Below are 54,801 nucleotides of genomic sequence, written 5' to 3' on the forward strand. Positions count from 1 at the left end.
GCGGTCGGCGAGATCGACCTCGATGCTGTGCAGCTTCGGGTGATCGATGTCGGAGCGGCGGCGCGCCAGCGACACGACTTCGTAGCCTTGTGCGAGCAGGTCTTCGCAGATCGCCTTGCCGATGCCCGCGCTACCGCCGGTGACGGCGGCAACCTTCGGTACTGCGCTCATGGCTGCGCTCCGATCAGCGCGAGCACGCGCAAGGGACTGCCGCTGCCCTTCTCGATCTTGAGCGGCGGGCAGATCAGCACCGCGCCAGATGGGGGCAGCAAGTCGAGGTTGCTGAGGCACTGCAGGCCGTAGCGCCCCGCACCGTGCATGTAGTAGTGGCACGGGTACGGCGGCCGCAGGTGGTAGCCCTGTCCCGCATCGGTGCCGATGGCTTCGGAGCCGAAGCCGAGCACGTCGCGCTGCTCGACGAGGAAGCGCACGGCCTCGGTGCTCGGGCCGGGAGTGTGCTGGCCGGTCTCGTCGAAGTTCTGGTAGGCCTCCGGGTCCTGGCGCTTCGACCAGTCGGTGCGCATCAGCACCCAGGCGCCCTTCGGGATGCGGCCATGGTTCGCCTCGTAGCCTTCGATGTCTTCGATGGTGAGCAGGTAGTCGGGATCGTCCTTCACCTGCGGCGAGCAATCGATCACGCAAGCAGGCGCGACGAAGTGCTGCACGGGAATCGTGTCCACCGAGTTGTTCGGCAGATCGCGGCCCGAGATCCAGTGGATGGGCGCATCGAAGTGCGTACCCGTGTGCTCGCCGCAGGAAAAGTTGTTCCAGTACCAGCCGGGGCCGCGCTCGTCGTACTTCGACACTTCCTCGATGCGGAAGGGCCAGCACTGGCCCATCTCGGGCGGCAGCGCGATCTGCGGAAACTCGGGCGTCAGGGTCTGCGTGAGGTCGACCACCCGGATGCGGCCGGTCGACATGGCGCTCACCAGGCCGCCGAGGATTTCGGCGGTGGACATCAGTTCGGTTGTTGCTGTGCTCATCGTGTTGCTCCTGATCTCAGCCGCCGCCCGCTGCGAGTTCGCGCTCGAGGATCTTGGGGTTGTCGCGCCAGCGTTCGAGCCATTCCTGTGCCACGTCGCCGGGGTACACGTCCTCGACGCCGTCGCGCAACGCCTTGACGATCGCGTTCGCCAATGCGCTCGCACCCAGCTTGGGCGGCGGCGTGTGCTGGTTCCATTCATCGTCGATCGGCCCGGGGAACAGGTTGATCACGCGGATGCCGGCCGGCCGCATTTCGGCGCGCAAGCATTGCGCAAGCGAATGGGCCGCGGCCTTCGATGCGCTGAAGGTGCCGTGCGGCGGAAAGTTGCTCAGCGCGTAGATCGACAGAAGGTTGACCCACGCGGTTGCACCGGTCACGCCATCGGCCGAGCGGCCCTTCAGCGCCGGACCGAACTCCTGCGCGAGCCGCAGCAGCCCGAAGTAGTTGATGTCCATCTCGGCCTTGGCCACGTCAGTGCCGCGCCGCGCGCCGATACCGAAGCTGCGATGCACCTCGGCGTTGTTGATCACGATGTCGACCTTGCCGCCGATCTCGCCGGCCAGTTCGCTCACGGAGCGACCATTGGTCAAGTCGAGCGGCACCAGCGTGACCTGCGGCAAGGCCGTGATGTCGTCGAGCCCGCCGCCCATCTTCTTCCACGGCTCGGCGTGGCCCACCCACACGATGTCGGCGCCGGCCTTGACGAGCGCACGCACGATGGCCTGGCCCACTTCGGTCTTGCCATCGGTCACGAGCACCTTGCGGAACTTCGGGTCGCTCGTCATTTCTCTCAGCATCTTGTCGTCAGCCATGTGGGAGCTCCCTTCGTTCGGAAATCCAATGAGTACGGCCTGGCCCGCGCGATCGAGTCGGGCACCGACGCGCACGCGCGTGGGTGCATCGCCGACTTCGCCATGCAGGTGCACCATCAGCGTCGGCCCAGCATCGAGGTGCACCAGGCCCAGCCGCCACGGCAGCCGCTCGCGGAAGAACAGGTCGTTGCTGTGGTGCAGCGTGGTGCTGCTGAGCAGTTCGCCCTCGCCGCTCTGCTCGCGCCAGTGCAGGCGCGGCGAGAGGCATTTGTGGCAGGCCTCCCGCGGCGGGTACTGCACGGTGCCGCAGTCCTCGCAGGTCTGCAGTTCGAAGCGGCCTTCGGCGGCGGCAGCGGTGATGCCGAGCGCCACGCGGCCTCGCGCCCACGGCGGCAGGTTCATCTGCCGGGTGCGGAGCACCGGGTTCTTGCGCTTGGGGCGCATCAAGGGCATCGTCATGCCGGCCTCCCTAGGATGACTGCGCCTGTGCACAGGCAGCGGTCGTAAGTCACCATTCCGAACCCGGCGACCAAGCCCAGTTGGGCGTCAGGCACGGTACGCGGTCCTGCGGTGTCCGTGAGCTGCCGGATGGCCTCGGTCATGCCGAGGAAGCCACCCGCCGCACCGGCCTGCCCGGCCGAGAGCTGCCCGCCGCTGGTGTTGTTGGGAAAGCTGCCGTCGTTCGTCATCGTGTGCGATTGCACGAAGGCTGAGCCCTCGCCTTTCTCGCAGAAGCCGAGGTCCTCGAACTGCATCATCACGATCACCGGGTAGTCGTCGTAGGTCTGCACGAAGTCGATATCCGTCGGCGCCGCACCGGCCTGGGCGTAGAGGTCGTCACGGTCCATGCGCCAGCCGCCGCGGATCATCACCGGGTCTTCCGAGTACGCGTTGTGCCGCTCGATCGCACCGCGAATCACCACGTGGGCCAGCCCGAGGTCTCGCGCGCGCTCCTCGCTCATCACGAGGAAGGCTTCCGCGCCGGCGCAGGGCATCACGCAGTCGAACAGGTGGATCGGGTCGGAAATCGGCCGCGCAGCGATGTACTCGTCGAGCGTCAGCGGCTTCTTGAACATCGCGTGCGGATTCTTGAGCGCATTGGTGCGCTGGTCGACGGCGATGCGGCCGAAGTCCTCTCGGGTCGCGCCGAAGGTGCGCATGTAGTGCGCGGTGATGAAGGCGAAGATCGAGTTGGGCCCGCCCGAGCCATAGGGATAGGTCGCGTCGCGCGCGAAGTTGCTGAAGCTGCCCAGCGTCTGCCGGAAGGAGTCGACGTGGTTGGTATCGGCCGCGACGCAGGCGACCACGTCGGCATCGCCCGCCTGCACCGCACGTGCCGCGCGCCGCAGGCACATCACGCCAGATGCGCCACCCGTCGGCATGTGATCGAGCCAGCGCGGGGACAAACCCAGGTGCTGCGTCACGCCGACGGCGGTATCGGGCGCGAGCGAGAAGCTGCTGACGCACAGGCCGTCGATCTGCTCCTTCTTCACGCCGCTGGCCTGCACCAGCGCCTCGATCGCCTGGCCGAGGAACCAGTGAGCGGTACGCGTCGAATAGCGCACGTAGGGCACGGTGACCGGCACGGCGACCGCCACGCCTTCGTACGAAAGTCGGCGTGTCGTCATCCCTGCCTCTTTTTCATCGAGCGCATGTCTATGCAGTGCGCTTGCCCCGGCAGCGACTGCGCGAGTTCGCGCAACTGGCCGCGCTGAATCTTCTGCGAGGCGGTGAGCGGCAATTCGTCGACGAAGGCGATGTAGCCCGGTGCCTTGTAGTAGGCCAGTTGTGCCAGCGCATGCTCGACGATGCTCGCGGCGACCTGTGTGGGCGACGATGCATCGACGTCATCGCGCATGACGATGCAGGCCAGCACCTCGTCGCCGCGCACTGCGTCCGGCGTGGCGGCCACGGCGGAGGTCTTTACGGCCGGGTGCTGGTTGAGCACACTTTCCACTTCGACCGCCGAAATGTTCTCGCCGCTGCGGCGGATCACGTTCTTCTTGCGATCGACGAAGTAGTAGTTGCCTTCGGCGTCGCGCCGCACCATGTCGCCGGTGTGAAACCAGCCGTCGGCCCAGGCCTCGCGGGTCGCATCCTCGTCCTTCAGGTAGCCGGAGAAGAAGTAGCGCTTCGGCTCGGCGCCCGACGAGCGCACCAGCAGTTCGCCCGGCGTTCCGTCGGCTGCGTCGCGCCCTTCGTCGTCCACGAGGCGGATCTCGACGAATGCCTCGCGGCGGCCGAAGCAACTCGTGCCGACATGGCGCGGTTCATGGTTCGCCATCACGCAGGCGGCGGCGCCGGTCTCGGTCATCGCCCAGGCTTCAACCAGCGGGAAACCGAAGCGCGACTCGAAAGGCCCGTGGTTCTTGCGATCCACGCCGGCGCCGAAGCCCCATCGGATGGCGTGCTCGCGGTCGGACGCCATCGCGGGTGCCGACAGCAGCATGGCAGGCATCACGCCCAGGTAGTGGGCGATGGTGGCGCCGCTCTCGCGCGCGCTCTGCAGCCACGACTTCGGATGGAAGCGATCGAGCTGCACCAGGCAGCCGCCCGCGACCAGCACGACCATGGTCGAGAACGCCATCGCGTTCACATGGTTGAGCGGCAGCGGCGTGATGATGCGTTCGGCATCGGGTCGGACCGGGCAGAGGTCGCCGAGTTCCGCATACCACTGGCCCGCGCGCAGGAAGTACTCGTTGCTCAGCATGCAACCCTTCGGCCGGCCGGTGGTGCCCGAGGTGTAGAGCAGCGCGCATTCGGTCGCGAGCCCGATCGGTTCGCCGGCGCGAGGCGGCGTGGTCTTCGACAGCGGCACGGCGTCGTCCGGCCCCATCGTCTCGAAGGCGATGCCCGCCGACTCGGCGGCGGCGCGCAGGTCGGCTGCGCGGTGCGCCAACGTCACGGCCAGGCCGATCTCGCTGTGGCCGATCAGGTAGCTCAATTCGGCGGAACGCATTTCAGCGTTGATAGGCACCACGCTCACGCCCAGCGCATTGAGTGCGAACCAATGAAAGAGAAAGGCCGGCCGGTTCTCCAGCAGCAAGCCGACGCGATGACCATGGCCATAGCCTGCGCCGGCGTAAGCGAGTTTCAGCCGCTCGACTTCGGCAGCGGCCTTGCCCCACGAAATGGCGCCCGACTCGATGCTGTAGGCCGCGGCGGTGACAGACTCGGTGAACAGGAACTCGGCCTGCGGCGTGCGTCGGGCGCTCGCGCTGAAGGCGTCGTGAACGGTAGCGTTCATGGTGTGCCTAGATGAAGAGCTGCACGGCCGGCAAGGCGGCATCGCAGTTGAGCAGGTTCACGCGCTTCAGCGTCATGCGCAGCGCGCCGCCTTCCACCGTGAGGTGATGGAAGAAGGTGCCTACATAGAACTGCAACTCGTCGCCCTGCGACTCGGTGTAGTGGAACTCCGTGCGCACGACGAAGCGATTGGCGACGTCATCGAACTCTTCGACCGTCGGCATTTGCAGCAGGTGGTGACAACGGCTCGGGGGCTGTTGCGAAAACGCGCGCGGGCTCTTGAGCCGCTCGATGCGCAGATCGCGCAGCAGCTTGTCCTCGTAGAGGTGCGAGGTGTGATTGATGCCGTCCTCCTGGTCGGGGACGAGCGGAACCCAGTAGAACGCGTCATCAGTGAAGAGTGCATTCCATTCCTCGTAGCGCTTGGCATCGAGCAGGCGCGATTCATTCACCACGAAGTCGATCAGGTCCTGCCGGGTCACTGCGGCCTCCATCACATCGTCTCCGTCATGTAGCGGGCCCAGGTGCGGTATTGATTGCGCATGGGTAGTTCGCTCGTGCCTACGGTCGTGATTTCGCCGCCAGCGGTTTCTGCGGGGTCGTAGTTGCGATGCAGGCTCACCCATTCGTTGCCACTCGCATGCAGCCCGGCCTGGATGCCTCGATAGGCTTGCAGGTCGTCGTGCCCCACCACCGAGAACGGCGAATTGATGAGCCGGTTGTACATGGTCGTGCGTTGCAGCAGCTCGGGCGGGGCGCCTTTGAGGCGGAAGGTCCAGCTTTCGATGAGCGTCTTGTCGACAGAGATCGGTCGCACCACGCGGATGGCCTGGATCGCGCCCTTGATCGTGAGGTTCGGGTAGTAAACCGTGTTGTGCCGCGCCATGCCGAGGATCTGCGCGGTGCGCTCCTCGCCGTAGGTGGCCTTCATTGCGTTGTCGTACTCGGGGATTGCCTTGTACTTGCTGTGGATGCTGAAGTTCACACCCGTGAAGCTGTGGCCGTTGTCGTAGGTGCGCACACCCATGTCCTCGAAGAACTTGTAGTCCGACATGAAGGGCACGAACTGCTCGATGGCCATCGGCTTCGGTTCGTCGGCCGGCTTGTCGGCCCACATGTTCTTGGCGGTGCCGGCGGAGGATTCGTGGGCGACCATCGGGTGCATCGTGTCGTTGAGGTTCTCGACGAACATCTTCCAGTTGCACTGGTGCACGAAGCGCAGGCAGCCACCGGCGATTTCAAGTTCACCCTCGGGCGAGCGGTCGGCCATGTTGTCGATGGAGCTCAGCGAGTCGCCGAAGAATTCCTCGAAGTCGGGGCCCACGTCGTTGATCTTGATGAAGATGAAGCCGCGGTAGCTGCGCACGTTCTTCAGCGTGGTCAGGCCCTTGGCCGATTCGCATTCGTGCAGCTGCGTGCCTTCATAGCCGTTCTTGAGCGGGATCGACAGCAGCGAGCCGTCGGTCTTGAAGGTCCAAGCGTGGTATGGACAACGAAAGAACTTGCCCGTGTTGCCGCAAGGCGCGGTCACCAGCCGCGAGCCCTTGTGCGCGCAGCGGTTCATCATGGCGCGCACGGAGCCATCGGTGTGGCGGACGATGATCAGCGGGCGGCCGGCGATCTCGGTGTTGAGGTAGTCGCCCGACTTCGGGATCTGGCTTTCGTGGCCTGCGTAGTTCCAGGTATTGGCGAAGAAATGCTCCTGCTCCAGCTCGAACAGCTCGGCGCTGGTGTAGAGGTCGCGGTGCACGCGGTCGGGCTGCACCAGCGCGCGCACGGCGTCGGGGTTGCCTCGGTAGGAAGTCATGTTTCGGTCTCCTTCAGATGTCCAGCACCAGCCGCTGTCCCTTGATGCGCGAGATGCAGATCTGCATGACGTTGCCTTCGGACTTCTCGCGGGCGGTCAGCACGTAGTCGCGGTGGTCGATGTCGCCTTCGAGCACCGGCGTCGCGCACACGCCGCATTCGCCGCGCTTGCAGTCGAACATCGGATCGCAGCCGTGCTCGATCAGGCAGTCGAGGATGCTCTGGTCGGCCGGCACGGTGAAGCGTTGGCCCGATTGGGCGAGCTCGACCTCGAAGTCGTGGTCTCCCTCTTCCACCACCGGCGTGGTGAAGAGTTCGAAATGCACGCGGTCGTGCGTCCAGCCGCGCGCCTGGGTCTGGGCGAGCACGGCGTCGAGCATGACCTTCGGCCCGCACACGTAGAGCCGGTCACCCGCCGGGATGCCATCCAGCAGCGCGCCGATGTCGAAGGGGCCGCCGCGCTCGACGTCCGAATGAACCAGCAGGTCATCGCCCAGCACGGCTTGAAGCTCGGGCAGGAACGCCATCAGGTCGCGGCTGCGGCCGGCGTAGTGCATGCGCACCGGCAGTCCTTCGGCGCGGCGGCGCGTCGCCATGCTCGCGAGCGGCGTCACGCCGATGCCACCGGCCAGCAGCACGGTACCGCCGGGGCCGGTGTGCAGGGGAAAGTCGTTTTTCGGCACTTCGATGGTCACGACATCGCCTTCGCGCAACCGCTCGTGCATGAAGCGCGAGCCGCCACGGCCCTCGTCTTCCTTGCGCACCGCGATGACGTAGTCGGTGGGCGCATCCGTGGCGTCGGCCTGCGTGGCGAAGTTGATCAGGGAGTAGTGGCGCCAGTCCTGCGTGCCATCGGGCAACTGGACCTGAATCCGGATGTGCGCACCGGCGGTATAGCCGGGCAGCACGCCGCCATCGAGGGGCTTCAGCCGGAACGTCTTGATCAGCGGATTGAGTTCACGCGCCTCGACGACGCGCATTTGCAGGGTGGCGGGCTGGGCAGACATGGGCAGGGTTCCGGATCAGGCGAGCGCGTGCTGGACCAGCGCGGCGCGCAGTTTGTGGCCGTGTTCGTCGGCGAGCGCCGCGTCGCGCAGTTCGCGCAGGGTGGCGGGCGCGATGGCCGAGCCGGCGCGCTGCAGGGCGTCCATCACGGTGTCGTAGTTGCGCAGGCCGCGCTCATGGGTGTCGCTGTAGCCTTTGACGAGGCGCTGGCACTGCGCGACCTCGATGGCGAGCGCGGGGTTGTTCTTGGCAATGTCGCCGATGCGCTCCAGCCATTCCTCGATGCGGCGGTTTTCGTCGGCATAGCGCAGGGTCGAACGGCGCCAGCGCTTCATCGCGGCGACGGTGCTGAGCATCAGGTAGCCGCGCAGCGAACTGGTCTGGATGACGCGGCCTTGCTGCGTGAGGCGCTCGACCAGCTTGCGCGGCAAGGTCGAATTCATCAGCCAGCGGCCGAAACCCGCCGGCAGGGTCTCGCAGATTTCCTGCAGGCGCGGGTGCATGTATTCGTTGATGGCGAGCACCTGCCCGTCCTGCACGCTGGCTTCGCCGCGCACGCGTTCGAAGCGCGACGAGCGTGTCTTGAGGGCCGCGACGCGGGCAGTGTCTTCATAGGACATCCACAGCGCGAGGTGGCGTGCCGTGTCGCGCAGCAGCCGGCCGTCGTCGTTGGCTGGCAAGGCGGAGATGGCGGCCATGCGATCGAGGTAGAGGCCGGCATAGGCGACGTCCTGGTAGTCGATCAGCCGACGTACGCCTTCGAGGAGCAGGGGATGCGCGGAGGCCGCAAAGTCACGCTGCACGCGCTCGACCAGTGCGCGCACGGCGGGATGGCGCGGTTGCGGCGGCGCCGCCTCGACCACTGCGGCCTCGGGCTCCAGCGCGCCCTGTGCGCGTGCGAAGGCCGCGCCGAAAGCCTTCAGGCTGGGCTTGACGCCGACGCCGCCGCGTTCGATGGTCGCCTCGAACTGCGCACGGCTGAAAGGCAGGACGCCGGCGCCAGCCAGTGCGCCGAAGAGCACGGCGCTGATGACGCTGCCCGATGCTTCGGCGGCCTGCGCCATATCGAAGCGGATGAAGCGCTTGGCCGCGTGCTCGGCATGCGCGAGCAATTCGGCACTATCGACCCGGCCGTCGCCCATCGCACTCTTCTCCGCGATGGAATAGACGCGGTGGGTCGATGCGATGAAGGTGGTGCGGTCGCGCGTGACGAGCCCGCGCTGCACGGCGCGGCCGGCTTCCATCAACTCCGAGGCGAGGACGATGTCGACATCGCCCGGCAGCGGCATGAGCGCCAGCACCGGCTGGCCGCCATCGCCCTGGGCTTGCGCCTCGGGATAGAGCTCGACGTAGTAGATCGTGGCACCCGTGCGTTGGGCCACGCCCGGGACGGACGTGGTCTGGGCGACGTAGCCATTGGCCTCGCCCATGTCCACGATCCAGTCGGCGAGAACCCCCCCGCCTTCGCCACCCATGGCGAGGATTGCAATCTTGATCGGTTGTTGTCGCATGAATGCCTGTTCAGAACGCATAGGCCGCGCGGCGCTTGGCCTCGCCGCGTTGCAGCCAGCCGATGACCCGCATGCGAATGCCTTCGCGCAACAGGTCCCAGCGGCTCGGATTGCTGACGATCTGCGCCTTGTAGAACGACGGGCACAGCACGGCCGCATGCGAGACCTCGCCGCACACGCCGCAGCCGACGCAGCTGTCGAGCACGGTCGCCACCGGATCGGTGCGCAGCGGATCGGGATTGGGCTTGATCGACAGCGACGGGCAACCCGAGAGGCGGATGCACGAGTGGTCGCCCGTGCAGGTGTCGGAGTCGACGCCGAACTTCTCGCGCACCACGCGCTTGCCGCTGGCGATGGCCTTGCGCACCAGCGGCTTCTCGCGGCGCTGCTTGTTGAGCATGCATTCCGACTGCGCGATGAGGACCTTGGGGCCCTTCTCCTGCGTGGTCAGCGCTTCCTTGAGTGCATCGCGCATGCCGGCGACGTCATAGGTGCGGCGCATGGTCTTCACCCACTTGACGCCGACACCGCGCACCGCACGTTCGATCTCGTGGCCGGTGCTGCGCGTCGCGTTCAGCGCGTTGGACGAGAGGACGTCCTGGCCGCCGGTCGCGGAGGTGTAGTTGTTGTCGACGACGATGGTCAGGTTGTCGCTGCGGTTGAAGACCGCGTTGGCGACGCCGCTCGTCAGGCCGTTGTGCCAGAAGCCGCCGTCGCCCATCATCGAGATCGCGCGCTTGCCTGCGGGCGCATTGAGCGCCGAAGCGCCCGCGCCGCCCAGGCCGTAGCCCATCGTCGTGTTGCCGATGTTGAAGGGCGGCAGGATCGAGAACAGGTGGCAGCCGATGTCGGCGCTCACGTGGTGCGGGCCCAGTTCGCGCTCCACCAGCTTCATCGCACTGAAGATCGGGCGCTCGGGGCAGCCGGTGCAGAAGCCCGGCGGCCGCGCGTGCACGCTGTCGCCCAGTGGCCTCGCAGGTTCGGGCGCGGCGTCGACGCCGATCTCCGCCACTTCGGTCAGCGGAATCACCTTGCGCACCGCGGCAGGCACGGGCAAGGGCTGCAGCCGGCCGTAGCGCTCGCAAAAGGTGCGCGCGCCCTTGAGCAATTCTGCCGCCGTGTACTCGCCGGCGACCGGGAGCATGTCCTTGCCGTGCAAAGCCGTCGTCGAGTCGGCCTGGCGCAGGATGGTCGCTAGGTTCTGCTCGACGAAGTTGGGCTGGCCCTCCTCCACGATCAGCACGGCGCGCTTGCCTTCGCAGAAACGCAGCACCTCGCTTTCGATCACGGGGTAGGCGACGTTCATCACGTACAGCGGCACCTCGGTGTTGCCGTAGACGTCGGCCAGCTCCAGCCTTTCGAGTGCCCGGATCATCGTGTTGTAGCTGCCACCCTGCACGATGATGCCGATGTCGTCGGCATCTTCGGAGAAGAACTCGTTAAGCTGGCGCTCCTCGATGAAGCGCACCGCGGCGGGCCAGCGCTCCTTCACCTTTTCCTGCTCGTGCACGAAGCTCGCGGGCGGCAGCACGATGCGGCTAACGTCGCGCTGCGGGTTCTCCAGCGCCTCCTTGATCGAGAATTTCGGCCGGCGGTTGTCGCCCGCGATGAAGTGGCCGTGCACGTGGCAGGCGCGGATGCGCAACTGCAGCATCACGGGCGTATTGCTGGCCTCGGAAAGGTCGAAGCCCTGCTTCACCGCCTCGACGATGCTCGGCAGGTTCGGGCGCGGATCGAGCAGCCACATCTGCGATTTCATCGCGAAGGCATGGCTGCGTTCCTGCATGATCGACGAGCCCTCGCCGTAGTCCTCGCCGACGATGATCAGCGCGCCGCCCGTCACGCCGCCCGAGGCCAGGTTGGCCAGTGCGTCGGAGGCGACATTGGTGCCCACGGTGGCCTTGAAGGTGACGGCGCCGCGCAGCGGGTAGTTGACGGAAGCGGCCAGCGTGGCGGCGGCGGTGGCTTCGCTGGCGCTGTTCTCGAAGCGGATGCCCTGTTCGGCGAGGATGTCTTGCGCGTCGGCCAGCACGTCCATCAGGTGGGAGATGGGCGCGCCCTGGTAGCCGGCCACGTAGGAGACCCCGGATTCGAGCAGCGCCTTGGTGACTGCCAGAATGCCTTCACCCCGGAAGACTTCGCCACCGGAAAGCCGGAGCTTCTTGACTTCCTCTACGAACGATCGCTCAGCCATGGCGGCCCTTTCTTGTCAGGAATCGTGGGGTTCCTTTCGAAACCTCGGCCTCTATAATGTTTAGAACTGAATGTATTCACAATCATGAATAACCCTAGACATGCAAGCAGCGTGCCCGCCGAGGGTCAGGGGCCATTCACCGACGAAGCGCCTGCCGGGACGCTGCGTTTCGTCGACGACTACCTGCCGGCGCTGCTGGCGCAGGCGAGCCAGCTCATCTCGTCCGAGTTCCACCGCGTGGCGCGCCAGCATGGGTTTTCAGTGTCGGAATGGCGGGTGATGGCGTCGCTGGCGGGCGGCGCGCCGATCAGCATCGGGCAGTTGGCGCAGATCACCGTCACCAAGCAGCCGACGGTGACGCGGCTGCTGGACCGGATGGAGGCGCGCGAGCAGGTCGAGCGCCTGCCCCACGACAGTGATCGGCGTGTCACTCTGGTGCGCATCACGCGCAAGGGTGCGAAGGCCGTGGAGCACCTGATGGAACTGGCGCGCGAACACGAGCGCCGCGTGCTCGAACCCTTCGGGCTTCAGCGTGCGGAAGACCTCAAGAGCACGCTGCGCCACATCATCGAACTGCACGCGGCGGCGCCGGGCGAGGCGCCGGACGCGGACTAGGCCCTCAGCGCGACGGCACGAGCACCGCGCGGCCCCGGTGGCCCCGGCGGCTGATCCAGTCCATCGCCGTTGCCGCTTCGTCGAGCGCGAAGGGCTGCACGTCGAGCTTCAGGCGACCATCTGCAAGGCGGGCCAGCAATTCGGGCGCGGCCGCGCGGCCGACAGCTTCACGACGGAACATGTTGAGCGGCAGCAGTGCGACGTCGCGTTGCAGGAAGTGGGCGATGTCCAGCGCGAGCGAGTTGCCCGCCGTGTAGCCGATCAGGACGGCGCGGCCGCCAGGGCGCACGCGAGTCAGTGCGGCGGCGAGGATCGGACCGCCGACGGTATCGACCAGCAGGTCGACGGATACCGGCTCCAACGCGGCTGGCAGTTCATCCAGCAGGACAACGACCTTCGCGGCCGAGGGCATCGCGGCAGCTTGCTCCGCACTGCTCACGAGCACGGTCACTTCGGCACCGGCATCGAGCGCAAGCTGCACCACGAGCGATCCGACCGCCCCCGTTGCGCCCGTCACCAGGACACTTTCACCCGCGCGCAGGTGGGCGACTTCGCGCAGCGCCACCCACGCGGAAGTGCACGGCGAGAAGAAGGCCGCGCCGATCGTTGCCGGCACCGCATCCGGCAGCACGCCGAGCGCCTCGTCGGGCGCATCGATGAATTCGCACCACGTGCCGTCGAACAGCGTGCCGAGTCCGCTGCCGCGCAGCCACACGCGCTGGCCTTCCGCATGGATGGCGCTTGCGACGACGACGCCGGCCGCCTCGACGCCCGGCGTGTAGGGAAAAGGCGGATGTTTCAGGAAGCTGCCGCGCCACACGGTGCGATCGATGTGACCGACGGTGGCCGCCTCCATACGCACGATCGTGCGGCCGGGCCGCTGCTGGGGCTCGGCGACGTCTTCCAGCACGGGCGCCGCATTGAAGGCATGCACGCGCACGGCTTTCATGCCAGCGTCTCCAGGAAATCGAGCACTGCTTGCGCAAAGGGCCCGGGCATCTGGTCGGGCAAGGGGACCATGCCGCCTTGGATGTCGACGATGCGCGCGTTCGAGAGGTCCTCGTGCAGTTCGGCCGCATGGGGCGAGGCGAACGGATCGTCGGTGGCGCGGATGATGAGCGTGGGATGGACGACACGCTGGATGCGGTCCTCCATCCGGTAGGCCGCGACGGCGCGGTGCCCGTCCTCGAGTCCGCCACTCGCCTTCAGGGCATCGAGAACGAAGGCTTCGAGCAGCTCGGGGCGTTTCACCGGATAAAAGCCCTGCCGTCGCTGCCACAGGGCCGCGAGATGGCTGCCGTCTTCGCTGGCCTCGACCTCGTCGATCGGCGGTCGTCCGGCGCGCGCGACGCGGAAGGCCTCATGGGTGAAGGGCGTGGAAGACAGCACCAGCCCACGCACCCGATCGGGAAAAGCCGCAGCCAGCTCGACCGCGATGACGCCGCCCGTGTGATGACCCACCACGTCGGCACGCTCGATGCCCAGTGCGTCGAGCAATTCAAGCGCGACCTTGGCCCATTGTTCGATGCTGGCTGGCACATCGCCCGCGTCGGAATCGCCGAACCCGGCGGTGTCCATCGCGATCGCCCGGTAGTGCGCACCGATCAACGGCAGCACCTCGCGGTACTCGGCCCAGCTGCGTGGCGACTGGTGTAGCAGCAGGACGGCCGGCGCGTGCGCGTCGCCGCACTCGGCGTAGTGGACCTGCCCCACCGACAGATCGGCGAACGCGCGCCGGATCTTCATTCGCGCGTCTCGGCGGCGGGCGGCTGCCACAGCCCCGCATGCTTGAGCATGCCGAGGGTTCGCGAGAGCACGTCGCGTCGGTAGGCCCCGACGTCGCGCCCCTCGTACTCGTAGAAGCCGCTGCCGCTCTTGAGGCCCAACCGACCTTCCTCGACCATGCGGTCCACGATGGCGGGCGCGGTGTAGCGTGCGCGGTCGATCGACACCGCCATCTCGCGGCTCGCGTGATGGAGGATGTCGCAGCCGCCGAAATCGATGAACTCGACCACCCCGAGTGCCGCGAACCGCAGCCCGAGGCCATAGCGCGTGGCCTTGTCGATTTCTTCTGCGGTGGCGGCGCCCTCCTCGATCATGCGCGCCGCTTCATTCATTACCAGCGCCTGCAGCCTCGGCACGATGTATCCCGGCGATGCGCCGCAGACCACCGGCAGCTTGCCGATCGCTTCCATCAAGGCCTTGGTGCGCTCGAGCACAGCCGGATCGGTGCCGGGGTGGCAGCTGAGCTCGACCACCGGGATCACGTACGCCGGATTGAGCCAGTGCATGTTGAGAAAGCGCTCGGGCCGGTGCACCAACGCCGCCAGTTGCGTCACGAGGATGCTGCTGGTGGTGGAGGTGAGGATGGCGTCCTCGCGGCAATGCCGGTTGATGTGCTCGAAGGCATCGCGCTTGGCTTCGAGCGTCTCGGGGACACCCTCGAAGACCAGTTCGGCGGCTGCCAGCGCGGCAGGCGCGTTGGCAGCGTCGACGAAATCAACGCGCGCAGCGATGACGTGGACCTGTGCGGCATCGATCACCCCGAGTTGGGCGAGGCCCGCAAGGCTGGCTTCGATTTCTGCATGAGCTGCGCCACGCAGCTTCTGCCATGCCTCGTCGCTGCGCGGACGCAGGTCGACGAGCGAGATGCGGTGCCCCGCGTAGGCGAATGCGATCGCGATGCCGCGGCCCATCCGTCCCGCGCCTACCGCGACGAAGCGGGGAAGCTCATTCCCCATCGTGCAGCCTTTGCTTGAGCTGCGCCAGCGTCAGGCCGGCGAGGCCGAGCGTTTCGAGCGTGCGCGGGCCCTTGCGCAGATCGCGGCCAAGGAAGCCACCGACGATGGCCAGCAGGCCGTGTGCAATCGGCGCGTCGACACCGACGAAGCGCGCGGCCGACGCGAGAAAGGCGAGCCCGAGTTCCGTGTCCTCGGTGATGTACCGATGCGCATAGAGGTCGATGTTCTCGCGCCAGTCGCCGGATTTCACCAATTGCTTGTGTGCATCGCCGTACATCCACTGGTCGTTGTTGTAGTGGTCGGCCAGCGGATAGTGCGGCGCGCCCTGGCCCAGGGCCTCGCGCACGGCGATGCGCTCCTGATCGAGCCGGTCGGTCACGTCGCGCACCGCGCGCTGCGTGCCTTCGTTGTGGATGTCCCAGCGCTCGAAGTGCTGCAGCGGAGCGGCGTTCATCACCATCAGCGGCGGATGAATGACGGGGCCGGCGTTCATCAGCGCGCCCGACAACGCATCGCCGCAGCCATGCACGCTGGGGTAGGCCTTGCGGATGACTTCGATGGCCTCGCGCTCCTTGCGCGCCGGGTACACGCCGGTGGGCAGGCGGATGGCGCGGATGGTTACGTTCACCTCGCGCTCGCCGTGCTTGCGCGCGAGGTAGGGCAACGTTCCAGTCTCGGCCCAGGCCACGTCGGCGCGGTTGCCCGCTTCTTTGACGAGCCGCGCCATGACATAGCTGCCGAAGGTGCCGGGCGGCAGGAACACGACCTGGTCATCGACCAGGTGCGGGGCCATCGCTCGGGCGATGTCTTCCTGCGCGATTGCCGGCGTGGGAATGACGATCAACTCCGCACCCCGCATGGCGGCGCCGATGTCGGCAGTGGCCAGTGCGATCCGCACGTCGCGGGAACCGGCTGCGTCCTTCAACGTGATGGATCCGGCCTTGGCGACCGGCTCCAGCGCGCCCGCGTCGCGGCGCCAGAGACGCACTTCATGATCAGCTTCGGACAGGTCCGCAGCAGCCGCGTAGGCGCCGTGGCCGCCGCCGAGAATTGCGATTTTCATAGGTCGACAATGGAAAGAATGAAGTGGATGAACCGGCCGCCAGCAGGCCACCGGAGGACTTGAGCCGTCAATACATTACTTTTCAACTGTTCAGGTGTCAACTAAAAAGGACGCCTATTCGCGTTTCCCACTAGGAGCCGACACGGGCACTCATGGCCCATGCCAAACGAACAAAAGCCCGCATTTCCAGGGAAATGCGGGCTTTGTGAAATGGGATGCGGCTCAGGGCCGCTCAGGCTCAGCGGCTGGGCTTGAAACCGCGCTTCTGCGCGTCACGCGGAACGAAGACCTTGCCGCCGCCGGCATGCCCACGGGGAGCAAAGCCGTCGCCGCGGCCGGCACCACCGCCAGCGCCGCCGCGCGGGGCGCTGTCGCCCCAGCCCGGCTTGCGGCCGAAACCACCGTCGTCACGGCCGCCGCCGAAATTGGCGTTGCCCTGGTTCTGGAAACCACGCGGTGCACCAGCGGCGGGGCCGCGTGCATTGCGATCGTTGAAGCCGCTGGCGCCGGCGTAACCGCCGCCGCCACCGTATCCACCGCCGTTGCCGCCGCGATGACCACCGCCGCCGAACTTGCGATCGCGCGAATGGTTGTCACGGCCACGGCCACCGAAGTCGCCTTGCGGACGCGCTTGCGGCGCACGCTGTTGCGGCTCGAGGCCTGGAATCACTTCCGATTTGAACTGCTGGCGGCTGTACGACTCGATGTCGAAGATCCGGCGACGATCGCGCAACTCGGCGAAGGTCACGGCAATGCCGTCGCGCCCTGCCCGGCCGGTACGGCCGATGCGGTGGGTGTAGTCCTCGGCCTTCATCGGAAGGCCGAAATTGAACACGTGCGTGATGGTCGGCACGTCGATGCCGCGCGCGGCCACGTCGGTGGCGACGAGGATCTGCACCTGGCCCTGGCGCAGCGCCATCAACCGGCGGTTGCGCAGGCCCTGGCTCAGCGCGCCGTGCAGCGCGACGGCGCTGAAGCCGTCCTGTTGCAGGTCATTGGCGAGACCGTCGCACTCGACCTGCGTGCTCGCAAACACGATGGCCTGGTTGATGGTGGTGTCGCGCAGCCAGTGGTCGAGCAGCTTGCGCTTGTGCTGCATGTTGTCGGCCCAGAACAGCACCTGCTTGATGTTGGCGTGCTTTTCCTGCGGGCTGTCGATCGTCACGCGCTGCGGTTCGCGCATCACGCGGGTGGCCAGTTGCTGGATGCGCGACGCAAAGGTCGCGCTGAACATCATCGTCTGCTGGCGCTCGATGGTGAGTTGATTGACTTCGGCGAGGTCGTCCGAGAAGCCCAGGTCGAGCATGCGGTCGGCTTCGTCGACGACGAGGAACTTGACCTGGTCGAGCTTGATCTGCATCGAGCGCTGCAGGTCGAGCAGGCGGCCCGGCGTGGCGACGACGAGGTCGGCGTTTTGCAGCTTCGCGATCTGCAGTTGGTAGGGCATGCCGCCCACCACGTTGGCAATGCGCAGGCCACGGCAGTGCTTGACCAGATCGATGGCATCGTGCGCCACCTGTTGCGCGAGTTCGCGCGTGGGGCACAGGATCAGTGCGCCGGGCGTGGCGGCTTTGAAGTGGCGCGCGTTGGTCGGGTCCTTGCGCTTCGGCTTCTTGGGCGGCGCTTCGCCGCGGGCAGCAGCCTCGGCGGCCAGACGCTGGAATTCGGCCTTGGCTGCGGCCTCGGCTTCGGCCTGGCGTTGCAGCAGGGTGTGCAGCACGGGCAGCAGGAAGGCGGCGGTCTTGCCGCTGCCGGTCTGGCTCGACACCATCAGGTCGACGAAGCGCGTGGGGCCGTCGGCGTGGCCGCTGGCCGTCATGGCGCGCGGGATCACCTGCTCTTGCACGGTGGTGGGCTGGGTGAAGCCGAGGTCTTCGACCGCGGCGATCAACTCGGGCGCGAGGCCCAGCTTGATGAAGCCGTTCGGCAGCTTCGGTGCCTCGGCCGGCTCGACGGCATCGAGTGCCTCGAAAACGGGAGCGGCGTTGGAAGAGTCGGGGGAGGATTCGAGTTCGCGCGAAACGGCGGAAACGGCGAATTCATCGGATTGCACAGGCGCGAACTCGCCCTGCGCTTCAAAAGCGTCGGTCATTCAGTAATCTCATACGCGAGCACAGCCGTGGGCGGTGCTCCGTCGGGTGGTGAAAAACATCAACCATCCAACGACGTTCAGCAATGACTTTCGTCTTTGCCGCGGCCCGTTCATTCGGGCGCGATGTGCAAGATAGGGAGATGCAAGAAAACGCTGCAAAACAGCGAAGCCGTCGATTATCGCATGGCTCGGGGTTTTTACCTAATCCTGAATGCGCAGGAAGGTTTCACGGTAGTGCGCGAGTTCCTCGATCGATTCGTGCACGTCGGCGAGCGCCGTATGGGCCTGCTGCTTCTTGAAGGCGTTGTACGCGGCCGGCTTCCAGCGCTTGGCGAGTTCCTTGAGGGTGCTGACGTCCAGGTTGCGATAGTGGAAATAGGCTTCCAGCTTGGGCATGTACTTCACGAGGAAGCGGCGGTCCTGGCCGATGGTGTTGCCGCACATCGGCGAGCCGCTTTTCGGGATGTAGCGCGAGATGAATTGGATCAACTGCTGCTCGGCGGTGGCTTCGTCGAGCGTGGAGGCTTTCACCTTGTCGATCAGGCCGCTGCGTCCGTGGGTGCCCTTGTTCCAGGAGTCCATTCCGTCGAGGACTTCGTCGCTCTGGTGGATGACGAGCACGGGTCCGTCGATGCAGGGAGTCAGGTCGGGACCGGTCACGACAACGGCGATTTCGAGCAGGCGCTCCTTTTCGGGGTCGAGACCGCTCATTTCGCAGTCCAGCCAGACGAGGTTCTGGTCACTCTTCTTGAGCGTGGCTGCGGGCGCGGGCGCAGCCGGTTCGATGGATTCGGGCATCCGGCGATTGTCGTCGATGACCCTGAGCGCGGCCGGGCTTCCCGCACTGGAGCGCCCTTTCCACCGACAGGGCAACCGGCGAACGCCGAGGCTGCGGGCTAAACTCGACCGCCATGTCCGCCCCCTCATCCACCTCCCTCGCCTTCACCCTGGCCTTCGCCCTCGCGCTGATCGCCGGGCTGGTCGTGAAGTTCTGGCTCGCCACGCGGCAGGTGCGCCACGTGGCACGCCATCGCGATACGGTTCCCCCGGTTTTCCAGCAGGCCATCACGCTCGCCGCCCACCAGAAGGCCGCGGACTACACGATGGCCAAGACCCGCTTCGGAATCGTCGAAATGGCGTGGGGCGCTGCGGTGCTTCTGGGGTGGACCCTGCTGGGCGGTCTCGACCTGCTCAACAAGCTGCTGCTCGGCTGGCTGGGCGGCGGCATGCTGCAGCAACTCGCCCTGCTCGCCGCCTTCGCGCTGATCGGCGGCCTGCTGGAATTGCCCTTCACGCTGTGGCAGACCTTCAGGCTCGAGGAGCGCTTCGGGTTCAACAAGATGACGTGGCGGCTTTGGCTCGCCGACGCCGTCAAGGGCATTGTGCTGGGTGCGCTGATCGGCCTGCCGATCGCGGCGCTGATCCTCTGGCTCATGGGTGCCGCCGGCAGCCTGTGGTGGATCTGGGCGTGGGGTGCCTGGATGGCATTCAACCTGCTGTTGATGCTGGTCTACCCCACATTCATCGCTCCGATCTTCAACAAGTTCCAGCCGCTGGACGACGCAGCCCTCAAGGAGCGCGTGAATGCGCTGATGCAGCGCTGCGGCTTCGCGGCCAAGGGGCTGTTCGTGATGGACGGCAGCACGCGCAGTGCGCACGCCAATGCCTATTTCACGGGCTTCGGCGCGAGCAAGCGCGTGGTGTTCTACGACACCCTGCTGCGCCAGCTCAATGCTGGCGAAGTCGAGGCGGTGCTGGCGCACGAGCTGGGCCACTTCAAGCACCGGCACGTCATGAAGCGGATGGCGGCGATGTTCGCGCTGAGCCTCGCCGGCTTTGCCCTGCTGGGCTGGCTGTCGACGCATACATGGTTCTATGCGGGCCTGGGCGTGCAGCCGAACATGGCGGCGCCCAACGATGCGCTCGCCATCCTGCTTTTCATGCTCGCGGTGCCGGTCTTCGGCTTCTTCGTTGCGCCGCTGCCGGTGCTGATTTCACGCAAGCACGAGTTCGAGGCCGACGCCTACGCTGTCGCGCAAACCAGCGGCGCCCATCTGTCGGCAGCCTTGCTCAAGCTCTACCAGGACAACGCGTCGACGCTGACGCCCGATCCGGTGTTCGTCAAGTTCTACTACTCGCACCCACCCGCCACCGAGCGCCTCGCGCGCATGGCCGCGATCAGCCCCTGAAAGCCGATGATGAGCAGCATGTTCAAGACCAAGGATTGGAAGACGCACGCACGCCGCGCCATGAGCGCCACGGAAATCGTGGCGAGCCTTGCACGATTGGAAGGATGGAAGCTCACGGGCGACGGCGCCGGCGTCGCGATCGAGAAGACCTTCACCTTCGCGAACTATTTCGAGACCATCGCCTTCGTGAATGCCCTCGCGTGGGTGGCGCACCGGCAGGACCACCATCCCGACCTCTCGGTCCACTATGACCGCTGTGTCGTGCGCTTCAACACGCACGACGTGGGCGGCATCTCGTCGACCGACTTCGACTGCGCTGCGCAGGCCGATGCGCTGATTGCGGACTGACCCGATGGAACGCGCCCTTGGCTAAGCAGCGCGGCGGCACGGCCAGCGGCGTGGTGCTGCGCGACGGACTGGTCGTCGCAAGCCACGGCCGCCACTGCCTCGTCGAAACGCCGGAGGGCGAACGCCTGATCTGCCACCCACGCGGCAAGAAGAGCCACGCCGTCGTCGGCGACCGTATCCAGTGGCAGGCGAGCGAAGATGAGGGCACGATCGAAAAGGTGCTGCAGCGGAAGAACCTGTTCTATCGCCAGGACGAGATCCGCACCAAGTCGTTCGCGGCCAACCTTGATCAGGTGCTGATCCTGATCGCGGCAGAGCCGGAGTTCTCCGAGACACAGTTGACGCGCGCGTTGATCGCGGCGGCGGCGGAACGCATCACACCCATCATCGCGCTCAACAAAAGCGACCTCACCGCGCCTTTCCAAAGGGCCTGGAGCCGGCTGGCGCCCTACCGCCGCATGGGCTACCAGGTCTTACCGCTGGCGCTGACTGCCTCCGACCCATCGGATCGCGCGACCATGTCGACGATGCTGGCCAGCAAGACGACCCTCGTGCTTGGTCCCTCCGGCGCTGGCAAGAGCACGCTGATCAACCTGCTGGTGCCTGGCGCAACCGCACTGACGGGCGAGATCTCACAGGCGCTCAACTCGGGCAAGCACACCACCACCAGCACGACGTGGTACTGGGTGGACGCCGCACGAAGCACCGCGCTGATCGACTCGCCGGGTTTCCAGGAATTCGGCCTGCATCACATCGAAGCGATGCAACTGGCGCACCTGATGCCGGACATCGCGGAGCAAGCCACAGACTGCAAGTTCTATAACTGCACGCACCTTCACGAACCGGGATGTGGCGTGATTGCGCAGGCGGATTCGCCCGACCATCCGGGCGCGATCAGCGCTTCGCGCTACAGGATCTACGGCGAGTTGTTCGCCGAACTCAGCCAATCGAGATACTGAGTCGCTCCCTACAGGGGGCAGACGATGATCTCCGCAAGCGCTTCGACCAGCGCCGAACACTGGGCGCGCGTGCCGACCGTGATGCGCAGGTATTGAGCAATGCGCGTCTGCCTGAAATGACGCACGAGAACGGCCCGCGCCCGCAGCGACGCCGCGAGTTCGGCTGCATCGTATGCGGGGTGACGCACGAACAGGAAATTGGCCTGCGAAGGCAGCACCTCGAAGCCTAGATCCTCCAGTTGCAGCACCAGGCCATCGCGAGTGTCGACAACGTCATCGCGGGTCTTGGCGAACCACGCCTCGTCTTCGAGCGCGGCGATGGCTCCTGCGGAGGCGAGCCGGTCGATCGGGTAGGAATTGAAGCTGTTCTTGACACGCTGAAGGGCGTCGATCAAGTGCGCCTGCCCACACGCAAATCCAACGCGCAGGCCCGCCAGGGAGCGCGACTTGGACAAGGTCTGCACGACCAGCAGATTCGGGTATCGAGCAATGAGCGGCAACGCACTTTCACCGCCGAAATCGACGTAGGCCTCATCGACCAGAACCACACGATCCTCGCATGCCTTGAGCAGGGCTTCGATGCGGAAGAGCGGCAGCCCGATGCCGGTCGGCGCATTCGGGTTCGCGATGACGATGCCTGCGCAGCCTGCAGCCGCGCGCACGGCCAGGGCGCGGTCGTCGATGCGCAGAGCATCGTCGACCGGCTGCAGCTCGCACGCAATGTCGTAGAGCTGCGCGTAGACGCGATAGAAGCTGTACGTGACATCGGGGATCAGCAGCGGTTCGGCTTGTTGGAAGAAGGCGAAGAAGGCATGGGCCAGGACCTCGTCGGAGCCGTTGCCCACGAACACCTGCTTGATGTCCAACGCGTGGCGCGTGGCGATCGCTTCGCGCAACTGCGTGGATTCGGGATCCGGGTAGAGCTGCAATCCGTTCTCGGCCGCGCGGCAGATGGCATCGATCGCCCGCGGCGATGGTGGATACGGGTTTTCGTTGGTATTGAGCTTGACCAGGTTCGCGATACGGGGCTGCTCACCCGGCACATAGGGCTCGAGCGCCGCGATGCGCGGACTCCACAAGCTTGCAACGTTGGACAACGTCTAAACCCTGACAGGCCGCTCAGCCCAGCAATCGCGCCAGAGTGAGGAGAGCGAGCAACACCATCCACATCACGACCGACCGCCAGACCAGGCCCACAACGCTGCGCAGGTGCGCAGGTTCGGGCTCGCGTCCCGGCGTGCTGCCGCTATCGGAAGCGCGTCCATCCACGAACGATTCACCGGCCTGTGCGCGCGGCAACGGATCGGTGATCGGCATCACGCTCAGCGCGCCGCCTCCGAGCCTGACGTTCACCGCACCGGAAGTCGCCGCGAGGATCACGCCGTCGTTCTCGTTGGGAAAGCGCCGCGCATCATTGCGCCAGCAATCGATCGCCTCTTCGAAGCTGCCGACCACGGCGAAGCCCAATGCGGTGATGCGCGCGGGCAGCCAGTCGATCACGCCCCACGCACGGTCCGCCGCTTGCTGCACCCAGATGCTGGACGGCTGCGTCGACGCGCCGTTCTTGTGCGCCCAGTAGCGCGATACGAATTCGCTCATGCGGTAGAACACCGCGCCCGCAGGCCCGAGGCCGATGGCCGCAAGAATCGAAAACCATGCGAGCACGCCGAAGACGTGCCGATGCGCCGCGATCACCGAGTGCTCGATCACATGCCGCACGATCTCGCTGCGTGGCAGGTTGGCCGCGTCGACATGCTGCCAATGCGCGAGCAGCGAACGCGCGAGCGTTTCGTCGCCCTCGTCGAGCGCGTCTCGAATACCGGTGAAATGATGACTGAACTGGCGAAAGCCCAGCGTGACGTAGAGGATGGCGATGCTCCACAGCACCGCGAAAGGCAGTCCGAGCGTGAGGATCAGGAGCCAATGCACGGCCAGCGCCAGCAGGGTCGGCACGAACACCGCCAGCGACCAGGCCACCCAGCCATGGTTCGGCTTGCCGGCGTCGAAGTTGCGGCTGGTCCAACGCGTCCAGGCGAGCACGCCGCCGTACACCGGGTTGTGATACGCAAGCGGACGCACCTGCTCGATCAGCAACGCGCACAGGATGGCAAAGAAGCTCATCAAAGGATTCTAGAACCGCCGGATTGACTCATTTCGCGCTGCGTCTTGGGCAAAACCCGCGGCCGCCTAGTTGAACCCGCGGACCAAGGAGAGGGACCGGTCAAGCGCTCAGAAAGCGGTAGAGGTTGCGCAGCATGCCCGCCGTCGCTCCCCAGACGTAGCGTTCGTGGGGACCGTCCTGGTAGGGCATGGACAGCCATTCGCGCGACATCTGGTCGTCGTCGACCAATGAGTGGCGACGATGGTTCGCCGGGTTCATCAGGAAACCGAAAGGCACTTCGAAGGCTTCCGCGACCTCGTGGGGGTTGATCGAGAGTTCGAAATCCGGCCGCACGAGCGCCACGACCGGCGTCACGATGAACGAGGTGACGGTCGTGTACGTCGGCAGGCTGCCGAGCACTTCGATGTACTGCGCCGACAGGCCGACCTCTTCCCAGGCCTCCCGCAGTGCGGCGGCGGCGATATTGGCGTCTTCGGGGTCCACGCGTCCGCCGGGAAAGGCCACCTGGCCTGAATGCGTCGACAGGTTCGTGGTGCGCTCGGTCAGCAGGACGGTAGGCTCGTCCCGCATCACGATGGGGATGAGCACGGCAGCTTGCGCGGGCGGCCGGTCGAACATTCGCGGCTCGCGCCGCATCTCGGGTGTCCACGCGGGGGGCGTGGCGAACCGCGAACGCAGGGCGCGGGCGCTGAGGCGATCGTGGGGGACTGCCGGCAGATCAATGTCGATTCCGCTCACCGGCACTTCACGCGGATCGAAGGACTGCAACACCGGGGGGATGACGGCATTGATGGTTTCGATGGGAGAAGCGCGCATGGACGATGAGAGGATAGTCAAGAAAATACTTACTGAGTTAAACGATGCAAGGACCGCGCACGGATGACACGCAGCCCTAAAACTAAATCACGATCGCCTCACTGCGTGGAGGCACCAATGCAAAAAGCCGCCTCGAACGGCGGCTTTTTGCGCGACAAGCGGATGCTGCTTATTGAGCGGCCGACGCTGCCGACGACTTGCCCGGCAGCTTTTCCTTGATGCGAGCCGAACGGCCGCTGCGCTCGCGGAGGTAGTACAGCTTGGCGCGGCGCACATCGCCACGGCGCTTGACTTCGATGCTGGCGATCAGCGGGCTGTAGGTCTGGAACGTGCGTTCCACGCCTTCACCACTGGAGATCTTGCGCACCGTGAAGCCGCTGTTGAGGCCGCGATTGCGCTTGGCGATCACGACGCCTTCGTAAGCCTGCACGCGCTTGCGGTTGCCTTCGACGACTTTCACGCTGACGATCACCGTGTCACCGGGCATGAAATCGGGGATGGTCTTGCCGAGGCGGGCGATTTCTTCCTGCTCGAGGGTCTGGATGAGGTTCATGGTTTCCTGATGTTCGATCGTGTCCACGCTACACAAAAGGCGCCTTGCTCAACAATGGTCGAATGCCGGCGCGGCTGGGCAGAGGATCGGGGAACCGAAGATTATAGCTTTTTTTGAAGCGTCTTCTCGTCCGCCGCACTCAGCCGGCCTGCACTTCGGGCCGCGTCGATGAGGTCGGGGCGCCTGTCACGGGTGATGAGCAGTCGCTGGTCGCGGCGCCAGCGTTCGATCTGGACGTGGTGGCCCGACATCAAGGCAGGGGGGACGCCCTCGGCGCGCCATTGCTCGGGACGCGTGTAGTGGGGACAGTCGAGCAGGCCGTCGAGCGCCGGATTGAAGCTGTCCTGCACATGGCTGGCTTCATCGCCCAGTACACCGGGCTGCAGCCGGGCGACAGCATCCAGCAAGGCCATCGCGGCAATTTCGCCACCTGAAAGCACAAAGTCTCCGAGGCTGATCTGGTGCGTGACTCTCGCATCGATGAAGCGCTGGTCGATGCCTTCGTAGCGGCCACAAACCAGGACTGCCCCCTCGCCGGCCGACCAGCTTTCGACCGTCTGATGCCGCAGGGTTTCGCCGATCGGGGAGAACAGCACGACCGGCGCGGAAGCGCCGCGCGCGGCCAGTGCCGCGTCGAGGCACGCGGACAACGGCTCGGCCATCATGACCATGCCAGGACCACCGCCGAAGGGTCGATCGTCGACTCGCCGGTAGTTGCCCTCGGCGAAATCACGCGGATTCCACAGGACAACCTCGACCTGCTTCGATTCGTACGCGCGACGCGTCACGCCGCTCGCGAAGAACGGCGCAAACAGCTCGGGGAACAGTGTGAGAACGTCGAAGCGCATGGAGGCGCCGAGCGGGCCCGGGTCTAGTAGTCGGGCTGCCAGTCGACCGTGATCAGCCGACCTGCCAGATCGACCTTGTCGACGAAGGCCGAGACGAAAGGAACCATGCGCTCGACCGGCTTGCTGCTTTCTTCGGCGTCAAGCACCAGCGTCGTCTGCGGGCCGGAGGCAAGCAATTCGCGTACGGTGCCGAGCGCAACGCCTTCGCGGTTCACGACCGCGAGGCCAATCAGGTCGACCCAGTAGTACTCGTCATCACCGGCCGTCGGAAAGCTCGACCGAGGCACGAAGACCCGCGCACCGCGAAGTGCCTCGGCCGCATTGCGGTCCGGCACGTCCTCAGACGAGGCGACGATGCAGTCGGAATGTTCCTTGGCCTCGCGGATGGCGAGCTTGAACGCGCGGCCCGTTGCTGCACCCGGAGGCTGCAAGAACCAGCGCTTGGAAGAAAAAAGCGCCTCAGGCTGGGCGCTGTGGGGCAAGACCTTGAACCAGCCCTTGATGCCCCAGGCGTCGGCGATGCGCGCCACTTCGATCGCATCCGCCGGCAATTCGGCGGTTTCGAGGGTGGGCAGCATCGCCGGGCCGGCGGCTTAGGCAGCCGCCTTGGGGGCGGCGGCCGCGGCCTGCTTGATCAGGCGGGTCACCGTCGGGGAAGCTTGCGCGCCAACGCTCTTCCAGTAGGTCAGGCGATCCTGCGCAATGCGGATGCTTTCTTCATTTTCCTTGGCGGTCGGGTTGTAGAAACCCAGGCGCTCGATGAAACGGCCATCGCGGCGAACGCGCTTGTCCGACACGACGATGTTGAAAAACGGACGGCCTTTGGAACCGCCGCGGGAGAGTCGAATGACGACCATGATTTATCCTTCGGGTGGTGCAGCAAACCCGAATAGGTTCGCCCACAGTGTTCTTCCAGCGTCGAGACACGCGACATGGCCACCCGGCCAGCGACACGCTGAAAAGCCCACGATTATAGCCCGCACTCCATTTTTCTCATCCTTGGCCTCGCCAAGCGCTCCCGAATGACCCTCATCCGACCCAGCCGCGACGAAGACGTCGTAGCCATCACCGCCATCTACGCCCACCATGTGCTGCACGGCACGGGCACCTTCGAAACCGAACCGCCGACCGCCGGCGACATGGCCACCCGCCGGGCCGACGTCCTCTCAAAGAAGCTCCCCTACCTCGTCGCAGAGCGTGAGGGCGAACTTCTCGGCTTCGCCTACTGCAACTGGTTCAAGCCGCGTCCCGCCTATCGCTTCTCGGCGGAAGACTCGATCTACCTCGCCGAGAACGCGCGCGGACAGGGCCTCGGTGCCAAGCTGCTGGCCGCACTTGCCCAGGCCGCCGAGACCGTCGGCGTGCGCAAGCTGATCGCGGTGATCGGCGATTCCGCCAACGCGGGTTCCATCGGCGTGCACCGCGCCCAAGGCTTCAGCCACGTGGGCGTACTCAAGGACTGCGGATGGAAGTTCGGCGAGTGGCGCGACGTCGTGCTGATGGCAAAGGTACTGGGCGAAGGCAGTTCGACCAAGCCCGAATGAAGAACAAGACCGTGGCCGCATGGCTGGCCTTCCTGGGCGGCCCGTTGGGTCTGCACTGCTTCTATCTTCGCGGCCTTTCCAACACCCTCGGCTGGTTGCTCCCGATCCCGACCGCCCTTGGCCTGTACGGCATCGAGCGCGTGCGGCTCCACGGCCTTGACGATGGATTGAGTTGGGCGCTAATCCCGCTGCTCGGCTTCACCATCTCCGGCTGCGCGCTCACCGCCATCGTCTACGGATTGATGTCACCGGAAAAGTGGAACGCCCGCTACAACGCGGGACTTGCCGACGCCGAGGCCACCACGGCCGGCAACACGACCTGGCTGACCATCGGTGCGGTCGTCCTGGCGCTGTTCTTCGGCAGCACCATCCTCATGGCCAGCCTGGCATTCAGCTTCCAGCGCTACTTCGAACACGAAATCGAAGCAGGTCGGAAGATTTCCCAGTAAAGCCGAGCTAGAAAACCTGAATGCCGATCCAGTAGGCGATCGCGGCAACGAAGGCCGACGCGGGGATCGTGAAGATCCAGGCCCACACGATGTTGCCGGCGACGCCCCAGCGCACCGCACTCGCGCGCTGTGCCGAGCCCACCCCGACGATGGCGCCCGTGATCGTGTGCGTCGTCGACACCGGGATGCCGAGCGCCGTCGCGAGGAACAGCGTCAACGCCCCACCGGTTTCTGCGCAGAAGCCGCCGACGGGCTTGAGCTTCGTGATCTTCTGCCCCATCGTCTTGACGATGCGCCAGCCCCCGAACATGGTGCCGAGCGCGATGGCGGTATAGCAGCTCACGATCGTCCACATCGGCGGCGCATCCGCATCGGCGGCAGCGTAGCCGGTGGCGATCAGCAACATCCAGATGATGCCGATGGTCTTCTGCGCGTCATTGCCGCCGTGACCCAAGCTATAGGCGCCGGCCGAGACCAGTTGCAGCCTCCGGAACCATCGATCCACTCGCGACGGTGTGGAACGCCTGAACGTCCAGGCGACCACGACCATCATCAGCGAACCCAGCAGGAAGCCGAGCAACGGCGACACGAAGATGAATGCCACCGTCTTCCAGATGCCCGAGGCAATCAGCGAGCCTGAGCCCGCCTTGGCGATCACTGCACCCACGATGCCGCCGATCAGCGCGTGCGACGAACTGCTCGGAATACCGTAGTACCAGGTCACGAGGTTCCAACTGATGGCACCCACCAGCGCGCCGAAGACGACGTGCACGTCCACGATGCCGGGCTGCACGATCCCCTTGCCGATCGTCGCCGCCACGCTCAGGTGGAACACGAAGATCGCGATCAGGTTGAAGAATGCCGCAAAGACGACCGCCTGGCCGGGCTTGAGAACACCGGTCGACACGACGGTGGCGATCGAATTCGCCGCGTCGTGAAATCCATTCATGAAGTCGAAGGCGATGGCCAACGCGACCAGCACCACCACCACCCAAAGGGCGACCTGAACCGTTTCCATTCGCAGCCCGCGGTCAGGAGTTCTCGAGGACGATGCCCTCGATCACATTGGCGACGTCTTCGCACTTGTCGGTGATCGTTTCGAGCAGCTCGTAGATGGCCTTGAGCTTGATGACCTCGCGCACGTCCGGCTCTTCGCGGAACAGCTTACTCATCGCGCTGCGCATCACGCGGTCGGCGTCGGATTCGAGCCGGTCGATCTCTTCGCAGGTCTTGAGCGTGGCCTCGGCCGTCGCCGGATCGGTGATCTTGCCGAGGAACTTGACCGCGTCCTTCACCCGTTCGCAGCACTTCACGCTGAGCATGGTGAGGCGCGTGATTTCCTCGGTCATGTGGCGCACGTCGTAGAGCGCCATGGTTTCCGCCGAATCCTGGATCAGGTCGGCCACGTCGTCCATCGTGTTGATCAGCTTGTGGATCTGCTCGCGGTCGATCGGCGTGATGAAGGTCTTGTGGATCAGGCGGTTGACGTCATGCGTCACGCGATCGGCCGCGCGCTCGGCGTTGTCGACATCGCGGTTGTACTGCTCGCGCAGGTGCAGATCGTTGTAGTTGGCCACCAGATGCTCGAAGGCGCGCGCGGCTTCGACAATACGGTCGGCGTGCTGATTGAACATCTCGAAAAAATTCCCCTCGCGGGGCAGCAGCTTGCCGAACATGGCGCTCTCCTGGGTTCGCGGTGGTCACAGCGCAGATGTGTGACACCTTCGTGAAAAACCGCGCAAGTGTAATGGGCGGGCCTGAACGAGGCTCTCAGAGCCGCTCGATCCGTTGGTCGGCCACGCGAGCGATCTTCGCACTCGAGACCTGGTCCGGCGCGATTTCAGCGAGCGGCATGAGCACGAATGCGCGTTCGTTCATGCGCGGATGCGGGAGCGTGAGAGTGTCGGTTTCCAGCACGGCATCGCCATGGCCCAGCAGATCGAGATCGAGGGTACGCGGCGCATTCCGATAGGGGCGCTCGCGACCCGCGACGGCCTCCAGGCGATGGAGTTCAGCCAGAAGCGCGTGCGGATCGAGTTCTGTCTGCAGTTCCACGACGGCGTTGATGAAATCCGGACCCGTCGCATCGACGGGCGCAGTCCTGTAAAGCGATGAGCGCGCAGTCACGCGCGTCTTCGGCAAGCTTGCCAGGTCGGCGATGGCACGCTCCACGGTCTCGCGCGCATCGCCGAGGTTGGCGCCGATCGCGACGAAGGCCTGCGTCGTCATTCAGCGGCGACGCTGCCGGCCTCGCCCCCGCCGGTGCGCGGCTTGCGCCGGCGGCGGCGCTTGCGCGGTGCCGCGGCGACTTCTCCGTCCGGCGGCAGGGCGGCCTCGGCCTCGGCCTCGGGCTTGGGAGCGGCCGCCCGATGCCCGGGCGATGAATCCGCCGATGCGCGCGCCGGCACGCGTTGGCGTGTCTTCTTGTGCTGTTCGTCGCGCACCTGGTCCATCAGGTCCTGCCGGCGAACGTCGTCAGCCGTGCTGAATTCCTGCCACCACTCGGCGATCGCTTCGCCGATTTCACCGACGTCGGCGCGCAGCCGCATGAAGTCGAAGGCCGCGCGGAAGCGAGCCTGATCGACCAGGCTGTAGGGCGTGGCGCCGCTGCGCTTGTCGAATCGCGGCTGCATCATCCAGATCTCGCGCATGTCGGCCGCCAGCTTGCCGCGGCCAGAGACGTCGCCGATGCGAGCGTTGAACACGTCATCGATCGCATCCTGCAGCGCCGGAAACGGGGCCTGGGGGCGCTGGCCGTGCCGCGCTTCCATACGCTGCGCCCAGCCGTCGCGAACGTCGGCCCACAGCACGCAGGCCAGCAGGAAGCTGGGTGCCACGGGCTTGCCTTCGCCGACGCGACGGTCGGTGTCCACCAGGGCGGCGTTGACGAAGGGCTGCTCGGCGCGCTCCACCACGACATCGAGCAACGGATAGATGCCGGTCGAGAGGCCCAGCTTGCGCAGCTGCGCCACAGTGGCGACGGCGTGGCCGGTCTGCAGCAGCTTGAGCATCTCGTCGAACAGACGGCTTTGCGGCACGTCGGCCAGGAGCCGGCTCGATTCGATCAGCGGCGCAGCCGTCTTGGGTTCGAGCTTGAACCCGAGTGCCGCCAGCTTGGCCGAGAAGCGGATCGCGCGGATGATACGCACCGGATCCTCGCGATAGCGCGTGATCGGATCGCCGATCATGCGCAGTGTGAGCTTCTTCGCGTCCTTGATGCCGTTGTGATAGTCGACCACGATCTGGCTCGCCGGGTCGTAGTACATCGCGTTGACGGTGAAGTCGCGCCGCGCCGCGTCTTCTTCCTGCGGACCCCAGACGTTGTCGCGCAGCACGCGGCCGCTCGCATCGACGGCGTGCTTCATGCCGGCGAGTTCGCCCTTGCTGGTGCGTTCGTTGCCGGCCACCTGCTCGGCGCCCGCGCTGTCCATGTAAGCGCGGAAGGTCGAGACCTCGATCACTTCATGGTCGCGCCCACGCCCGTACACCACATGGACGATGCGAAAGCGCCGACCGATGATGAAGGCACGGCGGAACAGGCTCTTCACCTGTTCGGGCGTGGCGTTGGTCGCGACGTCGAAATCCTTCGGCCGCAGGCCCAGCAGCAGGTCGCGCACCGCGCCGCCGACCACATAGGCCTCGAAACCGGCCCCCTGCAAGGTCGTGACCACGTTCTTCGCGCGCTCATCGACCAGTGCCGGATCGATGCCGTGCACCGACGCGGCGACCTCCTGGCGTTTGCCGAAGCGGGCCTTGCCGAGCGAAGCATCACCGGATTTGCCGAGGAGTTTGTCGATGAATTTCTTGATCATTGGGAGGAAGGGTTCGGCGCGCAGGGCACCTTATTCATTTTCGAGCATCGACCGGATCAGCGGGATGGTGATCGCGCGCTGCGTCTGCAAGGCGTAGCCGTCGAGCTGCGTGAGCAGTTCCATCAGGCTTCCGAGGTCGCGGCTGAATCGATGCAGCATGTAGTCGAGCACATCGTCCGACAGCATCAGGCCGCGGGTGTCCGCGGCTTGACGCAGGACCGCGCGTCGCTCGGTCTCGCTCAGCACCTGCAAGTGGAACACATGTCCCCAGCCGAGGCGCGTGCGCAGATCCTCGCGCAACTTCAGATCGGCCGGAGGCACGGCACCGGCTGCGACGACGCCGCGCTGAAGGCTCTGGGCGTTGACGAACCAGTTGAAGGCCGCGTGCTGCTGGACCGCGGTGAAGAGATGCACGTCGTCGAGCAGCACGGCACCCCATCGCTCGTCGAACTCAGGCGGATTCGACAACGCCGGGCTCAGCCAGCCGATGCTGGCGCCCTGCTCGCGCAATGCGCCGCCGACGGCTTCGAGCAGATGGGACTTGCCGCAGCCGCCCTCCCCCCAGAGATAGGTCGGCACCGGCGAATGGAGCGTGGGCGCGCGCGCATCGCCCACCCACAGTGTCAGGTGCCGCAGCGCCGGCTCGTTCGGCCCGGCGAAGAAGCCCGCGAGCGTCGGACCGGTCGCGAGGCCAATGTCGAGCGCAAGTTGCTTCATGCCATGACCGCTGCGAGCGGCTGAGGGGGCGCGGATGACGCGAAAGAAGGGTTCATGGGGCAGGACTGACAAGCCTGAGGGAGGGCAGCCGATGAGCGCCCTTAAAATCGTGGCGAATTCTATCGGCCCGACCGCATCGGTTGCCGGCGTCATTGTCCTCCTCCTTCCGCCCTTCCCCTCCTCCAGCCCGGCCCGCCATGAACTCCAACTCCACCACTCCGCTCAGCTACAAGGATGCGGGCGTCGACATCGACGCCGGCGACGCGCTGGTCGACCGGATCAAGCCCCTCGCCAAGAAGACGATGCGCGAGGGCGTGCTGGCCGGCATCGGCGGCTTCGGCGCCCTGTTCGAAGTGCCCAAGCGCTACAAGGAACCAGTCCTGGTGAGCGGCACCGACGGCGTGGGCACCAAGCTCAAGCTCGCATTCGAATGGAACATGCATGACACCGTGGGCATCGACCTGGTGGCCATGAGCGTGAACGACGTGCTGGTGCAGGGCGCCGAACCGCTCTTCTTCCTTGACTACTTCGCCTGCGGCAAGCTCGACGTGGACACGGCCGCGGCCGTGGTCGGCGGCATCGCCCGGGGCTGCGAGCTCAGCGGCTGCGCACTGATCGGCGGCGAGACGGCCGAAATGCCAGGCATGTACCCAGCGGGCGAGTACGACCTGGCGGGCTTCGCCGTGGGCGCGGTCGAGAAATCGTTGATCCTGACCGGGCAGAACGTCAAGCCCGGCGACGTGGTGCTGGGCCTTGCCTCGGCCGGCGTGCACTCCAATGGATTCAGCCTGGTGCGCAAGGTGATCGAGCGCGCAGGCGACGCCCTGCCCCCCACGCTGGACGGCAAGCCCTTCCGCGAAGCCGTGATGGCGCCGACGCGCCTCTACGTGAAGCCGGTGCTCGCCGCGCTCGCCAAGCACCCTATCAAGGCCCTGGCCCACATCACCGGCGGCGGCCTGCTCGAGAACATCCCGCGCGTGCTGCCCGAGGGAACGGCAGCCCACCTGCGCAAAGGCAGCTGGCCGCAGACCGAACTCTTCGCCTGGCTGCAGAAGGTTGCCGGCATCGACGACATCGAGATGAACCGTACCTTCAACAATGGCATCGGCATGGTGGTGGTCATCGACGCGGCCGAAGCCGCCGCCTGCGCAGCCACGCTGCGCGCGGCCGGCGAGACAGTGCACGAGATCGGCGTCATCGCCGAGCGCGGGTCCGGCGCACCAGTCGTCGTCGCCTGAACAGCTTGCGCCGAGTGAGCGAGCTGACCCGCACCCCGTCGCGTTCCCTGGTCACGGCGAGCTATCTGCTCATTGCCGGGACTCTGCTCTTGATCATGTGGCAGGGCTTGCTGCCGGGACTGCTGTGCGTGTGCATCGGATTTCTCGGCACACGCTGGATCGCCCGGGTGCTGCATTCGGGCCTCCGCCGATCGCGAAAGATCAGCGCGAACGATCCGGCGTGGGCCATGACTCCACCGTTCCCGCGCATCACCGCGGCGACATTCGTGATGCTGGCGCCGATCGGGCTCCTCATCCTCGGCTTTTCGGAGGCGCGCGAATTCGTGCTCAACGCTCCGGAGCAGTACCAGGAACTGCTCGACTTCGTCGCGCGGACAGTGCTCGAACTGCGCCTCAAGCTGCCCCCGGACATCGCCGCCTACCTGCCGGAAGGCTCGGCGGAGGTGCAGCGGACCATCGCCGGCTTCTTGCGCGCGCAGGCCGGCTCGCTCGCACTGACAGGCCGGGCGTGGCTGGGCGGGCTGCTGTTCGCCTATGTGGGCCTGATCATCGGCGCGCTGGCCGCCATCGCCACGCAAGTCCCATCGCGCCGTCCGCTGGCCCAGCAGATCAAGGAACGCATCGTGCTGTTCGGCGAGGCCTTCGGCCAGATCGTGGCGGCTCAGTTCTGGATCGCCGCCTTCAACACCTTCCTGACGGCCATCTTCCTGCTGTTTCTGCTGCCCGCGTGGGAGATGGAACTTCCCTATACGCCGGCGCTGATCACCCTGACCTTCGTCGCCGGGTTGGTGCCGATCGTCGGCAACCTCGTGTGCAACGCGGTCATCACGCTGGTGGGGCTGTCGGTGTCGCCGATCGTCGCGCTGGCCTGCCTGGTGTTCCTGATCCTGATCCACAAGGCCGAATACCTGATCAATGCCAAGGTGGTCGGCAGCCGCACGCAGATGGCGGTGTGGGAGCTTCTGGCGGTGATGTTCGTGGCCGAAGCCGTGTTCGGCCCGGCCGGGCTGGTCGCGGCACCGCTGTTCTATGCCTACCTCAAGAAAGAATTGAAGGCAGCTGAGCTGGTTTAGGCGGAGGTCATGTCCTGAATTGATCGATTCCGGTCCGCGCCGGCTCGGACGAATCGACCTCCATGCGTGAAAATTCGGGGTATCAATCCCCCTTTCACCAGGAGTTGCGCGCCATGAAGAGCTGTCTGATAGTGATCGATGTTCAGGAGTCGTTCCGCCACCGCCCCTATTTCGACGAACGAAGCCTGCCCGCGTACCTCGGCGCCCAGAACGCGCTGATTTCGGGCTTCGCCGCCGCGGGCGCGCCCATCGTCCGGATCTTCCACACCGACGGACCGGCCGTGGCGAGCAATTCCTTCGCTGTCGAATCGGGGCATGTGCGGCCGCTCGAAGGACTGGCCGGCTTCGACGCCGCAGCCACCTTCACCAAGCGCCGTCATAGCGCCCTCGTGGGCACCGGACTGGACGTCTGGCTGACCCAAAACCGCGTCGACCGCCTCGTCATCAGCGGCATCCGCACCGAGCAATGCTGCGAAACGACCGCGCGCCACGCCTCCGACCTCGGCTGGCAAGTCGACTATGTTCCCGATGCCACACTGACCTTCGACATGGTCCAGCCCGACGGCAAGCCGCTGACCGCGGCCGACATCAAGGCCCGGACGGCCACGGTACTCGATGGCCGATTCGCGAAGATCTGCGGCGTGGACGAAGCGCTCACGCGCCTCGCCGAAAGGACGAAGGAAGCGGTGTGAACCCCACGCTGCGTGTTGCGATCCTCGCGTTCGACGATGTCGAGGCGCTGGATCTCGCCGGGCCTTACGAGGTCTTCACCACGGCCAGCCGCATGGCCCGGCGAGCCGCACCGGACGCACCCTCGCTCTTCGAGGTGACTTGCCTAGCGCGCAGCCTGGCGCCAGTGCGCATGCGGGCCGGGCTTTCCGTTCTGCCGAAGCATTCGTTTGCCGACGCGCCTCCCGCGGACGTCCTGATCGTGCCCGGCGGCGTGGTCGACGCCGCGATGCAATGCGCGGCCACGCTGGAGTGGATCGCAAGCGCGAGCCGCGATGCCCGCGTCACCGCATCGGTCTGCACTGGCGCCTTCCTCCTGGCGGCCAGCGGCGTGCTGCGCGACCAGCCTGTCACGACGCATTGGGAAGACATCGCGGACTTGCGAACGCGCTTCCCTTCGCTCGATGTGCGCGAAGGCGTACGCTGGATCGACCAGGGCAGCGTCGTCACATCCGCCGGCATCACCGCGGGTATCGACATGAGCCTGCACCTCGTGGCCCGACTGGCGGACGAAGCGCTGGCCCTGCGTACGGCGCGACAGATGGATTTCACATGGACGAGACCCGACTAGCTGGCAGCGCTCCCATCCGAGTCGTCTTTGCGCTGTTGCCCCACAGCCTGATCCTCGATTGGGCCGGCCCAGCGGAAGCGCTGCGCATCGCCAACCAGTTGCTGGTCGCAAGCGGGAGGCCGGCGCGCTTCGAACTCGTCTTCGCAAGCTCCCGGTCGACATCAACGAGTTCCGTCGGCGTCACGCTCGCGGAACTCCAGCCGCTGCCGTCCCAATGGAAGGGTCCGGCGTGGATCGTGCTGGTCGGCCTGCCGGGCGACACGGTGGCCATCGACAACGAGCACGCGCAGACCCTGCTGCACTGGTTGCGCCGTCTGCGCCTCGAAAGCGGACGGCTGGAACTGATCACGGTCTGTGCCGGCACCCTTCTCGCAGCCCATGCGGGCCTGCTGAGCGGACGCCGCGCGACGACGCACCACCACCACCTCGACGAACTGCAACGCGTCGACCCACGCTGCGAGGTGGTCGCCAACCGAGTCTTCGTTCTGGATCCACCGCTCTACAGCAGCGCCGGTGTCACGACGGGCATCGACCTCATGCTTCACCGCATCGCCGAAACCTGCGGCGAATCGCTCGCCGCGCGCGTAGCCCAGACCATGGTCGTCGCCATGCGACGCGGCCCCCACGACCCGGAACTGTCGCCCTTCCTGGCCTACCGCAACCACCTGCATGCCGCCCTGCACCATGTGCAGGACGCCGTGAGCGAACAACCGCAAGCCGACTGGAACGTACCCCGCATGGCCGACGTCGCCCACACATCGCCGCGACACCTGACACGCCTCTTCGTCGAACACGCCGGCGTAGCGCCACTTGCCTACCTGCGTCGCTTGCGCCTCGCGACCGCACAACTCGCACTGCAATCCGGCGCCAACGTCACCCGCGCGGCAGACATCTCGGGCTTCGGCTCCGACACTCAACTGCGCCGAGCCTGGCGCCAGTTCGGCCTCCCCGGCTCCCCGTCAACCCACGAAAGCGCACCGATGAGAGCGTGAAACACCGCGGATCCGGCTCCGCCGGTCCGCAGGTGTTGCCCCCGGCAGGGGGTGGGCGGCCACACGAAGTGGGCAAGCCTGGGGGCGAGTTAGAGATACCCGCAAAAGCGAAGTACGTGCCCATCTGGCTCGCGGATCGCGAACTCGCGCAAGCCCCATGGCTGGGAGGTCGGCGGCTCGATCACCACCACGCCGCGCTTGACGTAGGCCGCGTGCAGTCCATCGACGTCGCGTCCGACATGAATCACGATTTCGCCGCGCCAGGGACTGGCCTCGCGCCGGCCACACTGCCAGAGGCGCAGGTACACGGGATCCCCGTAGCTGCGATCACCCTTCTTCACCCGCGCGTAGCTTGGTGGTTCGCCGGCGATGAAGTCGAGTTCGAAGCCGAGCACATCGCGGAAGTAGCGCGCCGCGCGTGTGACATCGGCCACCGGCAGCACTGGTTGGACGCCATGGAATTCATGCAGCGTCCCGAGGTCCACCGCCGAAGCCTTGGCCGGCTCCATCAGCTTTCCGCCCGGCGGAGCGCCGCCACGCGTTCGGCGATGGCATCGATGTCGAGCGCGTCTTCAGCGTGCGCCAGATAGGTTTCGAGGTCGCGCACCGCAAGTGCGCAGTTGCCCTGCTCCGCATGGGCCAGTCCGCGGTCGCGATGCTCGCCCCACGCCTCGGGCAGCAGGGCGATCAAGCGATCCTGAACGGCAATCGCCCGCTGCCAGTCTTCCTGCGCGTGATGGATTTCCTTCAGGTTGCGCAACATGCGCCCGATGATCTCGCGCGGCGTCGCGGGTTGGAGATAGAGGCCGAGCGGTACGTCGAAATCACCGACCAGGCCGTTGCTGCGCTTGTAGGGCTCCAGGCGTTCGCTGAGTTCTTCGCGCGAGAGCGACTTGCCGGTGAACGGGTCGATCACCACCTGCCCCTTCGGCAGCGTGACCTTGAGCATGAAATGCCCCGGAAAACCCACGCCGCGCGCTTGCAGGCCAAGGCCCTGAGCAAGTTCCATCCACAGCACGGCGAGCGAGATCGGAATGCCCCGCCGCGTGCGCAGCACCGCGTTGAGGTAGCTGTTGTCGGGATCGTAGTAATCGTTGACGTTGCCGCCGAAGCTCAGGTCATGAAAAAAGAACTGATTGAGAATCCGCAAACGCTGCAGGTGCGCCGCGTCTGCCGGCAGGCGCCGCTTGAGCCTGGCAAGCAACTGGTCGACATCACCCAGCACCTGCTGCACGTCGAGTTCGGGATATTCGTCCTGCGCAAGGCTGGCCGCCGCTTCGAGCAACGGAAACTGCTCGTCGCTCTTCACGAGTGAACTGAAGTACTCGAGAGCAGTGGGCGTCGAGAAGCTGAACGTCATGTGGCTTTGTAGAGGAGCAATCGGGGAGCGTCAAGGCGGTAACGCCGAAGGGCTTCAGCGCCGCACAAAACTGCGCAGCTTGACGCCAGCGACGGCGAGCACGGTGAAATAGATGGCCGCGGCACCCGCGATCAGCGCGGCCAGCAGGCCGATGCGCTGCAGGCGCACGGCGCGTAGGCCGATCCAGTCGAAATGCTGCGCGCCCCAAACCAGCAAGGCGGCGAGCACCAGCGTGGCGACCAGCACCTGAAGAATGAACTTCCCCCACCCCGGCAAAGGTTTGTAGCTGCCGCGACGGATCAGGCCGACCAGCAGCCAGGTCGAATTGACCAGGGCGCCGATGCCGATGGTGAGCGTCAGGGCTGCATGCTGCAACACCGGCACCAGGAAGAAGTTGAGGATCTGCGTGAGGACCAGCACGCCGACCGCGATCAGCATCGGCGTGCGCATATCGTGTTTCGCGTAGTAGCCGGGCGCGAGCACCTTGATCGCGACGGTGCCGACGAGGCCCACGCCGTAGCCCATCAGCGCCGCGGTCGTGCGCTGCACGTCCAGGGCGCTGAACGCACCGTTGTGGAACAGCACGGCGACCAACGGTTTCGAGAAAACGAGCAGGGCCACTGCGCATGGCGCGGAAAGCAGCACCACGAGGCGCAGCCCCCAGTCGAGCAGGGATGAATAGCGGGCATCGTCCTTCGCGGCCCGCGCGCCCGCCAGCTGCGGCATGAGCACCACGCCCAGCGCCACGCCGAGCAGCGCCGTCGGGAACTCCATCAGGCGATCGGCGTACGTGACCCAGGTTACGCTGCCGGGCGCCAGGTGCGATGCGATCTGTGTGTTGATCAGCAGCGAAATCTGCGCCGCGCTGACACCGATCAGCGCTGGCAGCATGAGTTTCACGATCTTGCGCGTCGTCGGGTCGGCCCAGGCCGTGCGGATCGCACGCAGGCTCACACCGATGCGCGGCAGCATTCCCAGCCCGTGCAGAGCCGGCAACTGCAGGGCCAGTTGCAGCACCCCGCCCACGATCACGCCCACGCACTGCGCGTAGATCGGCTCGATGCCGTGCCGCCTGAACCAGGGCGCGCCGACGAGGATCGAGAGGATCAGCGACACATTCAGCAGCACCGGCGATGCGGCGGGCACCGCGAACTTGCGCCAGGTGTTGAGGATGCCGCCGGCCAGCGCCACCAGCGACATGAACCCAATGTACGGGAACATCCAGCGCGTCATGACCACGGCAGCGTCGAACCCCTGGGTCGTCTGCTTCAGGCCGCTGGCCATCGCCCAGACCATCAGCGGCGCGCCAACCACACCCGCAACGCAAAGAACGACCAGCGTCCACGTCAGCAGGGTGGCAACATGGTCGACCAGTTGGCGGGCCCCCTCATCGCCGCTTTCCGTGCGGGTGGCGGCCAGCACCGGCACGAAAGCCTGGCTAAACGCACCTTCGCCGAAAACCCGCCGGAACAGGTTGGGGATGCGAAAGGCGACATTGAAGGCATCGGTCAGCGCGCTGACCCCGAATACCGAGGCCATGAGCAGATCGCGAATCAGCCCGGTCACCCGGGAGGCGAGCGTCAGCAGCGAGACGGTGGAGGCGGATTTGAGCAGGGACACAGGCCGGAAGTGTATGTGGCCGCGCGCCCTCTTCCGGGCGCCTGGGACGGCTTCGCGCCCTTCGCCTATAATGGAAGGCTTTGCTGCATCATCCCCAGACACTTAGGAAATCAATCCATGGCATCCACCAAGCCCAAGAAGAAGAACCCGCGCCTCGCGTCGGGCCGTAAACGCGTCCGCCAGGACGTCAAGCTCAACGCCGCGAACACCTCGCTGCGCTCCAAATACCGCACCGCCGTAAAGAACGTCGAGAAGGCCGTCCTGGCCGGTGACAAGACCAAGGCGGCAGAACTCTTCGCGAAGGCGCAGAGCATCGTCGACACCGTCGCCGACAAGGGCATCTTCCACAAGAACAAGGCTGCTCGCGACAAGAGCCGCCTGTCGGCCAAGGTCAAGAACCTGGCCCTCGCCCCTGAAAAGGCCGCCGCCTGACGCTTTCAGGCAAACAGCCCGGACCGGTTCGCCAGTCCGCCGTTTGATCGGGGTGCGCCGCAGCAAAAGTGAAAACCGCCTTCGGGCGGTTTTTTCATGGGCGCGCCTTTATGCGGGCGCTACTTCCTGGCGGGTTCCTGAAGCGCCGGCACGTCCGGTACCAGGCAAGCCTCGGCCACCTGCAGGTTATTGTCCTTCGCGAAATTGAGGCAGAAATCCCAGGCCATCGGCTCGGCATCGCGCAAGGCGCGGTTCACCACGACGCACTTGACCCCGTTGATGACGGTCGGCACGCACCAGGGCGAATAATTGAGGTGGCTTCCGGGCTGCGGACCGCCCGGGCGGAACGAGCACATGACGCCCGCCAATCGTTCAGCCCAATCGCTGGGGCGAAATGTCCGGCCATCCAGGGTGATGCCCTGGATGAAAACTTCTTTTGCGTCGGGAGAAACCATCAGTCGGGAGAGGAAGGCACAGGCTCATGCTGCGCCGCACAACGATTCTATCCGGGGGGTCGCGCGAGCGACATTTGCAGGGGCATTGCTGTGATGCGCAATCCTCACTGAAGCGGTCAAATCACACGCCTAGAATCCGCGTTCCCTTTTCCGGAGAACCGCATGAGCGCCACTGCCGCCCCCTCGTCGCCCCACGTCATGAACACCTACGGACGCCTGCCGATCGCGCTGTCCCACGGCCAGGGCTGCCGAGTGTGGGACACCGAGGGGCGAGCGTACCTGGATGGCCTCGGCGGCATCGCCGTCAACACGCTGGGCCACAACCACCCCGAATTGGTGCCCGCGCTGCAGGACCAGATTTCGAAGCTGATCCATAGCTCGAACTACTACCACGTGCCCGGCCAGGAGCAGCTCGCGACCAAGCTGACGGAACTCTCCGGGCTCACCAACGCCTTCTTCTGCTGCACGGGCCTGGAAGCCAACGAAGCCGCGATCAAGCTCGCGCGTAAGTTCGGCCACGACAAGGGCATCGATCGGCCCGAAATCGTGGTCTACGAAGCCGCCTTCCACGGCCGCAGCATCGCCACGCTATCGGCCACCGGCAACCCCAAGGTCCAGCAAGGTTTCGGCCCGCTGGTCGAGGGCTTCATCCGGGTTCCGCTCAACGACTTCGAAGCGCTCAAGAAGGCGACCGAAGGCAATCCGAATGTCGTGGCCGTGTTCTTCGAGACCATCCAAGGCGAAGGCGGCATCAACCCCATGCGCTGGGAATACCTGCGCCAGGTGCGCCAACTGTGCGACGAGCGCGACTGGCTCATGATGATCGACGAGGTGCAGTGCGGCATGGGCCGCACGGGCAAGTGGTTCGCGCACCAGTGGGCCGGCATCAAGCCGGACGTGATGCCGCTGGCCAAGGGACTCGGTTCGGGCGTGCCGATCGGTGCCGTCGTCGCCGGGCCGCGCGCCGCCCACATCTTCGGCCCGGGCAACCACGGCACGACGTTCGGTGGCAATCCGCTCGCCATGCGCGCCGGCATCGAGACGATCCGCATCATGGAAGAGCAGAAGCTGCTCGACAACGCAGCCAATGTCGGTTCGCATCTCAAGGCTGCGCTGGAGCGCGAGCTGGGCAGCCTGCCGGGCGTGAAGGAGATCCGCGGCCAGGGCCTGATGCTCGGCATCGAGCTCGACCGGCCCTGCGGCGTGATCCTGAACCGCGCGTGCGACGCCGGCCTGCTGGTGAGCGTGACGGCCGACAGCGTGATCCGCCTGGTGCCGCCGCTGATCCTCAGCATCGCCGAAGCCGACGAGATCGTCGCGATCCTGGCGCCGTTGGTGAAGGCCTTTCTCGCGGAGCCGCAGCCATGACCGATACGCCCGCCATCCGGCACTACCTGCAGTTCTCGGACTTCGCGGCCGACGAGTACGCGCACGTCTTCGCGCGCGCTGCGCTGATCAAGAAGAAGTTCAAGGCGTACGAGAAGCACCAACCCCTGGTCGATCGCACGCTGGCGATGATCTTCGAGAAGGCATCGACCCGCACGCGCGTGAGCTTCGAGGCCGGCATGTACCAGCTCGGCGGCAGCGTGGTGCACCTCACGACCGGCGACAGCCAGCTGGGCCGCGCCGAGCCCATCGAGGACAGCGCCAAGGTGATCAGCCGCATGGTCGACCTCGTGATGATCCGCACCTTCGAGCAGACCAAGATCGAAGCCTTCGCGGCGCACTCGCGCGTGCCGGTCATCAACGGGCTGACCAACGAGTTCCATCCCTGCCAGATCCTCGCGGACATCTTCACCTTCATCGAGCACCGCGGCTCGATCGCGGGCAAGACCGTGGCCTGGGTGGGCGACGGCAACAACATGGCCAACACCTGGCTGCAGGCCAGCGAAATCCTCGGCTTCAAGGTGCATGTGAGCACGCCGAGCGGCTACGAGGTCGACCAGTCGATCGCCGGCATCCGCTCGGCCGAGAGCTATAAGGTCTTCAAGGACCCGATGGAAGCCTGCCGCGGCGCCGACCTCGTGACCACCGACGTCTGGACCAGCATGGGCTACGAGGCCGAGAACGAGGCCCGCCGTGCCGCCTTTGCCGACTGGTGCGTCGACACCGAAATGATGCGCGTGGCCCAGCCTGACGCCCTCTTCATGCACTGCCTGCCCGCGCACCGCGGCGAGGAAGTCGAGGCCGATGTGATCGACGGCCCTCAGTCGGTCGTGTGGGACGAAGCCGAGAACCGGATGCACGTGCAGAAGGCGCTGATGGAGTTCCTGCTGCTAGGGCGCCAGACCTGAGTTTTTCGCGAGCGGCGCTGTTTCCAATCTGTTGGAAATAACCGACACCACGAGTCCCTTCGCGGCGCTAACTTTGCGCCATGAACCAACGACTCTGGGACATCTCCCCGCCGGTGCATGAAGGCGCGCCGGTTTTCCCCGGCGACACGCCCTATCGCCAGCGCTGGGCCGCCACCATCGCGCCGGGCTGCCCGGTCAATGTCAGCGAAATCACGCTGTCGCCGCACGTCGGTGCGCATGCGGACGCACCGCTGCACTACGACCCGGCCGGCGCGACCATCGGCAACATCGACCTCACCCCCTACGTCGGTCCCTGTCGCGTGATCCATGCGATCGCGCGCGGGCCGCTGATCGAGTGGGAGCACATCGCCCATGCAGTCGACGGGCTTCCGCCGCGCGTGCTCGTGCGCACGTACGAGAGCGCACCGGTCGATCGCTGGGATGGCCGGCTCGCCGCCTTTGCCCCCGCCACCATCGAACGCCTGGCATCGCTGGGCGTGAAGCTGGTCGGCATCGACACGGCGAGCATCGATCCGGCCGACAGCAAGACGCTCGAGAGCCACCAGGTCATCCGCCGCCTCGATTTGCGCGTGCTGGAGAACCTCGTACTCGACGAGGTGGCCGAGGGCGACTATGAGTTGATCGCCCTCCCCCTCAAGCTGGTGAGCGCCGATGCCTCGCCTGTGCGCGCGATCCTGCGTGAACTCCAGCCCGTCCCGACCATGACGCACGACGACTGCAAGCGCCTCGACGCGCAAGATCCTCTTGCCGGATTGAGAGACCAGTTCTTCCTGCCCGAAGGTGTCATCTACCTGGACGGCAACTCGCTCGGCGTGCTGCCCAAGACTGCTCCCGCACGCATTGCCGAGGTGGTCGCCAAGGAATGGGGCGAAGGCCTCATTCGCTCGTGGAACAGTGCGGGCTGGTTCGACTTGCCGCAACGGCTCGGCGACAAGGTGGCGCGCCTGATCGGTGCGGCGCCCGGCGAAGTCGTCTGCACCGACAGCACCTCGGTCAATCTCTACAAGGTGCTGGTCGCGGCGCTGAACCAGGTCCGGCAGGCCGGGGAAGCTGGCAGCCGGCGCCGTGTCGTCGTCAGCGAGCGCAGCAACTTTCCCACCGATCTCTACATCGCCGAATCGCTGTGCCTTGAACGCGGCTTCACGCTCAAGCTGATCGATGCGAGCGAGTTGCCCGCCGCGCTCACGGACGAAGTGGCGGTGCTGATGCTGACCCATGTGAACTACCGCACCGGCGCGATGCACGACATGAAGTCCGTCACGGCCACAGCCCATGCGGCCGGTGCGCTGACGGTGTGGGATCTCGCACACAGCGCCGGCGCGGTACCGGTCGCACTCAACGAAAGCAACGCCGATTTCGCGGTCGGCTGCGGCTACAAGTACCTGAACGGCGGCCCCGGAGCGCCAGCCTTCGTCTGGGTGCACACGCGGCACGCCGGGCAGTTCGAGCAGCCGCTGTCGGGCTGGTGGGGGCACGCTGCACCCTTCGAGTTCACGCCGAACTATCGGCCGGCTCCAGGCATCGCGCGCTACCTCTGCGGCACGCAACCGATCGTCGCGCTGGCCAGCCTCGAATGCGGGCTCGACAGCGTGCTCGCGGCCGAAGCCTTCTCGGTCGGACAAGGCAGCATGGCGGCGCTGCGCACCAAATCACTGGCGCTGACCGATGCATTCATCGCACTCGTGGAAGCACGCTGCGCAGGCCGTTTCACGCTGGTCACGCCGCGCGATCACGCGCAGCGCGGATCGCAGGTATGCCTGGCGTTGAGCGATGGCGGTCCGGGCGCGTATGCCATCGTGCAGGCGCTGATTGCGCGCGGCGTGATCGGCGATTTTCGCGCCGGCGACTCGCAGATGCCCGACATCCTCCGCTTCGGCTTCACACCCCTGTACCTCAGCTTCGAGGACGTGTGGCACTCGGTCGAACACCTCGTGCAAGTCCTGGACAGCGAGGAATGGAAGCGGCCCGAATTCAACCAGAAGCAGGCCGTGACCTGAAAATCCCCAATGAGCACTAGCACGGAACAAATCGTCCACGACGAAAAGGCGCAGCTCGATTTCAGCGCCTCGATGAGCTACACCGACTACCTGAGTCTCGACACCATCCTGAACGCGCAGCATCCGCGGTCGCCGGCGCACGACGAACTGCTCTTCATCGTGCAGCACCAGACCAGCGAACTCTGGATGAAGCTCATGCTGCACGAACTGCGCGCCGCAATCCGCTGCATTGCGGAGGATGACCTGTCCAGCGCCTTCAAGATGCTGGCGCGCGTATCGCGCATCATGGAGCAGTTGGTCCACGCATGGGACGTACTCGCCACCATGACGCCGCCCGAATACAGCGCCATGCGGCCCTACCTCGGCGCCTCCAGCGGCTTTCAGAGCTGGCAGTACCGCTGCATCGAGTTCGCGCTGGGCAACAAGAACGCCGCGATGCTCAAGCCGCATTCGCACCGCCCTGAGTTGCTGGCCGAGGTGGAGGCCGCCTGGCGCGCGCCTTCTCTCTACGACGAAGCCCTGCGCCTGCTGGCGCGCCGGGGGCTCGACGTGCCGGCCGACCATCTGGATCGCGACTGGTCGAAGCCCTACGAGTCGAGCGACGGCGTCGAGCAGGCCTGGCTGGTGGCCTATCGCGACCCGAAGAAGTACTGGGAGCTCTACCAGCTCGGCGAGGAGCTCACCGACCTCGAAGATGCATTCCGCCTCTGGCGCTTCCGCCACGTGACCACGGTCGAGCGGGTGATCGGCTTCAAGCGTGGCACGGGCGGCACGGGCGGCGTAAGCTACCTGCGCAAGATGCTCGACGTGGTGCTGTTCCCGGAGATCTGGAAGCTCAGGACGGATCTCTAGGCTGCCCTGGCGCGAACCCGCATCCCATCACGACAAAGAGGAGACGAGATGGACAACGATTTCTTCGGCGATGAGGAGCTTGCGCATCTGCGCTCCCATGGCATTGCGCTCTTCGCGCGGCGCGTGATCTTCGACGCGCAGCCGCCGATGACGCAGGAGCAGATCGCGTCGGTGCAGGCCGTCTGCGCGGGGCCGCTTCCGCCCGAACTGCTCGCGCTGTGGCGGCTCACGGCTGGTGGCCGCGTCGACTACGACCTCCACCTGCACATGAACGGCAACGAGGAATCGGTCGGCTGGAGCGAACTGTTCTGGAACGGCAGCGACTCCTTTCACGACCTGCAAGGCTGGATCGGGCACGAGCTCGAAGGTGCGAGGGAAGCTGCCGCGGAAAGCGACGAGGCCTGGGATGGCAAGCTGACCCTGCTGCCGATCGGTGGACTCGAAGACTGCGACCGCATCTATGCGGTGGTGGAGTCAGGCGCGGACTACGGCCACGTCCTCGCGTGGAAGCAGGGCCTGCCGGCGGCTTGGGCGCACGAGATGCACGAGGACGGCATGACGACTGTCGCGCACGACCTGTGCGCCGCATTCGAGGCTCTGCATCTCGACGAGGACCCGCTGGAACCCGCAGGCGAGTACTTCACCGGGCAGACGCTGTTCGAGTATCTCGACCAGCGACACCAGGAGCACGGTCTGACCATCGAACTGATGGACAAGCTGGTCGCCTTCTATCGCCGCGCAATGGTCGACTGGCGAACTCCGCTGGCCGAAGGAACGTTGGGCCAGAACGGGCCGCTCTCGCGCATCGCGCTGCGCCATGCGGTCGCGACCGACGACGCTGAGCTGGTCGGCCGGCTGATCGCCGCCGGCGTGCCGGTCGACGGCCCGCTGCACGGCAGCGCGATTGCCACCGATCTGGCGCTGAGCCACGGCGCCCATGCCGCGGCCGCTGCGCTGGTGCGCGCTGGCGCACCCGTGGCGCCCGATGCGCTGGACTACATCGACAACGCCGTCTCGCCCGAGCTCGTCAGCCTGCTTCTGGCGCACGGTGCCCAACCCAGCCCCACGGCCATTGCCGAGTGCGTCGCCTGCGGCGCACCTGCGGCAGCGCGGCTGATTGCGAACGCCTATGGGCAAACCCATGACGACCTGCCGGTGGCCTATGCTGCGGTCCGCGATGGATTGCTGGCTGAACTCGAATCGTCACTGATCGAAGTGCGCGAGGGCCGGCTGACGCACTACCTTGGCCTCGCAGGGCTGACCAAGCGCGTCGATCACCTGCAGAGCTTCAGCCTCTGAATTCAGGCGTCGTAGAGCCAAGGCACGTCGAGCAGGCGCCCCCCCAACAGGCGCAGCGCCGCATCGCGCCCCACGCGCACGAGTCCGGTGGCATGGAAGATTTCGCCATTGCGCCGAGCCCGTGCCTGCACCTGTGCGTTGCGCTCCCAGCGCGCAGCGGCATAGCGCGCCAGCGCAGCCGGGACTTCGGACGCATCCCCGCCGTCGAGCGCCTCCGCCAGCGCGACCGCGTCCTCGATGGCCATGCCGGCGCCCTGGGCCAGGTAAGGCAGCATGGGGTGCGCAGCATCGCCCGCCAGCGCAACTCGCTCGCCGGCCATCTCGTGCGGGCCGGTCAATGGCGGGCGATCGCTCAGCGTCCACGCTCGCCATGACGGCACCGCTTCGAGCAAAGCCTGCAGTTCGCGGCACGTGCGGCCCGTCGCGGCTTGCAACGCGCCAAGGCTCGTCGCCTGATCCCAATCGCGCGCGTCACCGACGGGCGCTGCTTCGGCGAGCACAACCACATTGAGCGCCTCGCCACGGCGCACGGGGTAGGCTACCGCGTGCAGCCGCGGTCCGAGCCAGACGCGGATCTGCGTGCTGCGCATCGATGCAGGCAATGCCGCCTGATCGACCAGTGCGCGCCATGCCGTATGGCCCGTCGCCCGGGGCGGGTCGGTGTCTTCCACCACGCGCGGGCGCACAGTGCTCCATAGGCCATCAGCGCCGATCAACGCATCGCCTTCCCAGGCGCGCGTCTCGGTACTCGATGCGCAGACCAGGTCTCCCCGTGCGACCACTTGCGTCACGCGCGCCCCGGTGGTGAGCGTGACGGCGCCGGTTCCGCGCACCGCGGCCAGCATCAGCGCATGGAGGTCCGCGCGATGGACACAGAGATAAGGTGCGGCATAGCTGTGCAGCATCGCGTTGCCGAGCGGCATCCGGGCGATTTCATGACCGCGTGTTGCACTGCGGACGATCAGCGCATCGGGCCGTGCGGCAACCCGTACCAGCGCTTCCGAGACACCAAGCGCCTGCAAGCGTCGGGTGACGTTGGGCCCGAGTTGGATACCCGCGCCGATTTCGCTGAATGCCACCGATTGTTCGAGCAGGTCGATGCGATGGCGCCGACGAGCCAGCGCCAGTGCCGTCGCGAGGCCCGCAATGCCTCCGCCTGCAATCAGGATATGAGCCGACATCGACCGCGCGCTTTCAGTGCGAGCGCGTCAGTGGCGGTTGGCCGTCCGCACCTGCCTTCGAACCTGTACCGGTCGAGCAGCTGCCGCAGCTGTCGCACGATCCGCAACCTGAGGTCTTGCCCAGCGAAGCCGCAAGTTGCCGTGCACGCTCCGCATCGACCAGCCCCGCGCGCTGCGATCCGGCTGCGAGCCTCGTCGCTGCCGCGCGGCGCCAGCTGCCCGGCATCCAGCGCCAGACGGCATAGACCGCAGCCAACGCGACGATCAGCGCTACGACGATCTGCTGTGTCATCTCATCCTCCTGTGAATGCCAGCGTCACCCGATAGGTGATCCAGCATGCAATGTAGGCGAGTGCGAACAAATAGCCAGCCATGATCCACACGTAGCGCCAGGAACCGGTTTCCCGCTTGACGGTCGCGAGCGTCGAGAGGCACTGCGGCGCAAACACGTACCAGACCAGGAGCGACAGCGCCGTGGCCAGCGACCAGCTGCCCGCGATCAACGGCTCGAGCTGTCCCGCCACGTCGTCCCCGGTGGCAGAAAGCGCATACACCGTGCCCAAGGCGCCGACGGCCACTTCGCGCGCCGCCATGCCGGGCACCAGCGCGATCGAGATCTGCCAGTTGAAGCCGATCGGCGCAAAGACGTGTTCGAGGCCACGGCCGATCATGCCGGCGAGGCTGTGCTGAATGGCCGGCCCCGTCGCACCTTCGGGCGGCGAGGGAAAGGTCGAGAGAAACCACAGCAGGATCGTGAGCGTGAGAATGATCGTGCCCACGCGCTGGATGAAGATCCAGGCCCGCTCGTAAAGCCCCAGCCCGAGATTGCGCAGATTGGGCCATCGGTAGGCCGGTAGCTCCATCAGCAGCGGCGAATGCCGCTTCACGTCGCGGAAGCGCTTCATGACCCAGGCCACTGCCATGGCCGAAACGATGCCGAAGACGTACAGCGCGAACAGCACCACGCCCTGCAGATTGAAGACGCCGCCAACCGTGCGAGCCGGGATGAAGGCGGCGATCAGCAGTGCATACACCGGCAGCCGCGCCGAACAGGTCATCAGCGGCGCGATCATGATCGTCGTGATCCGGTCGCGCCAGTTGCTGATGGTGCGCGTAGCCATCACGCCGGGAATCGCGCAGGCAAAGCTGGACAGCAATGGAATGAAAGAGCGGCCCGACAGGCCCACGGTGCCCATCACGCGGTCGAGCAGGAAGGCTGCGCGCGGCAGGTAGCCCGAGTCTTCCAGCGCAAGAATGAAGAGGAACAGGATCAGGATCTGCGGCAGGAAGACGATCACCCCGCCGACGCCGGCGACGATGCCGTCGACCAACAGGCTCTGCAGCATGCCTTCGGGAATGACGCGCTTGATGAGTTCGCCGAACGCGGTGGTCGCGTCCTTGATGGCGTCCATCGGCACCTCGGCCCAGCTGAACACGGCCTGGAACATCAGGAACATCGTGACCGCGAGCACCACCATGCCCCATAGCGGGTGCATCACGACGCGATCGATGCGGTCGCTGGTGGCCAAGCTGCCGACAGGCTCTTTCACAGCGAGGCCGAGGATGCGGCGGACTTCCCGCTGGGTGCCGAGCACGTCGTCGAGGCCAGGCGCATGCCAGGGTTTCGGCGCCGCGGCGGCCACGGGCGCATCGAGCGCTTCGAGCAGCCCCTTCGCGCCGCCGCTGTGCACACCGACCGTCTCGATCACCGGCACGCCGAGTTCGCGGGAAAGCACGGCCACGTCGACCTGGATGCCCTGCTTCCTCGCCATGTCGGTCATGTTGAGCGCTACGACCATCGGCAAGCCCAGGCGCTTGGCTTCGAGCACCAGTCGCAGGTTGAGCCGCAGATTGGTGGCGTCGGTCACGCAGACGAGCAGGTCGGGCGGCGCCTCCTTGCTCTTGCCGGTGACCACGTCACGCGTGACAGCCTCGTCAGCCGACAGCGCGTTCAGGCTGTAGGCGCCCGGCAGGTCGAGCACGAAAACGCGCCGGCCCGCGGGCGTGCGCAAGGTGCCTTCCTTGCGCTCGACCGTTACGCCCGCGTAGTTGGCAACTTTCTGGCGGCTGCCCGTGAGCAGGTTGAACAGCGCCGTCTTGCCGCAGTTGGGATTGCCCAGCAGCGCGATGCGATCCGGCGGGCTCGTCGATGCGGCCGCACCGGGCTGGAAGTTCAACGTCGCCTCAACCATGGCCGATCGCTCCCGGCGTGACGCGAATCAGCGAAGCCTCATGGCGGCGCAACGCGAAGGTGGTATGGCCCAGGCGAACGGCCAAGGGCTCGCGGCCCGGGACGCCGTTCGCGACGATGCACACCGGCTCGCCCGGAACGAAACCGATTTCGGTCAGGCGAAGTACCAGTTCGCGATCCTCCGGCGCATCGGGCCGAAGCACGTCGAGCACGGTGGCCCATTGATGGTTGGGAAGCTGATGGAGGCTGATGGCGGCCAAGGCCGCGCCGGTCATTGTGGTCACCCGCGAAATCCAGATCTGCAAAATGAGAATTATTCTCGAAAACAGAGCGCAGCGGGCAACTTGGCGGCAAAGCCCCGCTCGCGGCGACGTCTCGCGCGGCCAGTCCAAGGAGCAGCGTGCGCTGATGCTGCCTCAGGAACGCAAGGCGATGGGGCCGGAGAAGGAAGCCTTTCTGTACGAAGGCATTCCCCATTCAGTGATGTGCGAAAAGATCCGCTGCTACCAAGACCGCTATTTCACGGCGCGCCTGCTGCCCAAGGTAGGCGTGCCCGAGTTGGCGATCTGAAGCGTGCGCTACGCCGCCAGCAGCTGCCGCAGCACGAACGGCAAGATCCCGCCGTGCTTGTAGTAGTCGACCTCGATCGGCGTATCGATGCGCAGGCGCACCGTCACTTCCTGATGAGTGCCATCCGGCCGGTGAACGACGATCTTCACGTCCATCTGCGGCTTGAGTTCGCCGCCGATGACCACGTCGATCTTCTCGTCGCCCGTAAGGCCGAGGCTCTCCCATGAGTCCGCGCCGCGGAACTGCAGCGGCAGCACGCCCATGCCGACCAGGTTGGCGCGGTGAATGCGCTCGAAGCTGCGCGCCACCACCGCCTTGATGCCAAGCAGCTGCGTGCCCTTCGCAGCCCAGTCACGCGAAGATCCGGTGCCGTATTCCTCGCCACCGAAGACGACGGTCGGCACGCCCTGACCCATGTACTTCATCGCCGCGTCGTAGATGAACATCTTCTCGTTGCCGGGCTGGAACAGCGTGAGTCCGCCCTCCTCGCGCGAACCGTCCGGCCCGGCGGGGATCATGAGGTTCTTGATGCGCACATTGGCGAAGGTGCCACGCATCATCACGTCATGGTTGCCGCGGCGCGAACCGTAGCTGTTGAAGTCGGCCTTCGACACGCCATGCGCCTTGAGCCAGATGCCTGCTGGTGAGCTTTCCTTGATGGAGCCTGCCGGCGAGATATGGTCGGTCGTGATCGAGTCGCCGAACAGCGCCATGATGCGCGCGCCCGTGAAGCCGGCGTCAGCCGCGTGCGGCTTCATCTTGAAGTCTTCGAAGAACGGCGGCTCGGCGATGTAGGTCGACTTGGGCCAGTCGTACACCTGCCCCTTCGTGCCCTTGATGCTGCTCCAGAGCTTGCCCGGGTTGTCCTTGATCTGCTCGTAGTTCTGGCGGAAGGCCTTGGCATTCATCGCAAAGCGCAGGTTGTCGTCGATCTCCTTCATGCTGGGCCAGATGTCGCCGAGATAGACGTCCTGGCCCTTCTTGCCCTTTCCCACCGGCTGGGTCATCAGGTCGACCATCACGTTGCCGGCGATCGCATAGGCCACCACCAGCGGCGGCGAGGCCAGGAAGTTCGCCTTGAGGTTGGGATGGATGCGGGCCTCGAAATTGCGATTGCCCGACAGCACCGCGGCACCGATCAGCTTGTTCTTGGTAATGACCTCGTTGATCTCGGGCGTGAGATCCCCTGCGTTGCCGATGCAGGTGGTGCAGCCATAGCCCGCCAGATAGAAGCCCAGTTTTTCGAGGTACGGCAGCAGGCCAGCCTTCTCGAGGTACTCGGTCACGATGCGCGATCCAGGGGCGAGCGAGGTCTTGACGTGCGGTTTCACGGTGAGGCCGGCTTCGACCGCCTTCTTCGCCAGCAGGCCGGCGGCCAGCATCACGCTCGGATTCGAGGTGTTGGTGCAAGAGGTGATGGCGGCGATCAGCACGTCGCCGTTGCCGATCGTCACCTGGCCCTTGGGCGGGGGAGGCGCGGTCGCGCCCACGTGGGCCGCAGCCTTGGTCGAGCGGTTGGCGACCATCTCGACCACTTGGCGCGGCGCGCCGGGCGGCGGCGGCGCGGCTTCCTGCTCGCCGGTGCTGCCACCATGCGTCAATGGATAACGCAGCTTCAGCGTGTCGGCCGGCTGGTTGAAGCCGTTGGCCTCATTGGGCTTGCTGTAGAGCTCGGAGAACTTCGTGGCCAGATGGCCCAGATCGATGCGGTCCTGGGGTCGCTTCGGACCGGCCAAGCTGGGTGATACGGTGCCGAGGTCGAGCTTGACGACCTTGGTGTACTCCAGTTCGCCAGGGGCCGGCATGCCGAAGAGGCCTTGCGCCTTGTAGTAGGCCTCGAAGCGCTCGATCTCGGCCTCGGTGCGGCCCGTGCCCTTGAAGTAGGCGACCGTCATTTCGTCGACCGGGAAGAAGCCCATCGTGGCGCCGTACTCGGGCGCCATGTTGCCGATGGTGGCGCGGTCCGGCACGGCGATCGATGCGGCACCGGGGCCGAAGAACTCGACGAACTTGCCGACCACCTTCTCGCCGCGCAGGATGGCCGTGACATAGAGCACCAGGTCGGTCGCCGTCACGCCCTCGCGCAGCTTGCCGGTGAGCTCGAAGCCGACCACGTCGGGCGTGAGCATGTAGACCGGCTGGCCCAGCATCGCGGCCTCGGCCTCGATGCCGCCAACGCCCCAGCCCACGACGCCGATGCCGTTGATCATCGTCGTGTGGCTGTCGGTGCCGACCAGCGAATCGGGGTAGTACACCGGCGGGTCGCCCTTGTCGTGCGGGCTCTTGTAGACGCCGCGCGCGAAGTATTCCAGGTTGACCTGGTGGACGATGCCGAAGCCGGGCGGCACCACGCCGAAGGTGTCGAAGGCCTGCATGCCCCACTTCATGAACTGATAGCGCTCGTTGTTGCGCTGGAACTCGAGCTTCATGTTGAGGTCGAGCGCCTTGGGCGTGCCGTAGTAGTCGACCATCACCGAGTGGTCGACTACCAGGTCGACGGGCACCAGCGGCTCGATGGTCTTCGGCGACTTGCCCAGCGACTGCGCCACGCTGCGCATCGCGGCCAGGTCTGCCAGCAGCGGCACCCCGGTGAAATCCTGCAGCACCACGCGCGTCACGACGAAAGGCACTTCGTCCGTGCGCTCCGCATTGGGCGACCAGTTCGCCAGTTGCTCGACGTGCTCCGCCGTGACCTTCTGCCCGTCGCAGTTGCGCAGCACGGATTCGAGCACGATGCGGATCGAAACCGGGAGTTTCTCGACGTTGGGATATTGCTTGGCGAGTTCCTTGAGCGACCAGTACTTGCCGGATTTGCCCGACGCAGTCTTGAAGGTTTTCAGCGTAGGGGCAAAGGCGTGCGCCGGTTCTTTGGCCATAAGGAAACTCCTGTGATTCGTGGAAGCTCCTGAAAGATAGCAGGGATCGATGACATCGGTGTAGGCATAACGTGAGAGGTCATGGCCTGCCATCCGGGCTTCACTAGTATGGCGGCCATGAGCACCCCAAGCACCCCGCCGACCGCTGCCGATCCGTTCGGGACCCACCTTCGCCACTGGCGCCAGCACCGACGCCTGAGCCAACTCGATCTGGCGCATGAGGCCCAGGTCTCGACCCGTCACCTCAGCTATGTCGAAACCGGCCGCGCCGAGCCCAGCCGGGAGATGGTGCTGCGCCTCGCCGAACGGCTCGAGGTGCCGCTGCGCGAGCGCAACGCCCTGCTGGTCGCGGCTGGCTACGCGCCCATGTACCGCCAGCGCTCGCTGGACGATCCCGCGCTGGCGTCGGCGCGGCGGGCGGTCGATCTGGTACTCAAGGGCCACGAACCCTTTCCGGCGCTCGCCGTCGACCGCCACTGGAATCTCGTGGCGCACAACGCGCTGGTGCCGCTGTTGATGGCCGGCGCCGCGCCCGAGTTGGTGAAGCCGCCGGTCAACGTCCTCCGGCTCAGTCTGCATCCGGATGGCCTGGCACCGCGCATCGCCAATCTGCCCCAATGGCG

56 protein-coding genes and 1 pseudogene (2 of these 57 only partly in view) are annotated in these 54,801 nt (G+C 66.0%); 20 read left to right on the forward strand and 37 right to left on the reverse strand.

Annotation, left to right across the window (positions count from 1 at the left end):
* The 10 genes in view from QTI04_RS23915 to QTI04_RS23960 are tightly spaced (at most 16 nt apart) and all read right to left on the reverse strand, a layout consistent with a single transcriptional unit that may run on beyond the window.
* Positions 1-171: the beginning of an SDR family NAD(P)-dependent oxidoreductase gene (locus QTI04_RS23915; RefSeq protein WP_286617800.1), read on the reverse strand. The gene continues 561 nt to the left of window position 1, outside the view; only the first 171 of its 732 coding nucleotides appear in the window; it begins with the start codon at positions 169-171; its stop codon lies off the left edge, out of view.
* Positions 168-983: a cyclase family protein gene (locus tag QTI04_RS23920; protein ID WP_286599581.1), complete on the reverse strand. Its 816-nt coding sequence runs from the start codon at positions 981-983 to the stop codon at positions 168-170. The genes QTI04_RS23915 and QTI04_RS23920 overlap by 4 nt, the downstream gene beginning before the upstream one ends.
* Positions 984-999: 16 nt before the next feature.
* Entirely contained in the window at positions 1,000-2,256 is a 1,257-nt protein-coding gene (locus tag QTI04_RS23925; protein WP_286599580.1) for an SDR family NAD(P)-dependent oxidoreductase, read from the reverse strand.
* A complete protein-coding gene (locus tag QTI04_RS23930) occupies positions 2,253-3,425 on the reverse strand; it encodes a thiolase family protein (RefSeq protein ID WP_286617801.1) in 1,173 nt (390 codons plus the stop codon). The genes QTI04_RS23925 and QTI04_RS23930 overlap by 4 nt, the downstream gene beginning before the upstream one ends.
* Positions 3,422-5,044, reverse strand: a complete 1,623-nt coding sequence (locus QTI04_RS23935) for an AMP-binding protein (protein ID WP_286617802.1) — start codon at positions 5,042-5,044, stop codon at positions 3,422-3,424. The genes QTI04_RS23930 and QTI04_RS23935 overlap by 4 nt, the downstream gene beginning before the upstream one ends.
* Before the next feature lie 7 nt (positions 5,045-5,051).
* Positions 5,052-5,537 (reverse strand): aromatic-ring-hydroxylating dioxygenase subunit beta, encoded by a 486-nt coding sequence (locus QTI04_RS23940; RefSeq protein WP_286617803.1) that lies wholly within the window; start codon positions 5,535-5,537, stop codon positions 5,052-5,054.
* On the reverse strand, positions 5,537-6,850 hold the full coding sequence (locus QTI04_RS23945; RefSeq protein WP_286599575.1) for an aromatic ring-hydroxylating dioxygenase subunit alpha: 1,314 nt from the start codon (positions 6,848-6,850) through the stop codon (positions 5,537-5,539). Before QTI04_RS23945 ends, QTI04_RS23940 begins: the two co-directional genes overlap by 1 nt.
* A gap of 13 nt (positions 6,851-6,863) precedes the next feature.
* The gene (locus QTI04_RS23950; RefSeq protein WP_286617804.1) at positions 6,864-7,856 is read right to left on the reverse strand and encodes a PDR/VanB family oxidoreductase; all 993 of its coding nucleotides are present in this window, start codon (positions 7,854-7,856) and stop codon (positions 6,864-6,866) included.
* Between the two features lie 15 nt (positions 7,857-7,871).
* Positions 7,872-9,365, reverse strand: a complete 1,494-nt coding sequence (locus QTI04_RS23955; protein WP_286617805.1) for an indolepyruvate oxidoreductase subunit beta family protein — start codon at positions 9,363-9,365, stop codon at positions 7,872-7,874.
* 10 nt (positions 9,366-9,375) lie between these two features.
* Complete coding sequence (locus tag QTI04_RS23960) at positions 9,376-11,559, reverse strand: indolepyruvate ferredoxin oxidoreductase subunit alpha (protein WP_286617806.1); 2,184 nt, start codon at positions 11,557-11,559, stop codon at positions 9,376-9,378.
* Positions 11,560-11,643: 84 nt separating this feature from the next.
* On the opposite strand from QTI04_RS23960, the gene QTI04_RS23965 reads away from it, so the two are divergent.
* Positions 11,644-12,174: a MarR family winged helix-turn-helix transcriptional regulator gene (locus QTI04_RS23965; protein ID WP_286599570.1), complete on the forward strand. Its 531-nt coding sequence runs from the start codon at positions 11,644-11,646 to the stop codon at positions 12,172-12,174.
* 4 nt (positions 12,175-12,178) lie between these two features.
* On the opposite strand, the gene QTI04_RS23970 is transcribed toward QTI04_RS23965, so the two are convergent.
* The 6 genes from QTI04_RS23970 to orn all read right to left on the reverse strand — a co-directional run bounded on the left by QTI04_RS23970 (position 12,179) and on the right by orn (position 18,868).
* Positions 12,179-13,123, reverse strand: a complete 945-nt coding sequence (locus tag QTI04_RS23970) for a zinc-binding alcohol dehydrogenase family protein (protein ID WP_286599569.1) — start codon at positions 13,121-13,123, stop codon at positions 12,179-12,181.
* The gene (locus QTI04_RS23975) at positions 13,120-13,920 is read right to left on the reverse strand and encodes an alpha/beta fold hydrolase (protein WP_286599568.1); all 801 of its coding nucleotides are present in this window, start codon (positions 13,918-13,920) and stop codon (positions 13,120-13,122) included. The genes QTI04_RS23970 and QTI04_RS23975 overlap by 4 nt, the downstream gene beginning before the upstream one ends.
* On the reverse strand, positions 13,917-14,915 hold the full coding sequence (locus tag QTI04_RS23980) for a 3-hydroxybutyryl-CoA dehydrogenase (RefSeq protein WP_286617807.1): 999 nt from the start codon (positions 14,913-14,915) through the stop codon (positions 13,917-13,919). The genes QTI04_RS23975 and QTI04_RS23980 overlap by 4 nt, the downstream gene beginning before the upstream one ends.
* Positions 14,905-15,978, reverse strand: coding sequence for an NAD/NADP-dependent octopine/nopaline dehydrogenase family protein (locus QTI04_RS23985; RefSeq protein ID WP_286617808.1), 1,074 nt, complete (start codon positions 15,976-15,978; stop codon positions 14,905-14,907). The genes QTI04_RS23980 and QTI04_RS23985 overlap by 11 nt, the downstream gene beginning before the upstream one ends.
* 238 nt (positions 15,979-16,216) lie before the next feature.
* Positions 16,217-18,070 (reverse strand): DEAD/DEAH box helicase, encoded by a 1,854-nt coding sequence (locus tag QTI04_RS23990; RefSeq protein WP_286599565.1) that lies wholly within the window; start codon positions 18,068-18,070, stop codon positions 16,217-16,219.
* A gap of 201 nt (positions 18,071-18,271) precedes the next feature.
* On the reverse strand, positions 18,272-18,868 hold the full coding sequence (gene orn, locus QTI04_RS23995) for an oligoribonuclease (protein ID WP_286599564.1): 597 nt from the start codon (positions 18,866-18,868) through the stop codon (positions 18,272-18,274).
* A gap of 113 nt (positions 18,869-18,981) precedes the next feature.
* Here orn and QTI04_RS24000 point away from each other — a divergent pair, with 113 nt between their 5' ends.
* The 3 genes from QTI04_RS24000 to rsgA are packed head-to-tail and all read left to right on the forward strand — an operon-like array spanning position 18,982 to position 21,566.
* Positions 18,982-20,259, forward strand: coding sequence for a M48 family metallopeptidase (locus tag QTI04_RS24000; RefSeq protein ID WP_286617809.1), 1,278 nt, complete (start codon positions 18,982-18,984; stop codon positions 20,257-20,259).
* 9 nt (positions 20,260-20,268) lie between these two features.
* Positions 20,269-20,607 (forward strand): 4a-hydroxytetrahydrobiopterin dehydratase, encoded by a 339-nt coding sequence (locus tag QTI04_RS24005; RefSeq protein ID WP_286599562.1) that lies wholly within the window; start codon positions 20,269-20,271, stop codon positions 20,605-20,607.
* A gap of 17 nt (positions 20,608-20,624) precedes the next feature.
* Positions 20,625-21,566 (forward strand): ribosome small subunit-dependent GTPase A, encoded by a 942-nt coding sequence (gene rsgA / locus QTI04_RS24010; protein WP_286617810.1) that lies wholly within the window; start codon positions 20,625-20,627, stop codon positions 21,564-21,566.
* A gap of 8 nt (positions 21,567-21,574) precedes the next feature.
* On the opposite strand, the gene hisC is transcribed toward rsgA, so the two are convergent.
* The 7 genes from hisC to rpsP form a co-directional block, all read right to left on the reverse strand.
* On the reverse strand, positions 21,575-22,663 hold the full coding sequence (gene hisC, locus QTI04_RS24015; protein ID WP_286617811.1) for a histidinol-phosphate transaminase: 1,089 nt from the start codon (positions 22,661-22,663) through the stop codon (positions 21,575-21,577).
* A gap of 22 nt (positions 22,664-22,685) precedes the next feature.
* A complete protein-coding gene (locus QTI04_RS24020; protein WP_286617812.1) occupies positions 22,686-23,687 on the reverse strand; it encodes a CobD/CbiB family protein in 1,002 nt (333 codons plus the stop codon).
* A gap of 100 nt (positions 23,688-23,787) precedes the next feature.
* The gene (locus QTI04_RS24025; RefSeq protein WP_286617813.1) at positions 23,788-24,504 is read right to left on the reverse strand and encodes a CoA pyrophosphatase; all 717 of its coding nucleotides are present in this window, start codon (positions 24,502-24,504) and stop codon (positions 23,788-23,790) included.
* Between the two features lie 169 nt (positions 24,505-24,673).
* A complete protein-coding gene (gene rplS, locus QTI04_RS24030; RefSeq protein ID WP_286599556.1) occupies positions 24,674-25,057 on the reverse strand; it encodes a 50S ribosomal protein L19 in 384 nt (127 codons plus the stop codon).
* A 101-nt stretch (positions 25,058-25,158) separates the two neighbouring features.
* Positions 25,159-25,905 carry a tRNA (guanosine(37)-N1)-methyltransferase TrmD gene (gene trmD / locus QTI04_RS24035; RefSeq protein WP_286599555.1) on the reverse strand — a complete coding sequence of 249 codons (747 nt, stop codon included), beginning with the start codon at positions 25,903-25,905 and terminating at the stop codon, positions 25,159-25,161.
* Between the two features lie 23 nt (positions 25,906-25,928).
* Entirely contained in the window at positions 25,929-26,483 is a 555-nt protein-coding gene (rimM, locus tag QTI04_RS24040) for a ribosome maturation factor RimM (RefSeq protein WP_286617814.1), read from the reverse strand.
* Between the two features lie 15 nt (positions 26,484-26,498).
* Positions 26,499-26,762, reverse strand: a complete 264-nt coding sequence (rpsP, locus tag QTI04_RS24045) for a 30S ribosomal protein S16 (RefSeq protein WP_028248676.1) — start codon at positions 26,760-26,762, stop codon at positions 26,499-26,501.
* 165 nt (positions 26,763-26,927) lie between these two features.
* On the opposite strand from rpsP, the gene QTI04_RS24050 reads away from it, so the two are divergent.
* Together QTI04_RS24050 and QTI04_RS24055 are read left to right on the forward strand one after the other, a co-directional pair.
* Entirely contained in the window at positions 26,928-27,449 is a 522-nt protein-coding gene (locus tag QTI04_RS24050; RefSeq protein ID WP_286617815.1) for a GNAT family N-acetyltransferase, read from the forward strand.
* Entirely contained in the window at positions 27,446-27,898 is a 453-nt protein-coding gene (locus QTI04_RS24055) for a hypothetical protein (protein ID WP_286599552.1), read from the forward strand. The genes QTI04_RS24050 and QTI04_RS24055 overlap by 4 nt, the downstream gene beginning before the upstream one ends.
* Before the next feature lie 7 nt (positions 27,899-27,905).
* Here the strand turns inward: QTI04_RS24055 and QTI04_RS24060 are convergent, their stop codons facing one another.
* The 5 genes from QTI04_RS24060 to hda form a co-directional block, all read right to left on the reverse strand.
* Positions 27,906-28,916, reverse strand: coding sequence for an inorganic phosphate transporter (locus tag QTI04_RS24060; protein WP_286599551.1), 1,011 nt, complete (start codon positions 28,914-28,916; stop codon positions 27,906-27,908).
* 13 nt (positions 28,917-28,929) lie between these two features.
* Entirely contained in the window at positions 28,930-29,574 is a 645-nt protein-coding gene (locus tag QTI04_RS24065; RefSeq protein WP_028248672.1) for a DUF47 domain-containing protein, read from the reverse strand.
* A gap of 94 nt (positions 29,575-29,668) precedes the next feature.
* A complete protein-coding gene (folK, locus tag QTI04_RS24070; RefSeq protein ID WP_286617816.1) occupies positions 29,669-30,127 on the reverse strand; it encodes a 2-amino-4-hydroxy-6-hydroxymethyldihydropteridine diphosphokinase in 459 nt (152 codons plus the stop codon).
* A complete protein-coding gene (gene pcnB, locus QTI04_RS24075) occupies positions 30,124-31,710 on the reverse strand; it encodes a polynucleotide adenylyltransferase PcnB (RefSeq protein WP_286617817.1) in 1,587 nt (528 codons plus the stop codon). Before pcnB ends, folK begins: the two co-directional genes overlap by 4 nt.
* 30 nt (positions 31,711-31,740) lie before the next feature.
* Entirely contained in the window at positions 31,741-32,427 is a 687-nt protein-coding gene (gene hda / locus QTI04_RS24080) for a DnaA regulatory inactivator Hda (RefSeq protein WP_286599548.1), read from the reverse strand.
* A 197-nt stretch (positions 32,428-32,624) separates the two neighbouring features.
* On the opposite strand from hda, the gene purM reads away from it, so the two are divergent.
* From purM to QTI04_RS24105, 5 genes are all read left to right on the forward strand, one after another.
* Positions 32,625-33,665 (forward strand): phosphoribosylformylglycinamidine cyclo-ligase, encoded by a 1,041-nt coding sequence (gene purM, locus QTI04_RS24085; RefSeq protein ID WP_286599547.1) that lies wholly within the window; start codon positions 32,625-32,627, stop codon positions 33,663-33,665.
* 14 nt (positions 33,666-33,679) lie between these two features.
* Complete coding sequence (locus QTI04_RS24090) at positions 33,680-34,738, forward strand: AI-2E family transporter (protein WP_286599546.1); 1,059 nt, start codon at positions 33,680-33,682, stop codon at positions 34,736-34,738.
* 113 nt (positions 34,739-34,851) lie between these two features.
* Positions 34,852-35,430: an isochorismatase family protein gene (locus tag QTI04_RS24095; protein WP_286617818.1), complete on the forward strand. Its 579-nt coding sequence runs from the start codon at positions 34,852-34,854 to the stop codon at positions 35,428-35,430.
* Positions 35,427-36,038, forward strand: coding sequence for a DJ-1/PfpI family protein (locus tag QTI04_RS24100; RefSeq protein WP_286617819.1), 612 nt, complete (start codon positions 35,427-35,429; stop codon positions 36,036-36,038). Before QTI04_RS24095 ends, QTI04_RS24100 begins: the two co-directional genes overlap by 4 nt.
* On the forward strand, positions 36,020-37,030 hold the full coding sequence (locus QTI04_RS24105) for a GlxA family transcriptional regulator (RefSeq protein WP_286617820.1): 1,011 nt from the start codon (positions 36,020-36,022) through the stop codon (positions 37,028-37,030). Before QTI04_RS24100 ends, QTI04_RS24105 begins: the two co-directional genes overlap by 19 nt.
* Before the next feature lie 89 nt (positions 37,031-37,119).
* Here the strand turns inward: QTI04_RS24105 and QTI04_RS24110 are convergent, their stop codons facing one another.
* From QTI04_RS24110 to murJ, 3 genes are read right to left on the reverse strand one after another with little or no spacing between them, the layout of a single operon-like run.
* Entirely contained in the window at positions 37,120-37,539 is a 420-nt protein-coding gene (locus QTI04_RS24110; protein WP_286599541.1) for a VOC family protein, read from the reverse strand.
* Positions 37,539-38,390 (reverse strand): SirB1 family protein, encoded by an 852-nt coding sequence (locus QTI04_RS24115; protein ID WP_286599539.1) that lies wholly within the window; start codon positions 38,388-38,390, stop codon positions 37,539-37,541. Before QTI04_RS24115 ends, QTI04_RS24110 begins: the two co-directional genes overlap by 1 nt.
* 54 nt (positions 38,391-38,444) lie before the next feature.
* Positions 38,445-40,010: a murein biosynthesis integral membrane protein MurJ gene (gene murJ, locus QTI04_RS24120; protein WP_286599537.1), complete on the reverse strand. Its 1,566-nt coding sequence runs from the start codon at positions 40,008-40,010 to the stop codon at positions 38,445-38,447.
* A 117-nt stretch (positions 40,011-40,127) separates the two neighbouring features.
* Here murJ and rpsT point away from each other — a divergent pair, with 117 nt between their 5' ends.
* Complete coding sequence (gene rpsT, locus QTI04_RS24125) at positions 40,128-40,442, forward strand: 30S ribosomal protein S20 (RefSeq protein ID WP_286567397.1); 315 nt, start codon at positions 40,128-40,130, stop codon at positions 40,440-40,442.
* A 119-nt stretch (positions 40,443-40,561) separates the two neighbouring features.
* Here rpsT and QTI04_RS24130 read toward each other — a convergent pair whose 3' ends face one another.
* On the reverse strand, positions 40,562-40,897 hold the full coding sequence (locus tag QTI04_RS24130) for a DUF3579 domain-containing protein (protein WP_286599536.1): 336 nt from the start codon (positions 40,895-40,897) through the stop codon (positions 40,562-40,564).
* 162 nt (positions 40,898-41,059) lie between these two features.
* On the opposite strand from QTI04_RS24130, the gene QTI04_RS24135 reads away from it, so the two are divergent.
* The 6 genes and pseudogenes from QTI04_RS24135 (at position 41,060) to QTI04_RS24160 (ending at position 47,360) form a co-directional block, all read left to right on the forward strand.
* Positions 41,060-42,265, forward strand: a complete 1,206-nt coding sequence (locus QTI04_RS24135) for an aspartate aminotransferase family protein (protein ID WP_286617821.1) — start codon at positions 41,060-41,062, stop codon at positions 42,263-42,265.
* The gene (gene argF, locus QTI04_RS24140) at positions 42,262-43,191 is read left to right on the forward strand and encodes an ornithine carbamoyltransferase (protein WP_286617822.1); all 930 of its coding nucleotides are present in this window, start codon (positions 42,262-42,264) and stop codon (positions 43,189-43,191) included. The genes QTI04_RS24135 and argF overlap by 4 nt, the downstream gene beginning before the upstream one ends.
* An 80-nt stretch (positions 43,192-43,271) precedes the next feature.
* Positions 43,272-43,886 (forward strand): annotated as a pseudogene (gene kynB, locus QTI04_RS24145) (arylformamidase); the annotation flags it as partial.
* A 27-nt stretch (positions 43,887-43,913) separates the two neighbouring features.
* Positions 43,914-45,209 (forward strand): kynureninase, encoded by a 1,296-nt coding sequence (gene kynU, locus QTI04_RS24150; RefSeq protein WP_286617897.1) that lies wholly within the window; start codon positions 43,914-43,916, stop codon positions 45,207-45,209.
* 9 nt (positions 45,210-45,218) lie between these two features.
* Entirely contained in the window at positions 45,219-46,061 is an 843-nt protein-coding gene (kynA, locus tag QTI04_RS24155) for a tryptophan 2,3-dioxygenase (protein ID WP_286617823.1), read from the forward strand.
* A gap of 48 nt (positions 46,062-46,109) precedes the next feature.
* Positions 46,110-47,360, forward strand: a complete 1,251-nt coding sequence (locus QTI04_RS24160; RefSeq protein WP_286617824.1) for an SMI1/KNR4 family protein — start codon at positions 46,110-46,112, stop codon at positions 47,358-47,360.
* 2 nt (positions 47,361-47,362) lie between these two features.
* Here QTI04_RS24160 and QTI04_RS24165 read toward each other — a convergent pair whose 3' ends face one another.
* Genes QTI04_RS24165 through QTI04_RS24180 form a run of 4 tightly spaced genes read right to left on the reverse strand, consistent with a single transcriptional unit; the run spans position 47,363 to position 51,007 of the window.
* Positions 47,363-48,541 carry an FAD-dependent monooxygenase gene (locus tag QTI04_RS24165; protein WP_286617825.1) on the reverse strand — a complete coding sequence of 393 codons (1,179 nt, stop codon included), beginning with the start codon at positions 48,539-48,541 and terminating at the stop codon, positions 47,363-47,365.
* A gap of 13 nt (positions 48,542-48,554) precedes the next feature.
* Complete coding sequence (locus QTI04_RS24170) at positions 48,555-48,833, reverse strand: DUF6587 family protein (RefSeq protein ID WP_286599527.1); 279 nt, start codon at positions 48,831-48,833, stop codon at positions 48,555-48,557.
* Between the two features lies 1 nt (position 48,834).
* The gene (locus QTI04_RS24175; RefSeq protein WP_286617826.1) at positions 48,835-50,733 is read right to left on the reverse strand and encodes a ferrous iron transporter B; all 1,899 of its coding nucleotides are present in this window, start codon (positions 50,731-50,733) and stop codon (positions 48,835-48,837) included.
* Positions 50,726-51,007 carry a FeoA family protein gene (locus QTI04_RS24180; RefSeq protein ID WP_286600072.1) on the reverse strand — a complete coding sequence of 94 codons (282 nt, stop codon included), beginning with the start codon at positions 51,005-51,007 and terminating at the stop codon, positions 50,726-50,728. Before QTI04_RS24180 ends, QTI04_RS24175 begins: the two co-directional genes overlap by 8 nt.
* On the opposite strand from QTI04_RS24180, the gene QTI04_RS24185 reads away from it, so the two are divergent.
* Positions 50,982-51,302: a type IV secretory system conjugative DNA transfer family protein gene (locus tag QTI04_RS24185; RefSeq protein WP_286617827.1), complete on the forward strand. Its 321-nt coding sequence runs from the start codon at positions 50,982-50,984 to the stop codon at positions 51,300-51,302. The genes QTI04_RS24180 and QTI04_RS24185 overlap by 26 nt on opposite strands.
* 8 nt (positions 51,303-51,310) lie before the next feature.
* Here QTI04_RS24185 and QTI04_RS24190 read toward each other — a convergent pair whose 3' ends face one another.
* Entirely contained in the window at positions 51,311-54,178 is a 2,868-nt protein-coding gene (locus QTI04_RS24190) for an aconitate hydratase (protein ID WP_286617828.1), read from the reverse strand.
* Between the two features lie 117 nt (positions 54,179-54,295).
* On the opposite strand from QTI04_RS24190, the gene QTI04_RS24195 reads away from it, so the two are divergent.
* Positions 54,296-54,801, forward strand: the 5' portion of a protein-coding gene (locus QTI04_RS24195; protein WP_286617829.1) for a helix-turn-helix domain-containing protein. It continues 322 nt past the right edge of the window; the window shows 506 of its 828 coding nt (coding positions 1-506); the start codon lies at positions 54,296-54,298; its stop codon lies off the right edge, out of view.

This window comes from Variovorax sp. J22R115, assembly GCF_030317005.1.
Classification (GTDB): Bacteria; Pseudomonadota; Gammaproteobacteria; order Burkholderiales; family Burkholderiaceae_C; genus Variovorax.

Excerpts from the sequence above, each read along its gene's own strand:
- QTI04_RS23920 (WP_286599581.1), bottom strand. The coding sequence starts at position 983 with ATGAGCACAGCAACAACCGAACTGATGTCCACCGCCGAAATCCTCGGC.
- QTI04_RS23925 (WP_286599580.1), bottom strand. The coding sequence starts at position 2,256 with ATGACGATGCCCTTGATGCGCCCCAAGCGCAAGAACCCGGTGCTCCGC.
- QTI04_RS23930 (WP_286617801.1), bottom strand. The coding sequence starts at position 3,425 with ATGACGACACGCCGACTTTCGTACGAAGGCGTGGCGGTCGCCGTGCCG.
- QTI04_RS23935 (WP_286617802.1), bottom strand. The coding sequence starts at position 5,044 with ATGAACGCTACCGTTCACGACGCCTTCAGCGCGAGCGCCCGACGCACG.
- QTI04_RS23940 (WP_286617803.1), bottom strand. The coding sequence starts at position 5,537 with ATGGAGGCCGCAGTGACCCGGCAGGACCTGATCGACTTCGTGGTGAAT.
- QTI04_RS23945 (WP_286599575.1), bottom strand. The coding sequence starts at position 6,850 with ATGACTTCCTACCGAGGCAACCCCGACGCCGTGCGCGCGCTGGTGCAG.
- QTI04_RS23950 (WP_286617804.1), bottom strand. The coding sequence starts at position 7,856 with ATGTCTGCCCAGCCCGCCACCCTGCAAATGCGCGTCGTCGAGGCGCGT.
- QTI04_RS23955 (WP_286617805.1), bottom strand. The coding sequence starts at position 9,365 with ATGCGACAACAACCGATCAAGATTGCAATCCTCGCCATGGGTGGCGAA.
- QTI04_RS23960 (WP_286617806.1), bottom strand. The coding sequence starts at position 11,559 with ATGGCTGAGCGATCGTTCGTAGAGGAAGTCAAGAAGCTCCGGCTTTCC.
- QTI04_RS23965 (WP_286599570.1), top strand. The coding sequence starts at position 11,644 with ATGAATAACCCTAGACATGCAAGCAGCGTGCCCGCCGAGGGTCAGGGG.
- QTI04_RS23970 (WP_286599569.1), bottom strand. The coding sequence starts at position 13,123 with ATGAAAGCCGTGCGCGTGCATGCCTTCAATGCGGCGCCCGTGCTGGAA.
- QTI04_RS23975 (WP_286599568.1), bottom strand. The coding sequence starts at position 13,920 with ATGAAGATCCGGCGCGCGTTCGCCGATCTGTCGGTGGGGCAGGTCCAC.
- QTI04_RS23980 (WP_286617807.1), bottom strand. The coding sequence starts at position 14,915 with ATGGGGAATGAGCTTCCCCGCTTCGTCGCGGTAGGCGCGGGACGGATG.
- QTI04_RS23985 (WP_286617808.1), bottom strand. The coding sequence starts at position 15,978 with ATGAAAATCGCAATTCTCGGCGGCGGCCACGGCGCCTACGCGGCTGCT.
- QTI04_RS23990 (WP_286599565.1), bottom strand. The coding sequence starts at position 18,070 with ATGACCGACGCTTTTGAAGCGCAGGGCGAGTTCGCGCCTGTGCAATCC.
- orn (WP_286599564.1), bottom strand. The coding sequence starts at position 18,868 with ATGCCCGAATCCATCGAACCGGCTGCGCCCGCGCCCGCAGCCACGCTC.
- QTI04_RS24000 (WP_286617809.1), top strand. The coding sequence starts at position 18,982 with ATGTCCGCCCCCTCATCCACCTCCCTCGCCTTCACCCTGGCCTTCGCC.
- QTI04_RS24005 (WP_286599562.1), top strand. The coding sequence starts at position 20,269 with ATGAGCAGCATGTTCAAGACCAAGGATTGGAAGACGCACGCACGCCGC.
- QTI04_RS24020 (WP_286617812.1), bottom strand. The coding sequence starts at position 23,687 with ATGAGCTTCTTTGCCATCCTGTGCGCGTTGCTGATCGAGCAGGTGCGT.
- QTI04_RS24025 (WP_286617813.1), bottom strand. The coding sequence starts at position 24,504 with ATGCGCGCTTCTCCCATCGAAACCATCAATGCCGTCATCCCCCCGGTG.
- rplS (WP_286599556.1), bottom strand. The coding sequence starts at position 25,057 with ATGAACCTCATCCAGACCCTCGAGCAGGAAGAAATCGCCCGCCTCGGC.
- trmD (WP_286599555.1), bottom strand. The coding sequence starts at position 25,905 with ATGCGCTTCGACGTTCTCACACTGTTCCCCGAGCTGTTTGCGCCGTTC.
- rimM (WP_286617814.1), bottom strand. The coding sequence starts at position 26,483 with ATGCTGCCCACCCTCGAAACCGCCGAATTGCCGGCGGATGCGATCGAA.
- rpsP (WP_028248676.1), bottom strand. The coding sequence starts at position 26,762 with ATGGTCGTCATTCGACTCTCCCGCGGCGGTTCCAAAGGCCGTCCGTTT.
- QTI04_RS24050 (WP_286617815.1), top strand. The coding sequence starts at position 26,928 with ATGACCCTCATCCGACCCAGCCGCGACGAAGACGTCGTAGCCATCACC.
- QTI04_RS24055 (WP_286599552.1), top strand. The coding sequence starts at position 27,446 with ATGAAGAACAAGACCGTGGCCGCATGGCTGGCCTTCCTGGGCGGCCCG.
- QTI04_RS24060 (WP_286599551.1), bottom strand. The coding sequence starts at position 28,916 with ATGGAAACGGTTCAGGTCGCCCTTTGGGTGGTGGTGGTGCTGGTCGCG.
- QTI04_RS24065 (WP_028248672.1), bottom strand. The coding sequence starts at position 29,574 with ATGTTCGGCAAGCTGCTGCCCCGCGAGGGGAATTTTTTCGAGATGTTC.
- folK (WP_286617816.1), bottom strand. The coding sequence starts at position 30,127 with ATGACGACGCAGGCCTTCGTCGCGATCGGCGCCAACCTCGGCGATGCG.
- pcnB (WP_286617817.1), bottom strand. The coding sequence starts at position 31,710 with ATGATCAAGAAATTCATCGACAAACTCCTCGGCAAATCCGGTGATGCT.
- hda (WP_286599548.1), bottom strand. The coding sequence starts at position 32,427 with ATGAAGCAACTTGCGCTCGACATTGGCCTCGCGACCGGTCCGACGCTC.
- purM (WP_286599547.1), top strand. The coding sequence starts at position 32,625 with ATGAACTCCAACTCCACCACTCCGCTCAGCTACAAGGATGCGGGCGTC.
- QTI04_RS24095 (WP_286617818.1), top strand. The coding sequence starts at position 34,852 with ATGAAGAGCTGTCTGATAGTGATCGATGTTCAGGAGTCGTTCCGCCAC.
- QTI04_RS24105 (WP_286617820.1), top strand. The coding sequence starts at position 36,020 with ATGGACGAGACCCGACTAGCTGGCAGCGCTCCCATCCGAGTCGTCTTT.
- QTI04_RS24110 (WP_286599541.1), bottom strand. The coding sequence starts at position 37,539 with ATGGAGCCGGCCAAGGCTTCGGCGGTGGACCTCGGGACGCTGCATGAA.
- QTI04_RS24115 (WP_286599539.1), bottom strand. The coding sequence starts at position 38,390 with ATGACGTTCAGCTTCTCGACGCCCACTGCTCTCGAGTACTTCAGTTCA.
- rpsT (WP_286567397.1), top strand. The coding sequence starts at position 40,128 with ATGGCATCCACCAAGCCCAAGAAGAAGAACCCGCGCCTCGCGTCGGGC.
- QTI04_RS24130 (WP_286599536.1), bottom strand. The coding sequence starts at position 40,897 with ATGGTTTCTCCCGACGCAAAAGAAGTTTTCATCCAGGGCATCACCCTG.
- QTI04_RS24135 (WP_286617821.1), top strand. The coding sequence starts at position 41,060 with ATGAGCGCCACTGCCGCCCCCTCGTCGCCCCACGTCATGAACACCTAC.
- argF (WP_286617822.1), top strand. The coding sequence starts at position 42,262 with ATGACCGATACGCCCGCCATCCGGCACTACCTGCAGTTCTCGGACTTC.
- kynU (WP_286617897.1), top strand. The coding sequence starts at position 43,914 with ATGACGCACGACGACTGCAAGCGCCTCGACGCGCAAGATCCTCTTGCC.
- kynA (WP_286617823.1), top strand. The coding sequence starts at position 45,219 with ATGAGCACTAGCACGGAACAAATCGTCCACGACGAAAAGGCGCAGCTC.
- QTI04_RS24160 (WP_286617824.1), top strand. The coding sequence starts at position 46,110 with ATGGACAACGATTTCTTCGGCGATGAGGAGCTTGCGCATCTGCGCTCC.
- QTI04_RS24165 (WP_286617825.1), bottom strand. The coding sequence starts at position 48,541 with ATGTCGGCTCATATCCTGATTGCAGGCGGAGGCATTGCGGGCCTCGCG.
- QTI04_RS24170 (WP_286599527.1), bottom strand. The coding sequence starts at position 48,833 with ATGACACAGCAGATCGTCGTAGCGCTGATCGTCGCGTTGGCTGCGGTC.
- QTI04_RS24175 (WP_286617826.1), bottom strand. The coding sequence starts at position 50,733 with ATGGTTGAGGCGACGTTGAACTTCCAGCCCGGTGCGGCCGCATCGACG.
- QTI04_RS24185 (WP_286617827.1), top strand. The coding sequence starts at position 50,982 with ATGGCGGCCAAGGCCGCGCCGGTCATTGTGGTCACCCGCGAAATCCAG.
- QTI04_RS24180 (WP_286600072.1), bottom strand. The coding sequence starts at position 51,007 with ATGACCGGCGCGGCCTTGGCCGCCATCAGCCTCCATCAGCTTCCCAAC.
- QTI04_RS24190 (WP_286617828.1), bottom strand. The coding sequence starts at position 54,178 with ATGGCCAAAGAACCGGCGCACGCCTTTGCCCCTACGCTGAAAACCTTC.